The sequence below is a fragment of the Plectonema cf. radiosum LEGE 06105 genome, assembly GCF_015207665.1.
Taxonomy (GTDB): domain Bacteria; phylum Cyanobacteriota; class Cyanobacteriia; order Cyanobacteriales; family Nostocaceae; genus Rivularia; species Rivularia radiosa_A.
The window spans coordinates 1-42,696 of the sequence record NZ_JADEWL010000052.1; the positions used below are offsets into that span (position 1 = coordinate 1).

Here is a 42,696-nt window from a genome sequence, read left to right on the forward strand (position 1 = left end):
CCCATCCCCCCATCCCCCATCTCCTACTCGATCAGATTAAGAAAATAAGCAAATCGATTTTTTGGCAAATCCGTTAAAATTATAAAAGATTGATTATAGATAAAAGGGAAAAACATGATTAGTTTTAGTCCTTCAATAAATTCTGATAATAATATTTCTAAGTTAACTTATAGTGTGCTGATTGAAAGTGAAGAAGATGGTCAATTCTTTGCTGTGGTGCTAGGTTTATCAGACTGTAAAAGCTACGGTAAAACTGAAAATGAAGCTCTAGAAAATTTACAACAGCTTTTGCAAAAACGTTTACAGAATTCTAAAATAGTTACATTAGAAATAAATTCGTCCCAAACTGATAACCCTTGGACAAAAGTAGTTGGTATGTACAAGGATAATCCTCTTTTTGATGAGGTACTGGCTGATATAGAAACAGAACGTACTCAACTTAATGCATAAATTGAGGAGTATTATAAACAAATTGATGCAGAGGATAGGATAAAGTGACAGTTGTTTGGGTGCTAGATACTGACCATTTATCGCTTTTTCAGAGAGAACATCCAACTGTTACCCAGCGTCTCAATCAAATTAACTTTGTAAATACAGCTATAACCGTTGTGACACTGGAAGAACAAATGAAAGGCTGGTTAAATGTGATTAATAAATATAATGATCAACCTTCCCAATCTGAAAAATTAATACTCGCTTACAAAGGATTAAGGGATGGGATCGAATACCTTAACAAGCTCAGATTGCTTGACTTTAACCAACCTGCTTACAATGTTTATCAAGAATTAGTTTGTCAGAGAATTCGTATCGGTACGAGAGATTTACGCATTGCCGCGATCGCACTTTCGATAAACGCGATTTTGGTGACACGTAATACTAAAGATTTTGCCAAAGTACCTAATTTACAAATAGAAGATTGGACAATATCTTAGTGGAAGAATTGAATGTTTAAAGATTAACACTAATTGACAGTGAACAGTTGACACTTAACAGTTATCAGTTATCAATAAACCACCCCATAATGCTTTAACTAACTTATCTGTTAATTGGGTTCCTAACATCTGCGCTGCCATTTTATTACCGGGGTCGCATTCAGCGCTACTCCGACGTATAAATAAATCACGTTCGGTTAAGGTAGACCGCATATTTTCGGTTACGGTTGGGGCTTCATCTACCCATTTTAACCAGCGTTCAAACATTTCCAAGGCAACAGTACGAATCAAATTAAGTGTATCATTGTTCGGCAAACAGGTATAGCACAAACTTACAGGTGATTGAAAAGAGCGGATATAAGCGCTTTTACTAGTAAATGATGTTAAATCAGGATTTGCTTGTAATTTTAGAAATGTCTCGTTTACAGGTTCGTAATAACGATTAATATATTCAAGGTCAGTATAAAGGTCGGTACGAGGAATATAATCCATATAAAATAAGATATTGGGAAGCGTACCGAATTCAAAAACTAAATGCGGAACTTGAATATGGGAACTCAACCAGACGGTTAAACGCATTGTATTAAAGTTAGATTTTCCCGGATTTCCCAACCAAGAATGCACCAACCAATCAATTTCTTTGCCTTGAAAAGCATTTAGCGAACCTTTTAAATTACCATCTTGACTGCTATATTCTTTTAAATCTTCGGTAGATGGTTCTGGTTGTAAATCAAAACGTCTTTCTATTTTCTGTTTGAGTTCGCAGGTGATAGCCCATAACTGTTCAAATACATCTTTACTATCTGCCATCGGTTTGTTTAATTTCTAATGTTACGCTTGTATCATAAAGTAAAACGTCAAATTTTGCTGTTAGTTTATTTTTTCAGCATAAAACTTTTGATTGGCATTTTTCACCTTGGATATCCAACCTTGGTGGGATTTTAAAATTTCTGAAAAAGAAAGTGTGGTCGTAGATAATACTTCTCTCAAAGGAGGTTTAAATAATTGAGGAGATAGTTTATGCATGACTTTAGCAAAAGTTTCTCTTAAAAGAAACTCCGTAAACAGAACTTTGGAACTCGGATATACATTTGTGTCGAGTTCCCACAATGCATAAACATCTGATTGACGACAAATCGTAAACTGCTCCAAAGCCAAATTCCAATCGTCACCATACTCATCTAATAAGTTATCGAAGATAAAGGTATCCTCAAAAGCAACATTGCAACCTTGACCCAAAGACGAAGTAATAGCATGAATTGCATCTCCGATTATTAGTACATTGTCATTATGATGGAAGCGGTTACAGCGAGTTTTTAATTGAGTCGAAAATGGTTTTTCGACAAAATTTTCAGCTTCTTGTTCGCTGACTAATTCACCCACTATTGGGATATTTTGCTGCAAGTAAGCAAATACATCTTCTTTACTATTAAGACCAATTATTTTTTCCGCATTGCGTGGAAAGAATAAAAGACCGATAAAGTTTCCGTCTAATTGGGGAACTGCTCCAAAAGTAATCCCTTCTTCTATGCGCCAAATATGAATGCAATCAGATTTCAATTGGAAATCAGTTCTTTGATTATTACCAGAAATAAACAGTGTTTTGTAGCAAGAATTGGCGTATTTTTGCTCAAATTCAAAAAAATCGGAGTTTAAAAAATGCTTTCTAACCGTAGAACGCGCACCATCTGCGCCAATTAATATATCATAATCGACATGAACAAATTCTTTTTCTGCTCCAATTGCAAAAGTAACTTGTTTAGCATCAAAATCTACACTATGACATTGATAGTTAAAATTAATCTTTACTTGACGATCGCTTTCCTCTAAATGTGACAAGAGAGTCATCACCACACTAATACGGTCAGTATTATATATCGGTTGTTTTCTCGAAAGAAATTGCATCTTGCCACTTTTTCTGTGTATAATAGTACCTTTATTTTCTACACATTTAGCTTTAAGCGCCGCTTCTAATCCTGGAATTTTTCTCAAAGCTCTTAGTCCCCTTTCGCTTATACCATAGGGGATGGTTCTAGAATTTGATAAAGGAACTTTTCTTGGGTCACTACGGCGTTCATATATCTCTATTTTATATTGACCACCACGACGTGATAAATGATGAGCAAGGAGAACTCCACAAGGCCCAGCACCGACTATGACAACTTTTTTCATAAATGTATGTACCTTTAAATAGGTATTGTCCGGTTTCTCAATGATTTCATTTTTATACAGGCTTGAATTATTTAACATAAAAAAACGATAACAAGCAAGATACATATTCTACAGAAGGATAAATATGACTAAAATTCTACTCATCGGAGTTACAGGTGGTACTGGTGGAAATGTTGTTAAAGGTTTTCTCAAACAGGGAGTAACCAATTTGCGGGCTATAACTCGCAAAATCGATTTAAATCGTCCAACTTTAAAACAAATCAATGATGCAGGAATCGAGTTAGTTGAAGCAAATCTTGATGATCAAAACTCGTTAGAAACAGCTTTTACAGATGTTGAAGCGGTTTATTGTCATGCTACCGCACCCGATACAGCTAAACCCCAACCCGAAGAAATTGAAAGAGCGAAACGTGTTGTAAGTGTTGCGAAAAAAGCTGGAATTAAACACTTTGTTTATAACTCTGCTGGTGGAGTTGATCGAAATACCAAAGTTAGTCATATACAGCAAAAAGCTCAGGTAGAACAAATTATCAAAGCGGCAAATTTACCCGCAACTATGTTACGTGCTTGCTTGTTTATGGAAGAATTTTGGAAGAAATATACTCGTCCCGGTATCCTTAAAGGTACTTTCCGATTTTCCATTCAACCTGATAAACCTTTACACCTAATTACAACCAAAGACATGGGAAGGATTGCAGCTTATGTAATCAACCATCCCGACAAATACATCGGTAAAGAAATCGAACTCGCAGGTGATGTATTAACCCCCCAACAAATGGCGATCGCCTTTTCAAAAGCTCAGAAAAGCAAAGTTGTTCACCAAGAAGTTCCTGCTTGGATATTTCTATTATTTTTGCAAAAAGAACTTTACAACATCATCCAGTTTTATCGAAATCAAGGTTATCAAGCCGATGTCAACTATCTAAGAGCAGAATTTCCCGGTTTACTGACAACTTTTGATCAGTTTTTGCAAGAAACCGATTGGGGAAACCCGGAATCGAATTATGAAACAATGAACAATAATGGGTATTAATGGATGATATTTGTCCCCATAAGTTGGCGCAGTTATCTTTAGGAAGTATTAATGAAAATGGCAACTTAATGTGTCGTCATCATGGTTGGTGTTTTGATGGGACAGGAAAATGTACAAATATTCCAATGTTGAGCGATGAAAAAGCTTTAGAAACTGCTTGTAACAGCGAGCGATCGCAAGTCACAATATATCCTACTCAAGAGTTACAAGGATTACTTTGGATCTGGATGGATAATAGTCCCACTGCTTTTGAAGATTGTACTTTAAAGCAACCCGCAATTATGCCAGAATATAAGCTTGATAGCTCTTTGACAGATTGGTTTATGTCAGAAGTTCCTGTTGGTTATACTGTTTCAGTTGAAAGTACTTTTGACCCTTCTCACGCCCAATTTTTGCATGAAGGGATTGCTGGATTTTCTCCAGAAAGAGCTATTCCAATGCATCATTTTGAAATTTTTGGGGAAGTCTCTCCTGAAGATGGTTTTACTTTAAAGCATTCCGGTTACAATGTTTTTAACAAAGATATGGATGCTACGCGGAAGTTTACTCCACCCTGTTCTAATACAACAATTTACGAATATTCTAACGGTAAATCTATTTTATTTCAATTATATTTTGTTCCCATAAAACCAGGTTATTGTAGATATATTGGAAAGTCGATTTCTGATGCATTTCCCCAAAAACGTAACTTCTGGTTTGAACTATTACCAAAATATTTACAAACTGGCTTAAAACATTCATCTAATTATAAGTTAGGTAATCAAGATTTAACAATGATGCACTCCCAAGCTGTTAACGAATCTATAGGGGATAAAACTTGGCAAAAGTCATATTTTATGCCTTCCTTAGCTGACGTTGGGATTGTTAGTTTTCGGAAATGGTTAGATGAATTTGCCGGAGGTAAACCTTCATGGCAAGGAGTAACAGAAAGACCTTTTCAAGAATTAAGCGATGAACAATTATATGACATATGGCACAGACATACAGAGCATTGTCCTAATTGTCGGCAATCTTTAGTTTTTATAGATAAAGTAAAAGATTTTTGTCAAAACTTTACAGCGGTATTGACAATCTTGGCATTATTGTTAATAGTAATTAATCTACCTTTAAAAATAGTTTTTATACCAGTTCTGCTTGGTATCTTGAGTTTAATTTGCTCTTATAGGTTAAGCTCAATTCGGGAACGCTTTATTAGCAGTATTCCTAAAACAGGTTTACCTGTGGTAAAATTATATTAGGGCTTGCTGTAAAAGCTTTTTGGTTAAGATAGGGAATAGTAAATATTATCCGACTTACGCAATTGTCACAAAATACGGGTGGTGCGTGAATATAATTCGTAATTAGGGTTCCCCATAAATAAAATTTAGGGGAACCGAACATTGCCGCCCCTGAAAGACATCCACGGATAAATCTGGGGGCTATGTCCTGACGGACACGCGCAGCGTACAGACCATAAAATTTACTCGGTGACGCAGATTTTACGTAGTGATAATTCTTTGTAGCGTTAGGCACCATTTCATTGCCTTGAATCATTCATGCTGCTAAAATCAAGCTTTTTTCTTTGTTACAATAAGTAGAAAGAATCATCCCCAACTAAAACTATTACTATAGGACGATAACCTCTTAAAACCGGGAATCAGGCATATGGTAGTCACATCAGAAACCTCAACCAATATCATCTACCCCGACAGCGATGGACAGCCAATGGCAGATAATACCAAACAATTTCAATGGATAGTAACCATTAAAGAGAATTTGGAAATTCTGTTTGCGTCACAGCCTGATGTGTTTGTGGCTGGAGATTTGCTGTGGTATCCTGTATTAGGAGAAACAACCCGTCAAGCACCCGATGTTTTAGTTGTGTTTGGTAGACCTAAAGGCGATCGCGGTTCTTACAAACAATGGCTTGAGGAAAATATCCCCGTACAAGTAGTATTTGAAATCCTCTCGCCCGGTAATACTCTTAAGGAAATGGCAAAAAAACTCAGCTTTTACGAGCGCTATGGAGTTGAGGAATACTATATTTACGACTCCGATAAAAATGACTTAAATGGTTGGTTAAGAACTCAGGAATCGGGACAAAATCGCCTAGAAGTAATTGAAGAAATAAATACTTGGGTTAGTCCCCGTTTAGGTATACGTTTTCATCTCACACCCCAAACCTTGGAAATATATCGTCCCGATGGTGAGAAATTTCTAACTTCTGTGGAACTAGCACAACAGCGAGAACAAGAACGTCAACGTGCAGAAATTGAGCGTCAACGTGCCGATAATGCGGAAACCCAATTGTTCGAGGAGAGACAGCGTTATCAGGATTTATTGAAAAAGTTGCAGGAAAAAGGTATTGACCCGGAACAATTATAACTGTTTTAAGCAAACCTTAAATACCTTCCCCTCGCACTACCCAAAACTTTCCCCTGATCATAAATCAAATCACCCCGCAAAAGCTTTACTTTCGCTAACAGCATCTTGAGATAAAGGTTGATAGATACCGACGTGCATATGAGAATCAACCACACCGGGGAATCCTAACAAGTTTTTAGCGTCGAATATTTCTTTAGTTTCCTCTGGTTTAATATTGGGTGCGATACGGCTGAATTTACCATTTCTGATATCAATATCCAGCTTTTCAATAGATTGTTGATGCGGACGCACTACACGGACATTTTTGATAACTCGATCAAATTATGACATTGCAATATTAGGTATAAATATAGGATGTGTTAGTGTGATTGGTAACGCGCCATTTATTTTTTACTAGAAGTCGCACGCAATGCAATACCGCACATTTTAACAATAACTTATGCTGCTACAGTCTCTACTGCTTTATCCCGAACTTTAAAGTAATAATAGAGGTTTGCAACAGTTAAATCGGAAGCTTGCTGGAGATTGCGAGGAACTAATGTTTTGTACCCAGCAACGTTAGCTTGTTGATTCACATAATTTTCATATTGTTTACGTAAATCTGGATTGAACATAAATATTAATTGGTCATGTAAAGAGTAATAATGTGATTTTTCCCTTAAGTTTTCGTAGATAACTTGTTCTGGTGGAATTGATACTATTACAGTAGATTTATCCGCTATATCTTCAGTATCTGAAATATTAAAATCGCTGCTATTTAAAAGTTCAAGCTCATCGCTGGGAAGATTTTGTATCCAATTAATTTGATTTTGCCATGTTTCTACAATTGCTAAGTCGTGGTTGCGAATGCGGCTCATTTCTGGAAATAGAAAATTGAGTTCGTCTTCTGAAGCGCAGGAATCAACTATCTGACAAGCGTTTTCACAAATGTGGTTTTTGAGATGATCAAGGCGATCGCTAACTGCGGACATTTCATTTTGCACTTGATAGGTAGTCACAATTGCTTGCTCAATAGCCCAAGCGCATTCTAATCGACGCAGTTGTCCTGCTGCACAAGTTTCTTCTAATAATTGCGGGTTTGTATAGCTCGCTAATGCTTGATATAACATTCCTCTGACTGCATCGATTTCACCATTCCTGCGACTGTCATCTTGGATTTGCATCGCAGAGCGGAAGCGTTGTAAAGCTTGAGTAAATAAGCCATATGCTTGTGCTAAAACTACGCGATGTTGTTCAAATTTAATATCTTGAGCTACCTGTTCAATAACCTGCCTAATCTCCGTTCCTTGGTCTCTGAGGGCTTGTTTTAAGTCAATAAAGCCGTTTTTGACCTCCAAGCGCATTTGCTTAATGTCTTCACGAAGTTGTAATGTTTGCTGTAAATTAATCGCCGATAGCGCGATCGCGGCTACTGTCCCTACACCAATCAATGCAGTGGTTGCTTGCAAAACACCAACGCTGGTTTGTAAAGCTTGTAATCCAGATTGAACACTGATGCAGCAATCTTTCTTACAAATGCTTCCCGTGCTTTAACACAAGGAGAACGCGCTTTACTGCATGAGTTGAAAACTCAACTTAATCGTGGAGATAATTCAAAACCAGCGGATAATCTTTTTATTATCGGTAACTTTATGGATTTAGTGCGTACCGAAAAAGGACGCACACAGGTGAAACAACGAATTGAAAAGTTTGTACAAGGTGATAATCCCATAATTACAGGTGAAAATCGCGTTCATTTTATTTCTGTACAAGCAACTTTAGACGCAATTAAAAATGGAGTCGAAGATGAGTATTTAAAAACTTTTAGTCATTTTATAAAGTCACTATCGTACTTTTTGACTTTGGAACGTTGCTTCCCCACGGGTGGTAGCGATTTCAGCAGTTAGGGGGAAGATAACGGATAAATTATTGTAGCGGAATTCGTAATTCGTAATATTTCCCTCCGGGAGACGCTACGTGAACGTAATTCACAATTAATTCGGGTATCAACGGTTCAACCCTTCGACACTCCCTACTCCCTTTATTACAAGTGTTTAACCGGACATGATATTACTCTATAAACATCTTTGTTAACTTTATCTATTTTGTATGAGTAATGGGAATTTCAATGAAAAATGTTGTCCCTTCCATAAGAATAGAATCAAAATATAATTTACCACCGTGCTTATCTGTAACTATTTCATAGCTAATAGATAAACCCAAACCAGTACCTTTACCCACTTGTTTCGTCGTGAAAAATGGGTCAAATATTTTAGAATGTATTTCTGGAGGAATTCCGCAAGCGTTATCAGCAATCATAATTTTTATATAATTATGGTCAACTTTTTGAGTAGAAATTGTAATCTGATTATAAATATTTTTGTGATTATCTGGTTTTTCTTCAAAAGCATCGATAGCATTGGCAATAATATTCATCAATACTTGATTTAACTGACTGGGATAACATTCCACAAGAGGAATATCACCATAATCTTTAACTATTTGAATTTCATTATCTTGGGATGTTGTTTTTAACTTATTTCCTAAAATCATCAAAGTACTATCAATCCCTTGATGAATATCAACTTTCTTAAATTCAGCTTCATCCAAACGAGAAAAATTACGCAGCGATAAAACTATTTTATAAATACGTTCGGTTCCTACCTCCATAGAATCAAGTAATTTCATAAAATCTTCTTTAATAAAATCAAAATCAATTTCTGCAATTTTATTTTGAATTTCTTGAGAAGGTTGGGGATAATTGTGTTGATAAAGTTCTAATAATTCGACAAAATCATCAGCGTATTCTCTAGCAGGAACAAGATTACTGTAAACAAAGCTCACAGGATTATTGATTTCATGAGCAACTCCAGCTACCATTTGTCCTAAACCTGACATCTTTTCGCTATGAATCATTTTAGCTTGAGTACGCTGAAGTTCTAATAATGTTGTTTCTAGCTGTTGAGTTTGTAAATTTAACTTTTGTTCTATTTCTTTGCGTTCAATAATTTCTGTTTCTAAAGCTATATTTAAAGCTTCAAGTTTTGGAACATTAGGAATAGCTAATAATTTTGGACTTAACCAAAAAAGTAATATTGCCGTAGATAAAGATATTACCGCAGTAGAAGCTTTTAACCAACCAGAAACCCAATAATTAGGATGCCATAAAGTCCAAACTTCCGCCAAATGGGTAAAACCACATAAAATAATAAAAGCACTAAAACATAGAAATATCCAATCAAAAGGAATATCTTCTCGTCTGTGAACTATACAAACAAGCATAATCGGAATTATAAAATAAGCCAATGCAATCAGAGAATCTGAAATTAGATGTAGCGAAACCAATCCAGTTTTCCATAGATAACAATGTCCGTGAGGAATAAAAATCGTAGACAGCATATTATAAAGAATACATTTTTTCCAGTTTAACTTGAAAAATCTGGAAAAGTAAGGAGATTGTATACGTATTCTTTGATTACCTCGACAATCGTCTTTTAATTAATATGGTATGTGTACAGGACTCAATGTGAAAAATTGAAAAAAAATCAGTATATCTAACTATTGCCTCTTCCCTATTCCCTATTTCCTATCCTCTGAATATTTGATATATATCAAAATTCAATTCCTTCTAGAACAACTTCAATCCTTAGCTACTTTGATCACAAAAGTTACCAACCATGGACCAAAAGCAATAATAATTAACATTCGTGTTAACTGCATCGCTAATACTAAACCAGTATCACCACCCAACTGCATCACAGTCGCAACCATTGCTTCTAATCCTCCTGGAGTAAACCCTAATAAAGAGGTAATAGTATCAACTTGGGTAAATACATGAAACGAGTAACCAACACCAAGACATAAAATAATCAAGGAAACTACTAAAGCAATTTGAATTAATACCGCTTTCAATAATTTATTTGCAGTTTTAATATCAAATTTAAACCCAATCGAAATACCTACAAATAATAATCCCATAGCGAACAACCATTGAGGAACCTGTAATTGATCGGGTAAACTCCAAAATACTCCCAACGCCACTAATAATGTGCCTAAAAAACCTGATGCAGGCAAATTTAACCGATTTCCTCCCCACATCCCCACAACACAACACAAACCTAATATCGCTAAATTCAACCACATCGGAAACGAATGATTATTTGCTGTTGTCATCGCGATCGCTGTTGTCACAGAATTATTCAAATCAGCAGGGAAAAACAAACCAGCCGCACTTGGTATCAGTAAAACTACTATGAGCAAACGTAAATATTGGAACAAAGCCACTGCTACCGCATCCGCTCCCATTTCCTCGGCAATGGGAACAATACTAGAAGCAACACCGGGAATAAAAGCGACAAAACCTGTAACTTTATCTATTCCAGACCATCGAGATAATAAATATCCATGAAACAAACTCAAACTACCAGAAATTAACACGCACAAGAGCAATGGTACTGCATAAGTTGCAGCAAAATTTATTGTTTCCCAAGAAAAACGTACCGCAGTTCCCAGGGCAATAAATGCTTTACCAAAAGAAATAAAAATCTTTGGTAATGGTTGGGGATTACCTCGGATACTTGAATAAACCATTCCTCCAATCATCGAACCTAACAACCAACCGACAGGAATTTGCAACCAATTAAATACAAAACCAGCAGCAATTCCTATAGTTAATTGAAAGATAATAGTAATTATTTGGGGTACATAGGAAGTGAATTTATCTTGCCATTCATTAAAATCATCTTTTTCTAAAAATAAAATTTTATCAATCACAAAGCAATGTATATAAATATATATTATTTTTAATAGAGAGATGTTAAAAATTATCGTTATGAATAGGGAATAGGGTTGGGGGAAAATTTTTATAACTGAGTGGTAATTATATAAATAATCAAGGCTTAACTACTTAAGAGTTTCCTAGCCTTTACAAATTGTTTAAAAATTAATTAAAAATTAAACAGTATTCCTATATTGAATTAACAAATTATCCCACAGCAAATTCTGTAAATTGTCGCTTAAAAGGAGAATGAAAAGCTAGGACAATATCTTGTTTAGGGACTCTTCGCTGTACTAATTCATTCGCAACACCATCTTCAGTTCCATCATGCTGTATCCAAATTTTATTATCTTTAATATCGAGATGAATTACACATCCATATATTCTGCGTTGATTAGACCAACCTACATGAATTAGTTGATAATGATTTCTTTCTGTATCAAAAACAATTTGTGGTTCTACATCTTCATTGCTTGATTTTATCGCACCATGTTCTCGTAGAATATCTTGAATTATTTGCCGATATTTATCTAGCTTTTCCATTTCACAATTACCTTTTTTATAGGGTCATATATAATTAATTTTACTTGATAGCGCTCTATCAAAAGTCTTGGCAATTCTAAACTAAAAAACGAGCGATAAGTATCGAATGGAATTGCTAAATAGAGTATTCTTTCTGGCTGCTCTTCTTCTAAAGCCATCTGATACTTCAAAAATTGCCCTAAAGCCGTACTAAATTCTGTTGTTGCAGAAGTTCCAACAAAACTTTTGATTTCGACAGCTATCTTTTCTTCATTTTTTTGCGCGGCTATAATTCTATCCACACCTAAATCAATGTATAATTCTAACCCACCGAAACGTAAGTAAAAAAAGTGGGTCATGTGTAATCCTCCATCCCTCTTTTTCTAAAGCAGATTTTACAACTTCATGAAAAATATCCTTTGCAGGCATAATTATACTATTAATTAGCAGACAATATGATTATAAATAAATTTCAATCATAAACTAGACAATCTTAAATTCCCTTGACCTTCCAAGCTTCCATCAAAAACCTATCCTTCCACAGGAGAATCGATAATATGCTATTGATAATCAAGTTAAAAATAATCTGTTGACACTTGTATTTATTCAGATTCACAGACTTGAAATTTTCCCTTGAATTTTTATCCTTCACACGCAAACTGTTAACTGTTCCCTACTACCTACTCCCTTTTCATTCGTATAAGCGATATTTATTACCTAAAATGGCTAATCAACAAAAAGCTGAAATTCAAGGTATTTATGAGGTTTGTATTGGCGTTATAGATGCAATATCGGCAATTCAATACTGGCAAAAATTCGGTTATCACATCGGTGATACTGGTGAATTAACTGCCACTGATTCTGATAAATTATACGGCATAAATTCCGCATTACGTTCAATTCGGCTTTTTCACCAAAATTCCGATCATGGTTTAATTCGTTTAATGACTTGGGAAAAACCAATTAATCAAGGTTTGGGTATCACTTCGATGAAAGTCAAAGGCAATCGTTGGGCTACTACTTTAACGAATGATTGCTTAAATATTTTAAATCATATTGAATCAGCAAAAGCTGCTGGTGAAACTATTAAATACACTAATCCCTCTTGGGAAGTAATCTACAACAAAGAAAGAAAAATCCGTCCTTTTATAGATGAAATTGTAGGTGTAAGAGAAATGTTGTTGCTCCAACCTTTAACTCGACAAGTTTTATTTCAAAGATTCGGCTATAATTTACCTAATTACGGAAATGTTAACCAAAATTCAGCTTTCAAAACCAGTCAATTTACTCATATGGGAATAATAGTTCAAGATGATAGTAAAGAGATTTTAAACTTTTATGAGGAAGCCTTGGGTTTATTACGGGTTCGTGATGATGTAGAAACTAGTTACGAATCTTCTGTAGCAGGTAGAGAAATCTTTGATTTAGAACCTGGTGAAAAATTTATTGTCACAGCTTTTGACGAACCACGTTCTTCTACAACTGATTTATTCGCAGCACGTTCTGGTAGACTTTATATTATCCGCTTTCCTGAATTTATTCAACTAAAAAATGAATTTGAGAAAGCACAACCGGGATGTTTGGGAATGTGTTTGTATACTTACCGTGTATCTTTCATAGAAGATTATTTGAAAGCGATTCAATCAAGTTCTGCAAAAAATATTACAGCTATTGAGAATAATGAGTTTGGGGAAAAGAGTTTTTCTTTTACAGCACCAGATGGTTATTTTTGGACAATTATTAGTTAATAATTCTCAATGATTGGCGATTGAATTTTGAAAGTTAATAATTTACATTTAACTTTTTTGAAATTTTACTTTAGTTAAGCTTTGAGGAAAGCAAATTTTACTATACAGGTGCTGCTGCTGGTAAATTGGGCTTGGATGAGTTTGTATAGAGCTTCGCCTACCGCTGTATAAAGCTGGAATCACAGCACCTCCTTTGTCTGTTTTCTGGGTTATGAAGCTGCAAAGGATATCCGAGGAGCAACAGTTCCTGTTTGCGGTAATATTTAAAGGAATATTTAAGAAGATACTTGATAAAAGCTCCTTTTTAGTGCATCATGTGCCAATTAGATATTTACCTAATTTACGAACAAACCTGAATGACACTTTATGACATCGTTTATATAATTAAGCCGGAAACATCTAACCAACTTGAATCTCACAATGATGCTCGAATAAATCAGATAGATATACAATTGTCAGTGGTGCCTAAGTCTAATTTACACAGTTAAGGGTAGGGAAGCGAGATTAAGCAAAAATTAAATGCAAATTATTTGTTTATTTTGATTTTTATAGAACTTGTTTCTGCTTGTTATTTTCTTCAAAGCGCCACGATGAAATACCATGTACTAGAGAAAATTTTTAATAAACACAATGCACCACGCAAATTTGAAAGCTTGGAGCTAGATAGTAATTTTTTTATTTTACATCTATCTAAGCAGGTGCAAAGTTTTGCTTATTATCCTCAAGAGGTAATTTTACAACAAGATGTCCGTCTTGGATTTCCGGAGTTTGTTGGACTTGAAGATGTGATGACATCTATTATCAAAGGAGAGCAGGAATTATTTGAATTAGAAGGTATTCACCGAGTTAGTCAAGAAAAAGGTGATTTTTATATAGATATATATATTGTCGGTGAACCTATTGAGAATAGATTAATTATTTTAATTGAAGATGTAAGCCATCGGATGCAGCTGGAGCAAAAGTTAAATCAAAGAGTCAATGAAACGAACTTGCTCTCCAGTACTTTGGTTGCTTATAAAAATTACATGGATAAGGTTATCGCGTCAATGGCAGATGCGTTGATTGTAACTAGTAAATCCGGAAAAATAAATAAGGTAAACCAAGCAACTATAGAGTTATTAGGCTATAGAGAAGAAGAATTAATCGGTAAACAGATTTCTTTAATCATAGATGATAATCAATTATTACAAAAAGCGATTCAACAACGTTCTTTATACAAAAAATATTTTCAAAATGTAGAAGTAGTTTGTCGGACTAAATCAAAAGAAAGAAAATTAATTGCTTTTTCTTGTTCAGTAATTAGCAAGCAAATTAATGGTGTAGAAGATATCGTTTATATTGGTCGAGATATTACTGCTAAAAAACGCCGTCAGCAGCGTAAAAGCGCTCAGTATGAAATCACAAAAATTTTATCAGAATCAATTGGTGTAAAAGAAGCAATACCGCAAATTTTGCAGACTATTTGTGAAAGTTTGGGATGGGATTTGGGAGAATTATGGACTCCGAGTCAATATTTAAATGCCAACCATAAATCTTCGAGCAATTCTGTTTTAAGATGCGTAGAAATGTGGTCATCTCGAAGAGTTGATGTGCGCGAATTTGAAGCAGTTACTTGGCTAACAACTGTGACAAGTGGAATTGGTTTAGCGGGTAAAATCTGGGAAACTCTTTCTCCTTTATGGTGTGAAGATATAGCCAATGATGATATTTGTCCGCGATTGAATCAGGTAGAAAAAACACAACTACACGCAGCTTTCGGTTTCCCGATTTTGCGTGAAAATAAAATTTTGGGAGTGATGATTTTTTTAAGTCGAGAAGTATCCTTTAAAGATGAAGATTTGTTGCAAATGATGGTTTCTATTGGTAGTCAAATCGCGCAGTTTCTACAACGGAAAGAAGCAGAATCAGCACTGTTAGAAAGTGAGGAAAGATATCGCGATTTATTTGAAAATGCTAATGACTTAATTCAATCGGTTAATCCTTATGGGCGTTTTTTATATGTTAATCGTGCTTGGAGGGAAACTTTAGGATATAGTAAAGCTGATGTGACAAAAATTAACGTATTTGATATTATCCATCCCGATTTTAAACAGCGCTGTCGAGATGTTTTTTATCGCATTATCTCAATCGGTAATTTTGAACATCTTCAAGCTGCATTTTTGACCAAAAATGGTCAAACCATCTTTTTAGAAGGAAATGTTAACTGTAAAATTGTTGAAGGTAAACCAACCGCTATCCGTGCTATATTTCGCGACGTTACTGCTAGAATTTCAGCGGAAAAAGCATTGCAAAATCAACAAGAACAAACTGAACGTTTATTACTTAATATTTTACCAGTTAGCATCGCCAATCGTTTGAAACAAGGAGCCGGTATAATCGCCGATAATTTTGACGATGTGACAGTTTTATTTGCAGATATTGTCGGTTTTACTGAAATTGCGGCTTCGCTGAGCGCTACAGCTTTAGTAAGTTTATTAAATCAAATTTTTTCCGTATTTGACCGTCTTTCGCTAAAATATGGTTTAGAGAAAATAAAAACCATCGGTGATGCCTATATGGTTGTTGGCGGTTTACCAACAAGAATGGATAACCATCCCCAAGCTGTTGCTTCAATGGCATTAGAAATGCAAGATGCTATGATTGTTTTTAATCAAAGAAATAATTTAAATTTTAATATTCGCATTGGGATTCATACTGGTTCCGTCGTCGCCGGGGTAATTGGACTGCAAAAATTTACTTATGATTTATGGGGAAATACGGTAAATATTGCCAACAGAATGGAATCTCATGGTTTAGCTGGAAAAATTCAGGTGACAGAAGATACTCATAAACGATTGTGTAAAGATTTTATTTTAGAAAAACGTGGTGAAATTTCTGTTAAAGGAAAAGGTAAAATGACTACTTATTTCTTGATTGGGAGAAGGGAATAGTTAGGAGTTAGTACCACCGGAGTTAGGAGTTAATAATATAAATTTTTCCTTGTCCTCTTGTCTCCTCATCCTCTAATTCCCAATTCCCAATTCCCTATTCCCTATTCCCTATTCCCTATTCCCTATGACTACACAAACACGGATACCAGAAATTTATCAAGGTCAATTTGGCGAATTTACCATTACCAAAGATGATAGATTTGGCGTAATTATCTATCGTGGGGGATTGGCGATCGCCGCACTTTGTTTTGCAATAGGTACGGCTTTGGTATTGCTCAACGATAATCCCAATTTTCAGTTACTCACGTTTTTATACGCTGGTTTTAGTATTGCTCTCGGCGTGAGCTTAGTAACTATTCATATCTACATGGTAGAGTTGCACAGGATATTACAACTTTTTTGGGCTATTGGCAGTATTTCCGCAATTATTTTCGCTTTTTCTAACAGCCAAACCTTAGCGCAAACAATTTACAACTATCCCCTAACTATATTAGGAATTGGTTTTACTTTTGCAGCATTGACGGGTATTTTTTTCAAAGAAGCTTTTTGTTTTAACCGCTTAGAAACCAAAGTGCTTACTCCCGTAGTTCCGTTACTGCTTTTAGGACACATGACCAACATTCTTCCTATCGAGGTAGAAAAAGGATTATTAGCCGTTTGGGCGGTATTTTTTCTAGTTTTCGCAATTCGTAAAGTTGTACAGGCAATTCCCCCAGATATTGGAGATAAATCTGTATTTGAATACCTAAAAGGTCAAAGGTTAAAGGTTAAAGGTTAAAGGTTAAAAGTCAAAGGTGAATAATAGTTAGCAGTTGCAATCCCTCATCTTCTCCATCTTCTCATCCAATGCCCTATCCCTATGCCCAATTTTTAATCCAATTTTTGGGAATACTAAACTAGTAGGGATGAGGATAAAAAGTTGACGGAACGTGCATACTGGCTTGCTTGGTCTCAGATTTCGGGGGTGGGACCAGTTTTAATGCAAAAATTATACCAACATTTTGATTCGGCAAAAACTGCTTGGACCGCTGATTCTTCTCAATTGAAAGAGGTTGAAGGTTTTGGTTTGCAAACTTTACAAAAGGTAGTCCAACAACGTTCCCAAATAAACCCAGAACAGTTTCTCAAACAACACGAACAAGACAATCCCAATTTTTGGACACCAGCAGATGTAGAATATCCCCGGTTGTTGCGAGAAACTCCTAGCCCTCCACCCGTACTGTATTATAGCGGTAAGATAGAATTACAAGAAAATTCAGCCCAAAAACCCCTCGTGGCGATAGTGGGAACTCGTCAACCTACAGAATATGGTATCCGCTGGACGCGCCGTATTAGTACCGCTTTGGTAGAAAATGGTTTTACGGTGGTTTCTGGTTTAGCGGAAGGAATTGATACTGCTGCTCACTCCGCAGCAATTAAAGCTTCTGGACGCACCATTGCAGCTTTAGGAACTGGTGTAGACGTGGTGTATCCCGCGAAAAATCGGGAATTATACAAACAAGTTTTGGCTCAAGGCCTTGTTATCAGCGAATATCCCGCAAAAACTGCACCCCATCGGACTCATTTTCCCCGACGTAACCGGATTATTGCGGGTTTATCTCGTGCTGTATTAGTTATGGAAGCACCTCAAAAATCGGGTGCTTTGATTACTGCTGACTACGCAAATGAATTTGGTAGAGATGTTTACGCATTACCCGGAAGACTCGATGATTTTTCCTCCCAAGGATGCTTGAAGTTAGTCTCTCAAGGTGCTACTCCAATTCTCAAGGAATTAGATGAATTACTCAAAATGCTCGGTGCGATTCCTCAAGTTGCCAATATAAGGAATTTAACATCGGATGTAGAGAAACCATTACCAGATTTACCACCCGAATTACATCGAGTAATGCAAACAATTTCTGCGGAATCTTTACCTTTTGATTTAATTATTCAACAAACCCAAATGCCAGCTTCAGCAGTTTCTAGCGCTTTATTACAATTGGAATTAATGGGATTGGTAAGCCAGCTTCCAGGAATGCGATATCAAAGAAATTGACTCCGGAGGCTTCTAACATTAAGGAATGGTATCATGTCCGGGAACACTCAACAATTACCAATTACCAATTACCAATTACCAATTACCAATTACCAATTACCAATTACCAATTACCAATTACCAATTACCAATAAAAGTATTTTTGCTTGATTGATAGTCGTTGTTGATTTTCAATATCTATCTTTCATCCCTCGTAATCGCGCAAAAGTCTGCACCGAATCTCTACTATTTGTAGCCAATTGTAATGCTGGTTCTTCCCATCTGAGAAACGGATTAGTCTGTTTTTCTAATCCTAATAATGAGGGAACGGTAGCTTCTTCACGACTACGATGTGCTTTTACTTGCTTCAATCGCTGCTGAAGTTCCGGGTTTTCACCATCAACAGTTAAGGCGAATTTTAAATTATTCAAAGTATACTCGTGAGCGCACCAAACCCGCGTATCGTCGGGTAAAGCGCGGATTTTACTCAGGGAATTTACCATCTGCTCTGGTGTTCCTTCAAACAAGCGACCACAACCGCCAGCAAATAAAGTATCACCACAGAATAACTCTCCCGTCTCTCCTGATTTCTCTGGGGGGAAATAGTAAGCTATATGAGCGCGGGTATGTCCGGGAACGAACAAAACCTCAGCAGTGCGATGAGAGAAAGAAACGCGATCGCCATCTTCTAAAAAGACTTTTTGACCGGGAATTCTGCCTTTATCGGAGCTTCCACCATAAACTATTAATTGCGGAAACTTCTCAATTAATTGTTGATTGCCACCTACATGGTCGTAATGATGGTGAGTATTAAATATTGCAACTAATTCTGCTTTGAGTTCGTGAAGTTTTGTTAAAACAGGTTTTGCTTCGGCTGGATCAACTACAGCAGCAATATTTTGTTTATTATCGTATAGCAAAAATATATAATTATCTGAAAGTGCGCTGATGCGAAATACTTGCATAAGTATAGCCTCTGATTTATTCACCCCAGCATCAGTTTAGCGAATTATATCATTTCTAGTATTCCACCACATTAATTTTGAATGGTTAGTTTTTCCCAAAATTGTCTAGAGACTTTATGTATAACGTCTCTACAGCACGTCGGTAGACGAACAAACCCCTCATAACTTATGTGGCAGACTACTAGTTATAATTTGCTGTTGGCTGGTAATTGGTGATTACTCCCTTCCTTTATCTCTTTTCTTCGCGTTCTCAGCGTCTCTGCGGTTTTTTTTTCGGTAATCATAAAGAAAACCCGACTTCTGTGATTACTCGTTGGGGTATATGTCGGGTTTTGATGATAAGTCGGTTGGGGTTAAGGATATTTTTCGTAAAAACCCGACTTCTATGATTACCCTACTCCCTACTCCCTACTCCCTGTATTAAACAAAATTCCCAGAACCAAATAATGGTAAAAACGCATTACTGATCAAAGAACTTTGACCTTCGGTTGTAACTAAAACGTCTAACAAATCACCAGAGATATCATCAAATGAGGGTAGAATACCAATAATTTGCTTATCAGAAACTGAAGTTAAAGTCACTAGTTCATCCCCAATTTTAACGCTAGTATTACTCAAATCTCCAAATTGTTCGCCACCGATAATAAATAAATTACCACCTGTAGCAGGCGCTCTCCAAGGGAAAATATCATAAGCAGTAGCACCACTTACAGTAATATCATTGGGAGTTGAAACATCTATTTTACTGCCACTTAAGTTAATCCCTACTATAGCTCCTCCGGGACCTGTTACTATATCCAAGGCTTTGGATTGGGAATCTAAAACTTCTTGATTGACAACTTGGGTACCATCGCTCGATAAAGTGACGTTGAATGATTCTCCATTCCACTTTTGAGTAATTAAATTACCTCGCATTTGTCCACCGAATGTATTTGCTCGATACTCGTCAATACCGTTAGTAGATGCGGGAAAAGTTGTTAGTGGTGCAGTATAAACCCCTGGAATAGTCGGTTCTTTGTCACTGTAATAAACATTCTGACGGGGGTCTTCTTGTCCGCGATTTCGATTAGGATGACCGTAATAGCCGTTTTCTACAATCAGATTTAATTCATCTGGTGCATTTTTAACTGGAATTTGGGTTGTAGCAGAAGTCGATACATCACCAAATCCACCATTCGGACCATTATCTGTAGCATACATTAATCCTTGAGTAGTCCAAACTAAATCAAAAGAATTACGTAGACCACTAGCATATACAGATACATCAACTCCAGGAACTACCTTCGCAACATCTCCAAATACCTGACTGATTGCGGGGTCGAATGTTAATCCTTGTGGAGGCTGAAAATCAGGTGGTAATTGATATTTAATTTCACCATTGAAATTAGGTTTGGTAATTTCTGCTTTTAAAATTGCAGCAGCAAATGGAGACTCAGGAATTCCACCAATTTTATCTGCTGGTATACCTGCATTTGTATTACCACCAACCGCAATATATAGATTACCTTCGTTATCAAAGGTCATACTATTAACACCATGGTCGTGATTGGAAACTGGTAATCCAGTGATTAATGGCTGAATTGTAGAAAATAGTGGTCCTTCTAATATTGATACCTGTCCGCTGTAGGGAGATAATTCAGTGACTGGAAAATCTGAACCTCCATTTGCATAGAGCTTGTTATGGGATACATAGATAGTAGGAGAGTCAGAAGTATCGTATGGGTTAAATGCGATACCTAATATATTATTATTCGATACTCCCTTCAAGGTGTTTATGGTTTGAGTATTTATGACATTGTAATTTTCATCAAAAGTATATGCTTTAATTTCACCCGAATATGAACCAACATACAATCTATGGTCTGGACCCCAAGCTGCTGCTGTTGGTTTGGACATAGTTGCAACCGTCTTTTTCGTAAAGTCAATAGTAACGATATCGTCATCACCAACAAAAACTGGGATGTTAGTCAAATTAAGACTATTGTAGTCATTATCAAGACTACTGATAGTATGTAGAATATTTACAGTTTGATTTCCCTGTGGAAGATTATCATCTACAGCCTTAACAGTTATGGTTTGAGGTACATTCCAATTATTTGGAGTAAAAGTAATGGTATTAGTACTTGTGGTGATTCGGTCATTCAAACTTAAGTTTATAGTGACATCAGCAGTTGGTTGACTATTTAAAATTATGGAATAAGTATCTCCTGAAGTTTCACCCTCAACTACAGAAGTATTCCCATCTGTTTGCTTGAAAATAACTTGAGGTCCGCTCAGAGAAATAATTTCAATTGCTGAAATTTTAGCGTTATCCACACTAGCATTAAAGTCTAGATTCAAAAAACCATCAGTAATATTTACATTATTAATCGAGTAGATATAAGCTGAATCTTTCCCAGGAAAAAAAGCATTTTTAGATTTAGCAAAAATATCTAAGTCATCAAGGACTTTTTCTCCTTCTACAGATACATCAAATAAACGTTTATCAAAATCATTGAAATAAATTTCTGCAAAATGTAGATTAACTTTGTAGTTACCATCGATTACAGGTATGTCATATCCCAGATTTTTAGCCCAACGTTCTGTCTGATAAAGTCTATCTTCCTCTGTTTTGAAAATATCTGCTTTGGTAGAATATGTGCGACCTCCATCAAAATACTGGTCAGCCTTCCACAAGTTACCGTTTGCATCTGTATAAGCACTTCCACCAGCGTTAATGCGAATAATATTTGATGTGGGATTTGGTTCTGGATTTGGGTCGGGGTCTGGAGTAGGGTCGGGGTCTGGAGTAGGGTCGGGGTCTGGATTTGGGTCGGGGTCTGGAGTAGGGTCGGGGTCTGGATTTGGTACTGAACCGCCAATAATTTCAATGGCTGCTAACTTTGCATTATCAGAATTAGTCAGAAAATCTAAATTTAAGGTTCCATCGCTGACGCTTAGATTAAAAGATTTATCTAAGGCAATATTTTTACCACCTGCTTCTGTAAAGATGTCAAGGTCATCAATAACCAATTGACCTTCGGCAGATAAATCAAAACTTCTCTTAGCTGCACTATCCCAATACAGTTCTGCAAACTTCAGAGTTACTTTGTACTCACCATTTGTGACTGGGACAGCATAGGATAAATTTTTTGTCCAGCGTTCGGTTTGATATAACTTATCGTCTTCGGTGTTGGATATACTCGCTTTACTAGAATATTTGCTACCTCCAGTAAAATACTGGTCAGCCTTCCACAAGTTACCGTTTACATCTGTATAAGCACTTCCCCCAGCGTTAATACGAATAATGTTTGGTGTGGGGTCTGGTTCTGGTGTTGGGTCTGGTTCTGGTGTTGGATCTGGTTCTGGTGTGGGGTCTGGTTCTGGAGTTGGGTCTGGTTCTGGTGTTGAAGCAGATTGAATTTGTATTATTTGCACATCAGAAAGTAAACCTGTATTCCCTTCTGAATCTTTAGCAACTGCGACAATATGATTTATTCCTCCCTCACTTTTAGATTTTTTGAGGGTAATTGGAATATCCACAAAACCGTTTAAACCAATAGTTGCAAAGTTTTCCTCTATTCCTATAGCTGAATTAGCTTCAAAAGGGTCGATATCGAAACCATCATAATCATCAAGAAATAAACCTGCTTCAACAACTAGTAATGCGACTTGAACACCAGATGTACCAGAAATTCTGACTGTTTGATTGAGTTCTGAAACTACGGTAGGTAAAGAAGATAGGCCTAAAACTTCAACTGTAAGTTTAGGAGATAAATTAGATTTAATTACAGCTTGGGAGCCATCTAAAGTACCGGGAATCCTGTAAGTTTGTCCGGTATAGGTGGCATTATTATCAAAATCGACCGTTATTGTTGATCCTGTTAATTCCAATCCCGACACACTTCCAGAATCTTGCGGACCTGGTTGAGGTAAACCCCTAACACTTGTTGGATCTACATCAGCAGAGAAAGTAAATGTTTCACCTGGGTTGAAATCATTAAAGTATATTTCTAATGCATCATAACCATCGTCGCGAGATTTAATAAAATTACCCGATATCAGCCCGGTACCTCCCTGACTATCAGGAGTAAAACCTTTACCAACCGGGTCTCCAGCAATACCATCGGGGTCGAATACTAAATCTGGAAAAATACTAGTACTCAAATCGATAGTAACTTTATTTATCTTTTCACCGTTGGTTGAATTATTTTTAATAACAAAACTACCACTACGATAAGTACTATTGTTAATGGTAGTGCCGCTAGGATTGATGATAAATAATGCTTTCTCAGTGTTTTGGTTATTATTTTGTTCTGCCATTTTTTCCTCTCATTAATTTAGTAAATTAGTAAAATTGTTTAAATCGAAAATTAGCCGTAATCTAATCTCCGGCAATGTGAAAACTATCGTTAACTACGGAATTACAAGTAGAAACTAAGCATTACAGGCATTGAAGTTTTTTTAATTTATGATTCGCCCAACTTAGCTATCTCGTACTGATTTAGGTAAATCAAAATCCGAGATGATAGTACGTGATAAATATTTAAAACTTCTTGCTTAAATTTCAATGCAATCTGAGTTTTTAGATATCTAATATGCTGCTATTAATAGCGGACATATAAAATGCGATCGCAATATTACTTTGGTTATTTTACTTGGGGTAACAATTATGTATAACTAGTATTTATACTGCTTTATTACTAAAGTCAGAATATATCTAATGCATAATCTGACTATTATTTTGCTCTAAAAAGTTCCTGAAATTTGAAGCAAGTAAGTTGAAATTTTCTCTGCTTTCTAAAAAGCGTTAATTATGCTGAATGAGTCAACAAATTTATGGTAGAAAATGAATGATTCCCATTTGAGGTTATCGTATCGTATATTGTTAGACTCATTGCAAAAATAGATTTTAAGCTATTTAGTTCTAAACTGGAAAAGAAGTAGTAAATTTTCCTTTCATATTTGCGATTTTACTAATTTTCTTAGTTACTTTCTCAAACCATCGATTTACTTTAGTTTGAAAACTAGGTGCTTTCAGAAGTAAAGGTTTTTGTTCTGGTTGTTTCATAAAACGATAATTTAAAAAGATATCTTTAAAAGGAATATCAATATCTTCTCCTTTAGACAATCTGGTGAAATCAATTGATGGATAACCCATATAGTGAATCCGATGAATCGGTTTAACGCCCTCTTTATTAAATAAAACGTTATCAATAACAACAAATGGATCTGCATTAGCACAGTTACCACATCTATCCTGAGCATTAGGGCTAAGGGTAAAATTGAATTGGGTGCGATTGGATCTGATTGTCATATAGTTAAACAAGAAAGCATCATCCCACCAAGCTTGACCGTTTACCCAAACTGCTTCACCATCTTTAGTGATTCGCTTGAGCAACATATCTAACTCTTGAGCATTGAAAATTCCCCGTTTCGAGCCAAAAAAGCTAGAACAATGGAGTTTAGATTTGATTTCAGTCTGGGTAAATATACCAGTGGCTTCAATTAAGGGAATATTTAACGCTGCATTAGCTTGAGATTTAGTATGTTCCCAATCATCAAAAATGAAATCATAAGTCTGCAACTTTTCTTGAACATCTGTAAGCGGTTTCATTGCTAAACTATCTGCGTCAAAAAAGACAAACTGCTCGAAAATTCCGTCAAACGCTACGAACTTACGATGTAGTTTTCCTGCATACCAACGGGGATGTAATTGCTGAGTTTGTAAAGCTTCTGGATGAACGTTGGCAAACTGACGAGCAAACTCTTCCCAACGGTCTATTGAGGACTGGTCTTCAAATAAAGTAACGTTAGGACGCGAATCAATTTCTTGCTTAACTCTAGTTAAACGATTGTCAAAAGGAATTACACAAACCGGAATATCACAACCGACATTAGCTTCAATACTGTTTAAGAGCGCAACTAGCTGATCAAATACTACATCGTTGGCAAGGGTGTAAATACCAAAAGCTTTCATAAGTAATTCTCTTTAAAAAAATATCTTATGAATCATTTCTAACAAAACCTATGTGAAAAATGGATATAAATAATGTAAATATTACGTAATTCATGTGAATACTATGCAAACTCTCCGTAATTATTTGTACGTAAAAATACTTGATGAGCTTCCGTGGGGATAAGCAGTATATGGCAATACTATTTATGTACGCAAAATATTTAAGTTCTGGGTAATCGGTAATGCATCATGCTCAACGGTTTTGGACTGCTATATTACTAATCGTATATTTAATCTAGTACAGCACGGCGTAAATAAAGCAACCATTTAAAATGCTTGAAACCCTTATCCTCTAATATTTTTGCTCGCCGTAGGCGCGGTCTGTTTTGACTTTTGACGAACGCGCAGCGGTACTAGTAGTCCACCAAGGGAACTTTGCCTGGGGTTTATGCAATTTACTATTCACCGGGGAACGCCGGTAGGCTTACTGCCCGCCGAGAATTGGCGGAGTAGCGGTGACTACTAACTACTCCCTGGCCCACCCGGCATTTTTGGCTTGGTCGAGTACTAGCCGTGATAATACTTAACTAAATATATAATCCTTTAGGCTTTTGTAGAACTATCAGTAAATTCGCTCTAGGATAAGTAGTAGATGTGAAGTTAGACTGTGACTCGTATTTTTATATAATAAAAATGGGTTAAAATGCCGTTTTTATCTAAATGAAGTTGCAAAACTTCGCTGAAATTGGCAAGGGTTTCTACTAATATTATTGATTACATCTCTTTCTAAACTGAATTGTTGTGGGGAACCGTGCAAAGTAAGAAACAAGCAAAAGTTTCTATAATTGTTAGCGATTTATCCAGTGCTGGTGCGGGTAGATGGGGTGGTGGTGGAGTACGTTCATTTTTACTTGCCCAAGCACTACGAAAGCTTGAATATCAAGTGGAAATTTTAGGATTTGTGTTTGGCGATCAACCAGCGGTAAGTTCTCAATCTGAAATTCAGGTTTGTAGTTTTAATGGTTACAATTATCCACGATTTCTATCATCAGCGACGGAACTTTTGCAGAAACTTGATGGTGATATTATTTATGCAATGAGACCGAAACCTACTACTTTTGGTTTATCGTTATTAAAAAGATTAAAGACTCGTAAACCTGTAATTTTAGATATCGATGATTGGGAATTGAGTTGGGTTGGTGGAGAAAAATGGCAATATAACCCTTCTTTAAAACAACTTGGTAGAGATGTGTTGAAATCGGAAGGTGCTTTGAGATATCCAGACCATCCATTGTACTTAAAATGGATGGAAAATATGACTCATAAAGCTGATGTAATTACCATTCATACTCAATTTTTGCAGAAAAAATTTGGTGGGGTTTATATCCCAAATGGTAAAGATACTTCACTTTTTAATCCCGAACTTTATAACTCTGAGGAAAGTAAAAAGCGTTATGGACTTTCTGAATATAAAATACTCATGTTCCCTGGTGCGCCAAGACCTTATAAAGGGGTAGAAGATGTTTTAATAGCTTTAGATAAGTTAAATGATTCTACTTTAAAATTGGTAATTGTCGGTGGTAGTCCCTATGATGATTATGATGCTCAATTAAAAGAAAAATGGGGACGTTGGATAATTCAATTACCAAAATATCCATCGGATAAAATGCCGGATATTGTTGCATCTGCGGATGTAATTGTTGTTCCTCAACGAGATACTCCCGCAGCTTTAGCTCAGTTTCCTTTGAAATTAACAGATGGAATGTCAATGGCAAAACCAATTTTAGCAACAAGAGTAGGCGATATTCCAGATATTTTAGGAGATGCTGGTTATTTAGTTGATTCTAGTAGTCCAGAACAAATAGCTGACAAGATTGAGTTTATTTTCCAGAATTTTGCATCAGCTATTGAAAAAGGTAAAATAGCTAGAGAAAGATGCATTAAATACTATAGTGTAAACACTATGGCATCTACACTATCTGAAATTATTTCTGGTTTATGAGGTATATTTTTGCCATAAAAAATATTCATTTAAATGAAAATTGTCTCAATTCCAATTATAAAAAATAATTAAAATCTCAATGTCTACAAGAAACCTAATTTACAGATTTGCAAAACCTTATCCAGGCTGGATTATCATCACCATTATATTAGGATTCTCAGGAGCTTTATTTAATGGGGTTAGTACTGCATTAATTGTGCCAGTAATTTTAAGAATTGTCGGGCAAGATGTAGATTTAACAAGTGCGCCTCCGATTATTAAATCTATTATGTCTCCATTCGATGATTATCCAGAGAATTATCGTTTGGGACTGATGGCTGGAGCGATTATATTAACTATTGTTTTCAAGAATGCAGCCACTTATGCAAGTAGTTTGACATCAAGTACTTTGACACGCCGTTTAACTGCGGATATGCGGCAAACAGGGGTAAACTTATTATTAGAAATTGACATTGATTATTACTCAAAGATGAAAGTTGGTGATTTAATCAACCGTCTGGGGGTAGAAAGTTCCCGCGCTGCCAGTGCTTTACGTAATGTGATAAAACTGGTAATTTTGGGGATTACAATTTTAGTTTTTACTGGCATATTAGTATCAATCTCTTGGCAGTTAACCATTGCGGCGACATTATTATTATCTTTGGTAATGATAGCAAATCAGTATTCGATTAGCCGTTCTAAAAAGTTTGGTAAAGAGTTAAGCGAGATATCGAAAGGATATTCGATCGCGATGTTAGAAACTTTAAATGGAATACGTTTAGTTAAATCAACTGGGAATGAAAATAAAGAATTTGAAAAGATTAAAAAATTGATTCAAGACCGGGAAGCGGCAGACTTTGAATCTCAGATTAATTCGGAAATAATTGCACCTGTTAGTGAAGTAATGGGTATTTCGGCTTTGCTTGGCATTGTATTTTTAAGTCGCGCTCTTTTTAATAACCAAATTGCTTCTCTTTCAGCAGTACTGTTGACATATTTATTAATTCTATTAAAAGTACTACCGTTAATATCTCAATTAAATACAGTTCGTAGTAATTTTGCTAATACTGTTGGGAGCATTGAGATTATTGCCGATTTTTTAGACGTAGAAAATAAACCGTTTATGAGTAACGGTAATTTAAGTTTTACCAAGCTAGAAAAAGGAATACATTTCAATTCAATTTCCTTTAGTTACCCGAACCATGACAAATTAATTCTTAAAGATATTGATTTATATTTACCTCGTGGTACTACATTGGCTTTAGTTGGTGGTTCCGGTGCAGGTAAATCCACATTAGCCGATTTGTTACCAAGATTTTACGACCCAAATGCCGGTAAAATTACCATTGACGATATTGATTTACGAGAATTTAATTTACAATCATTGCGAAAAGCAATGGGAATCGTTTCTCAAGACACCTTCCTTTTCAACGATTCCGTAAGAAACAACATTGCTTATGGAAAATCCCAAGCTAGCGATGAGGAAGTGATTTCCGCAGCTAAACGCGCTAACGCTTACGAATTTATCACCAAATTATCCCAAGGATTCGACACAATAATTGGCGATCGCGGTGTGATGTTGTCTGGAGGGCAAAGACAAAGACTTGCCATCGCCCGTGCTTTACTACAAAACCCCGATATTCTCATCCTTGATGAAGCGACAAGTGCTTTAGACACCGTTTCGGAAAGATTGGTACAAGAAGCAATCGACGATTTGAGTCGCGATCGCACTACTTTAGTCATCGCTCACCGTCTTTCTACAGTGCAAAAAGCCGATCAAATAGCGGTTTTAGATCAGGGACGTTTAGTAGAAATCGGAACTCATCACGAGCTTTTGCAAAAAGGTGGTTACTATAAACGTCTTTATTCGATGCAATTTGGAGAACAAAAGAAAACTGAAAGTAACCGTCAGCAAAGTTTGGTACGGATATCTTACGAAATGCGAACCAGGTTAAATTCTACGATTGGTTTTTTACTTTTACTGCTTGATAATTCAGTAGAAAATTCTCAAGAACGAGAAGAATTAGTGGAAGAATCTTATAAATCAGCTTGGAAGATTCTAAATATTGTTGATATTTATGACGATGTTTTTACTTTACAAAAAAATTGGCAACTAGTATCAACAATAGAAGAAAGTCAGGGGCAAATGAATCCAGAGCAAACCTTAAAAGATATCTCTAATGGTTTTCGTAACCATATTGAATCAATACTTGGTTCGTTAAATTTATTAGTCAACCAAAAGGAAAATAATCATCAATTCCAAGATGAAATAGTTTATCAGGCTTACCAATCAGCATTAAATTTATTAAATGAGTTAAAACACTTTGAGGATACAATTAAATCTTAATTATATGAAAAACACTAATTCCAAAAAACACTATATTTATTTTATTAAAGAAGAGTTGCCCAAACCGGAAGCTCATTTAGTCCAGTCTACCAATGCAGCTAATGCTGTTGCAAATTTAGGATATTCTACAGTTTTGATATATCCTTGTAGAGGAAATGCAGCTTTAAACCCGATAAATTTAATCAATCCTTTTCGACCGAGAAAAACACCTGAAAAACTGATTAAATATTATAATCTTCAAGAAAAGCTCAAAGTTTCTCCTTTACCGATGCCTTTTCCCATCGACTATATTAAAACGAAATTTACGAATTCTAATACTATTGCTTCAAAATATTATTTTCCTTTTCATATTCTTCCCACTACTAAAATAGTTCACAGTCGCGACTGGAATTTTATTGAAGCTGCGGTAAAAAATGGCGTTCCGGTAATTTACGAACACCACCACCACGAAAATAAACCATTTGTTCAAGAAATAGTCAGAAGTCCGCTATTTCAGATTGCTGTTACGGTAGCAGATACAATAAAAGAAAGCATGATTGCTAATGGAATGCCACCGGAAAAAGTTGTTAAATTACACAATGGTTATAATCGCTTGTTCATGGAGAGACATCCAGTAGCAGCCACAGAATGGCGTAAAAAACTACTAAAAAATGGTAGAGAAAAATTAGTAGTTTATTCCGGTGCTTTAGAAAAATTTAAAGGAATTGATATCTTAATTGAAGTAGCAAAAAATTTACCTGAAATTCAGTTTGTATGTGCGGGAGGTAAAGAGAAACAGGTAATTCATTATCAACAATTAGCTCAAGAAAAGCAGATTGATAATATTACTTTTATCGGCTTTATCTTACAACAAGAATTAGCATCATTATTACAAGCAGCGGATATATTAGCTCATCCCCACTGTTCCGGAGCTGCTGCAACTTTTACTTCTCCCTTGAAGCTATTTGACTATTTTGCTTCCGGAACACCCATTGTATCCACAAGAATTCCTTCCCTCACAGAATTTGAAAATACTAAAGCAATTTCTGCTTGGTGCGAACCCGATAACCCAAATGAATTTACCGCATCGGTAGCGCGAGTTTTAGAAACTCATCCTCGAAAAATTGAAGGTTATTCTAATAGCATCGAATTCGTTAAACAATTTTCTTGGGAAAATCGAGCTGCAAAAATTATCAGTTACGTTGATGAATCTTTAAAACCACAAATAATTGATGTAGAGACGTAGCATTGCTACGTCTTTCCTATTCCCTATTCCCCCCAATCCTATTCCCTGATTAATATGAATAAAATTAAAATTGGTATGATAAGCAGCTATAGCGCTTTAGATAACAGAAGCGATTGGCTATGGCAACAAACTCCGGAAAACTTTGGTGTTTGGGATAATATTCAACTGATTGCAACACATCCAAAACCAGACTTTTTGGTAATGTACAATTATACAAATTTTCCTACATTACCGCAAAAACATTTATTTTTTTGGAAAACCAAACAAAAGCAAGCAGAATATGAAAAAGCACAGCGATTATTTCAAGAAAAATTGCGGGGAGTACCTAAAGAAAGAGTAATTTATCTGTTAAGGGAACCACCTTTAGAAGAAGTCATAGAAAAAAATAAAAGGTCTTATAAAATAGCTCAAAATTACTGTAGCTACGTTTCTGGACCAGATGATTATGCACCAAATCCGGATTATATGCCAGCAATTTGGTATTACTCTAATTCATTCCGAGAATTAAATGAAATGCCACCACCAGGGAAAGAGAAATCTTTGAGTTGGGTGACATCCGGTATCAATCGCACCGAGAATCATCGCAAGCGTTTGGCATTTTTAAAAATGTTACGAGATAGTGAATTAGAACTCGATTTATACGGACGTGATTTACCAGATTGGGCAAAAGGAAGCGGAGAACTTACTAATAAATGGTACGGGATGGCACCTTACTACTACAACTTATCAGTGGAAAATTACGCTGAAAATGATTGGTATGTCAGCGAAAAACTTTGGGATGCTTTATTAGCCTGGTGTTTACCAATTTATTATGGTGGTTCTGCTGCTGATAAATTATTACCTCCGGGTAGTTTTTTAAGATTACCAAGTTTGGATGAGAAAGGATTTGATTATATCAAAGAAATCACCTCTACACCTGATGCTTGGTATGAAGCGAAAGAAGCAATTGCAGAAGCCAGACAAATTATTTTACATAAATTGAATTTAATTTCATGGCTCTCAAATTATGTCAAAAAGTTTGATTAATTGTTAACAAAATGTTTATAATCCCCAAGACAGAAAAGGTTACTACAAGATTATGGAGAGTTAAATGACTGAAGGCATCTATATACTTGCTAATGATGTGGTTTATGACCAATTAATAGCTTTACTCAATTCTATTGAAGTGAATGTAGGTCAAAAATATCCTATTTCTATTATTCCTTATGATGACCGTTTAGAAAGAATCCAGGAGGAAATAAAAAATAGAAATAATGTAGAAATATTTACAGATACTTTAGCAATTAAACTTTGGAAAGACTTTTGTACGGAAATTTGGCAAACACATCCAGATGCTTTCAAAACTTGGCAGGAAAAGGGAATTTCCGGATTGTATCGGGAGGGAACTCATCACAGATTTGGCGGATTTGAAGGTATTTTTGATAAGTTCATATACTTAGATGCTGACATTCTAATACTCAATTCATTAGATTATATATTTGAAAAACTAGAACAAAAGGATTTTGTTGTTTATGATTTCCAACATAAAGATTTGAGTCATGTATATAATGTTAATTCAGATAAACTAATAAATATTTTTCCACAATCTCGTCTTGATAGGGAAATATTTTGTTCTGGCTTTTATGGTACAAAAAAAGGTTTGTTTGATGCAGAAAGACGAAAATATTTATTATCACAATTACAGACTGGAGAAGCAGAAATATTATACAAGAGCGCTCCAGACCAAACAATTCTCAACTACATGGTAATGCGGTGTTCCATTGACAGCTATAATTTTTCTCATCATTTACCAGAAACAGAAATAACTGGCTGTTGCGTAACTTCACCCCATTTTGAAGAACGTAATAATGTCGTATATGACGGAGAAAATCGCTTAACTTATCTGCATTATATCGGTTTATCTGCTAACCTATTTACCCGCCTTTGTAATGGAGAAAATATCGATTTTCCTTACCGCGAAACTTTCTTACATTATCGCTATTTACACGAACCAGAAAAGCGACCTAAATTTACTACAAAACCGAAAGCTTACAACGCACCACCAAGTTTTACCACAAAAGTTTTAAGAAAATTAGGATTAAAAATTGGAGTATAACCAAATGAAAACTAGAGGAATTTATATCATTGCGAATGACAAGGTATGCGACCACGCTATTGCCTTACTTAATAGCATTCGTCTCCACGATAAAGAAACCCCAATTGTGATGATTCCTTATGATGATAATTATCACAAAATTGCTCACATTCTTGATAAATATTATGGAGTAGGTGTTTACGAAGATTTAGAATTTATTGACCGCTTGTCAAATAAATTATACGAAACATTTGGTGGTAAATTCTTTGCTCGTCCCAATCAATTTCGCAAGCAAGCTTGTTGGTTTGGTCCCTTTGACGAGTTTTTATATATCGATACAGATATTGTTGTCTTTGAAAAAATTATTGATAACCTCAACTATTTAGAAAATACTGACTTTATTTGCTGCGATTATCAGCATCTGGGTGGACTCAGAAATGTATTTAGTCCTCAAGTATTGGAAGCAAAAGTATTTACAGAAAACGAAATTAAAGATATCTTTAACGGCGGTTTTTGGGGTTCTAAAAAAAACCTGATATCCGAAATTGATTTGTACGACACCTTCGCAGAATGTGCAGCGCATCCAGAATACTTTGATTTCTCAGAAAAAACTTCCGATCAGCCAATCATTAATTATATGTTGCTCAAGCGGATTCCTAACCGCTTCAATATAGTTCGTAGAGAAGGGAAAGCACCGGGGAATTGGGGAGGAACATCCCACTTTTTATCTGAAGGACATAAACTTATTGATCCAACAGTCAATCAACCCTTACAATACCTGCATTGGGCGGGTATTCGTATTGAACCCGGTTGTCCTTACTGGGAAATTTGGGAACATTATCGCAACTTGAACCCCCAATTACCCCCACCAGTATTTCCAGAGAAACCCAAACAAACTTCCTGGCAAAAAACTGTGAATGAAGCTAAATCTTTTTTGCGTTCGTTGAAGTAGGGAATGGGGGATAATAAACAGGTGATTTGTAGTGCGAGCGGGACGCTTGCGCTTCGCGCACGCTACGAAGACCGCACTACCTTAACCTATCAAAACTAATGTGGTCGAATAAAAGCATCTGTTTTTTATCCTACCCGCTCCCTTTTAAATAATATTTTTATGCCTGGACTAGTTGGATTTGCCGGTGGTCGTGAGTGGAGTAATTGCTCTGGTATTTTAGAGACAATGCGGCAAGCGATTACCCACCGTGCATTTTATCTCACCGATGAATTGTTTGGACATAATACAGTTTGGGCAACGCGATCGCAATCTAATCAACAGCAACGAGAACCCCAACCCTTACGAGCTAACTCCTGCTATCTATGGCTAAATGGAGAGTTATACAATCGTCAAAAATGCCCGATTGCACCAGATGGTCGGCTAGCTAGTTCCGAAGTTGCAACCGATACACAGTGGATGCTCACAGCTTACGAATACCATCGTCAAACTGAGCAACCTTGGCAGTTTCTCCATCCCCTTGACGGTCAATTTCATGGGGTACTCTACGATACGCGGATTCGTCAAGTGCATTTAATTAATGACCGTTACGGGGTTCTCCCTCTACATTGGACTATTTGGCAAAATACCCTGGTTTGGGTATCGGAAATCAAAGCTCTATTGGCTCTACCGGGTTATCAACCCCAACTCGATGGCGATACAATTGAAGATTTTCTGGGTATTCGCTATCCACTAGGCGATCGCAGTTGGTTTAAAGGAGTCGAACGGCTTGCTGCTGCGACCGTTTTAACTTGGGATGAACAGCGAACAACGCTTTCTAGTCACCGTTACTGGACTTGGGATGATATCCCCGGCTTAGAAACTCTCCCTGACCGTCGTGACATTGTGAAAGAGCTAGGAGAAGTGTTTACGATGGCTGTGGAGCGTCGCACTCATTTGGGGGAGCGGCTGGGTATCCCCCTCAGCGGTGGACTCGATTCCCGCGCCCTGCTCGCTGCTGTTACCACTCAGATGACACCCGTAACCGTTACCTACGGTCAAGCAAACTGCGATGACGTATTAATTGCTCAGCGGGTTGCTCAAAAAGCGGAGGTTCCTCACCATTGGCTGGAGATGAATGCTGATAATTGGCTGGATTCACGCATTCCCTTACTATGGCAAATGGATGCACCAGCTAGCATTATCCATCTGCAATTTAGCTCGATTACATCTTGGATTGGCGAGCATCGGCTTTTTGATGTTGCGTTACATGGTGAATGGGCAGACCGCTTTGATGGCTCTCAATTTTTTGCAGCGGATGATTTCGACCGATTTGTGCGTCGTCAACTGGGTTTGGATCGGTTAGCGCGTTCGGATAGACACCATCAAGCAGTTCGCGATCGCGCTCATGCCTATTTTCAAAGTTTGGGGTATTCTTCCTATCAATTGGCTATGGATAGTCGCTGTCGGTCTTTTATTTCTAAAGATTGGCGAATTGCAACTGTAGCAGGGCTGAATCTTCGCATTCCCTGCATGGACAATCAAATCCAAGAATTTTGGTACGCGCTCAACGGTACGAAAGAAGATTTAACAGGACTATACCATTTAATGTTGCTCGACCGTTTCCCCAAACTTTTTAACCGCTTACCCTGGCAAAAAACTGGACTACCTTTAAATGAATCAGTCGTTCCCTTCGGATTCTATGGTAAGTTAACAACTTTACGTCGAAAAACCTGGAAAAAACTTTTCCGTAAATTAAACCAGCCCCATAAATCTCCAAAATCTCTGCATAATTTCGCCGAAAATAATACTTGGCTGCGGCAAGAACCAGCTAAATCATACATTACACAGTTGTTAAATGCACCGGATGCCCTTTATCCAGAATTTTGCGATCGCGAAGTAACCCGGACTGATTGGGAAAATCACCTGAACGGGCAAGATTTATCTGACCGCATTGGTACGGTGTTTACTTTAGAACTGTGGATGCAGCAACTGTTTAATGGTCGGTACCGTCACGGAATTAATAGGTGCTAATTCTGTATGAATAAGGACTAAAAGCTGCTCATTTCCACAATAACTGTAATTAATATCAATTCCCTTTAGTGCATAACTATCCGGTATTTTTGCTTATTACTCTTTAAGAGATATAGTCAATTTGTACAAATACAAAAAATACCGCAAATGTCAAATATCAACGGTACGATGATGCAGTATTTCCATTGGTATATTCCTGATGATGGAACACTGTGGGATAAGGTAAATACGACAGCGAAAGAGTTAAGTCAGGCAGGTTTTACCGCTATGTGGCTTCCACCTGCTTATAAAGGAATGGGTGGGACTTACGATGTCGGATATGCTGTTTATGATATGTACGATTTGGGTGAATTTGAACAAAAGGGTTCTGTTCGTACTAAATATGGCGATCGCCAGCAATATTTAAATGCAGTCAAATCTCTACAAAGTTCGGGAATTCAAGTTTATGCGGATACGGTATTAAATCACCGTATTGGTGGTGATGATACGGAAATTGCCAAAGCAACACCTTTTTATCAACACGATCGGTTAAATCCTAAAGGTGGGATGAAAGATATTAAGTGTTATACCCATTACAAGTTTCCCGGTAGAAAGGGTAAGTATTCTCAGTTTGAATGGCATTGGTGGCATTTTGATGCTGTTGATTACGATGAATACACTCAAGATTCTTCAACTATCTATCTACTCGAAGGTAAGGTATTTGATGATTACGTTGCTTTAGAAAACGGTAATTTCTCTTACTTGATGGGATGCGATTGCGATTTCCAGAATAAAGAGGTGCAAGATGAAATTATCAATTGGGGTAAATGGTATCTCGATACAACTGGTGTTAATGGCTTCCGTTTAGACGCTATCAAACATATTTCATCATGGTTTTTCCCGATATGGCTCTCGGAAATGGAACGTCATGCAGGTAAAGAAATATTTGTTGTGGGTGAATATTGGCATAATGATATCAATACTTTGCACTGGTACATTGATGCAGTACAAGGTAAAATGTCGGTTTTTGACGTACCCCTGCACTATAATTTCCACTATGCGAGTAAATCCGGTGAAAGTTACGATATGCGCCGGATTTTAGATAATACCTTGATGCAACAGCGTCCCACCCATGCGGTGACTTTTGTTGAAAATCATGATTCACAACCGTTGCAGGCTTTAGAAGCACCCGTAGAACCATGGTTTAAACCTTTAGCATATGCATTGATTTTATTGCGTCAAGAAGGCTATCCCTGTGTATTTTACGCGGATTACTACGGTGCGGAATATGAAGACTATGGAAGGGATGGCAATCGCTATCCGATTTATTTAGTTTCCCATCGTTGGTTAATTGATAAATTCCTGTATGCGCGTCAGAATTTTGCCTATGGTTATCAGTACAATTACTTTGACCATTGGGACATTATTGGTTGGACTAGATTGGGTAATCCAGAACATCCCAAAGCAATGGCAGTAATTATGAGCAACGGTGCGGGAGGAAGTAAATGGATGGAAGTGGGTAAACCCAACGCCAAATTTTACGACTTAACCGAACACGTTAAAGAAACCGTTTACACCAATGAATGGGGTTGGGCTGAATTCCGCTGCAATGGGGGTTCTGTATCTGTGTGGGTAGAAGAATAAATGGATTTTGGATTTTAGATTTTGCGGAAAGTTTGGGGTGTAGATTCTCGAACCCCAAAACTTTCCAAGACAGATTTTAGATTGAAAGTAGAGACATAGTTAAGAGTTAGGTCTTTTTCTTCTTTTGTGTAAAACCTGAATTTTTCCTGGGATAAAAAGTCGGGTTTTGATGAATGTTATAAGCGTATTACGAATATTTATCGTAAAAACCCGACTTCTTTAACTTGAAGCATGGAAAATTTAAAATTTGTTGTCGTAGATGCTTTTTTTAGGCTTGCCCTGATGATATCTTGTTAATAACAAATTAATCTAAAGCTACAATACATTGGTCTTTTAAGTAGATTGTTTGCAGGTTTCTATTTAATCATTGCGAATTATTTAAAATTTTTGTCCGGCAAAAATTGAACGTACTTCTCCATTACGGCGAATTATGGCTTCTCCGTTGGCTACCTCTACTAAAGTCCAACCACTAGCTCCAATGTTTTCGCCGATTTGGATGCGACGAGTGATACCGTTAACTTTAAATAATGCGGCAGATTGTTCTCCTAGTTCTAATAATCCTTCCAAGATGTGGGAAGAAGGTGAAACTGCTGCTACCTTTTGTTCTTGCTGAACTAGTGCTGGGGAAGTTGCTGCGGTTTGTTTTGGTGCTGCAACTGTTGCAGGCTCTTTCATTTTAGGCAGATCGGGAACTTGTCTTACATTAACAGGTTTGGTTTTCACTGCTAATGGTGTGATTTCTCTGATAGACGCGAAAGCTGCAATTTTTTCTGGTGGTTTGGTTTTGGCTGCTTTCACGGGTGCGGCTTCTTTAGCTTTGTTGTCAGATGGCTTTGGTGCAACTCCCTTGGATGCTGTAGTAACTGGTGGTAAGGGTGTTGGGGCTTGCGCTAGGGGTGCCTCGACAGATGGGGGTGCATAGCGCATCGGTTGCGGAGCTTGATACACGGGTATGTAAATTCTTTCTACAACTCTGGTAGAACGAGTGGGTAATGGCTTAGTATTGTTGGCAATTGTTGGTGCTGGTAGATTTGAAACTGGTTGATTTGCGTAGGCTAAACTTACTTGATTGGCGGATACAGGAGCAGCAGCAATATTATTATTCGCAGAGACTTTATCTTGTAGATTTTGTTGTTTTTCGATGATTGCTAGCGCTCCGAGCATATAGTCAACTAAATCTGCCTTGATTTCAGCTTGAGTGGGTGTAGTTATTTGTGGTTCTAATACTTTTTGTTGTAAAGCTGGTTCTTGCAAGGCAAATTGCAATGATTTGGAACTGAGACGATTCAAAAGCCCGCTGTTTATTGCCCAATTCATCGCGGCGATCGCCAATCCCAAACCTGCTCCCACTGTAAGTAACTGTCTGAAGTTACGCCAAATTTTCCGACGCGGTTTTTTGGTTGTTCGAGCGGTTTTAGGGATTTTGCTGCCCGCAGTGTTGATTTTTGCCGCGATTCGGCGTTGTTCGGCTGAGCCGATGGGACTGATGATGGTAGGGGGTGGAACTATTTGCAGTAAGTTCGTTTTCTGCAAGCTCAACTGTGGCTGTGCTTGAACGATTCGCGAACTCAAATTACCGCTACCATCGAGAACACAGTCAATATCGGCAAAAAGTTCGTCCATCAAGTCATCAGCATAATTGTCCATCGTCCAAGGTTCGCTGACGATTAACTCTTGAGATGGTTCTGGAAGTACGAAATTGGTGCTAGCTGTTTGAGACATAACGATTTAGCTTTATTAATTCGTTCGGTAAGGGCGATTTATGAAATCTTTACCTTTGTAAATTTGCCCTTGTAAATGTGAGTAAATCTGAATCTAAAAAGAACTGTTTCCTTACTGAGGTAGTTACGGAAGAGTTCATCAAGTTTAAGTATCTATTTCAACCTATACCAGGGAGATGTTGACGATTTTTTGCTTTTTTGTATGTTATCAATCATACCAGCCTCCCTGGATACACCATACTACTATACTCGCGCTTCATAAAGATTGTTTTGATGTTAGAGCTACAAGTTCAGTCTGGTAATGGTTTTTACGCAATTCTAAAAATATTAGTAAAGCATTTACATCGGCGGGGTTGACTCCACCGATACGTGCTGCTTGACCAATGGTGAGCGGTTTTACCTTGTTTAGTTTTTCCCGCGCTTCTTTGGAAAGGGTATCAATAGAGTCATAATCCAAGTCCCCAGGTAGGGAACGATTTGCTTGACGGGCAATTTGATCGATTTGATTTTGCTGTCTGGCTAAATAGCCGGAATATTTAATATCGATTTCTGCACCTTCTTTTTCAGCACGTTGTAAATCGGGATTTGCTAGTCCATATTTGATTAACTCAGCGTAATGGAATCCTGGACGACGCAACAAGTCAGCAAGGGTAATTGAACCTTTGATTACTTGTTTGGTGTCCGCTACTATTGCTTTACCTACATCGTCATTTTCCTTAACCCGTGTAGCATACAGCCGTTCTTTCTCGGCGGTAATATTCTCTTGCTTGCGGGTAAATAATTCCCAACGGCGATCGTCAATCAAACCAACTTCTCTTCCGAGGGGTGTTAATCTTTGATCGGCATTATCGGAACGCAATAACAAGCGATATTCCGATCTACTAGTTAATACCCGATAAGGTTCGCGCAAATCTTTAGTACACAAATCATCAATTAAGGTACCGATATAACTTTGCTCGCGGGAGAAAACTATCATTTCCTGATTACGAACAAACCTCGCTGCATTAATTCCGGCAACAATTCCTTGAGCTGCGGCTTCTTCGTAGCCAGTTGTACCGTTAATTTGTCCCGCACAAAATAAACCGGCGATTTTTTTGGTCATTAGTGTGGGAAAACACTGAGTCGCTGGCAAATAATCATACTCGACGGCATAAGCTGGACGTAACATTACGCAGGTTTCCATACCCGGAAGACTACGTAACATACGTAGTTGCAAATTTTCCGGCAGACCTGTGGAAAACCCTTGTATATACAGTTCGGGAATATCTCTGCCTTCGGGTTCAATAAAGATTTGATGACTTTCTTTATCGGCAAACCGGACAATCTTATCTTCAATGCTGGGACAATAACGGGGACCTTTCGCATCCACCCAGCCGCCATAAACCGGAGAAAGATTAAGATTATCTCGAATCAATTGATGAGTTTCCGTTGTCGTGCGGGTGATATAGCAAGGTAACTGTTGCTTTTCTACCCATACTTCCGGGTCAAAACTAAACCAGCGAACGTCTTCATCTCCCGGTTGTAGAATCATTTTGCTGTAATCAACCGTGCGCTTATCTACTCGTGCGGGAGTGCCAGTTTTGAGGCGACCTGTTTCAAATCCCAGACGTTGTAAAGTTTGGGTCAAACCCTCAGCGGCGAATTCCCCAGCGCGTCCAGCTGCCATTGACTTATTGCCGACCCAAATTCGTCCTCCCAAAAAAGTACCTGTGGTGAGGACAACAGCTTTACATTCAAAGGCGACACCGAAATAAGTTTCAACGCCGATAACTTCATCGTTAGCGCCCAAAACTAAATCCGTCACCATTGATTCACGGACGCTTAAATTTTCTTGATTCTCAACAATTCTTTTCATCACCAGGGCATATTCACGCTTGTCAGTTTGAGCGCGTAATGCCCATACAGCGGGACCCCGTGAAGAATTGAGAATCCGTTTTTGTACGTAAGTACGGTCTGCCATTTTGCCAATTTCGCCGCCGAGTGCATCGACTTCGTGGGTTAACTGAGACTTTGCCGGACCTCCGACAGCAGGATTGCAGGGTTGCCAAGCAATTTTATCCAAGTTGAGTGTCAATAGGAGGGTACGACAGCCCAGGCGTGCAGTAGCTAAAGCCGCTTCACAACCAGAGTGACCTGCACCGACAACTATGACATCAAAAGAGTCTTGGAACTCAACACAATTGTGCATGGTCATACGTAGAGTTCAGCATGATTTGGGGTTAATCTAATTTTAACCGATACTGTGTTTTTCTGATTGTACCTTGCCGATAAAATACTACGCAGAACCACTGTTATTTTTTTTGAAAAATAAAATTATTATTGCTATTAAGAGCTTACGTGTAAAATATTTTATTGAATTTTTCTAGCAAAATTTAATCTGAGATTTTAATGTATTTTTTCCAACTTTAATTTACATTTTCGAGATTGTTTAGTATGAAATTTTACTTTTAACTCTAAATGAAAATAACTTTTAGAAGCATCGCGTTTTTCCTTATTGCAATATATATAGTTGTGACTTTTGTAGCTAGCGATAGAATCGCTCATAGCAAACCAGCTAACGATATCGAACAGATAGAAAACTGCTTAGTTGATAAACTTTTGAATCAGGAATGTACCGTTACCCCAACACCGAAAATCTCGCCGATTCCAGAGTATATACCTAGCCCTACTCAGACTTTAACTGATAAAGAACGGTTTATTGCAGCACTAATGAATCAGTTACGTAATATTCCTCAATCCAATAGTTATGAATATATTTTGCTACGTGCTTACGGTGCGCCATTTGTGAATTTAGAGTCAACAATTAAATTACCAGCAAAAGTAGTATTTAGTAATCATCAAGAAACTCAAGAATTTCAAGCTACTCTGACAAAGGGAAAAGTCACAGGTACAAACAATTGTTATTTGCAATCTGCGGCTGCTGACGCTTTAAATAAAGCCCGCAGTCAAACAAATTTTCGGCTCAAATCTGGTAATGCAAAAAGTGACTGTACTCGTGATTTTGCAACCACTGCCAAGTTTTGGAAAAAATATACTAACTCTAGAACATTAGATTTAGTTAGACAAGGAAAAGAAACGAGAATTTTGGGTATAGTCGCACCACCTGGTGCTTCACAACATTTATGGGGATTAGCAATTGATTTAGGAGTAATTAATCAAAAGCAAACACAAGCTTTAAATCAAAACGGTTGGTATCGTACCGTAGAATATGATGCACCTCATTGGACTTATGTCGGTTATCCACCAGAAAAATTACCATCATTAGGTTTTAAAAAGAAACTTATCGGGGGAATTACTTATTGGTTAACACCGTTATGAGTTATGAGTTAGGAGTTAGTACCACCGGAGTTAGGAGTTATTAGTTTAAATTTCTCCCCATCCCCTTGTCC

Annotated in this window: 33 protein-coding genes; 19 read left to right on the forward strand and 14 right to left on the reverse strand. The window is 37.0% G+C overall.

Annotated features, from left to right (window positions below; genetic code table 11):
- Window positions 1–114 precede the first annotated feature (114 nt).
- Window positions 115–450 (forward strand): type II toxin-antitoxin system HicB family antitoxin, encoded by a 336-nt coding sequence (locus tag IQ247_RS16120; protein ID WP_193921664.1) that lies wholly within the window; start codon window positions 115–117, stop codon window positions 448–450.
- Window positions 451–494: 44 nt separating this feature from the next.
- Window positions 495–932: a type II toxin-antitoxin system VapC family toxin gene (locus tag IQ247_RS16125; RefSeq protein WP_193921666.1), complete on the forward strand. Its 438-nt coding sequence runs from the start codon at window positions 495–497 to the stop codon at window positions 930–932.
- A gap of 54 nt (window positions 933–986) precedes the next feature.
- Here the strand turns inward: IQ247_RS16125 and IQ247_RS16130 are convergent, their stop codons facing one another.
- Together IQ247_RS16130 and IQ247_RS16135 are read right to left on the reverse strand one after the other, a co-directional pair.
- Window positions 987–1,742 (reverse strand): red chlorophyll catabolite reductase, encoded by a 756-nt coding sequence (locus tag IQ247_RS16130; protein ID WP_193921668.1) that lies wholly within the window; start codon window positions 1,740–1,742, stop codon window positions 987–989.
- Window positions 1,743–1,802: 60 nt separating this feature from the next.
- On the reverse strand, window positions 1,803–3,182 hold the full coding sequence (locus tag IQ247_RS16135; RefSeq protein WP_228059790.1) for an FAD-dependent oxidoreductase: 1,380 nt from the start codon (window positions 3,180–3,182) through the stop codon (window positions 1,803–1,805).
- A 46-nt stretch (window positions 3,183–3,228) separates the two neighbouring features.
- Here IQ247_RS16135 and IQ247_RS16140 point away from each other — a divergent pair, with 46 nt between their 5' ends.
- The 3 genes from IQ247_RS16140 (at window position 3,229) to IQ247_RS16150 (ending at window position 6,501) form a co-directional block, all read left to right on the forward strand.
- A complete protein-coding gene (locus tag IQ247_RS16140) occupies window positions 3,229–4,137 on the forward strand; it encodes an NmrA/HSCARG family protein (protein ID WP_193921672.1) in 909 nt (302 codons plus the stop codon).
- Complete coding sequence (locus IQ247_RS16145) at window positions 4,137–5,375, forward strand: Rieske 2Fe-2S domain-containing protein (RefSeq protein WP_193921674.1); 1,239 nt, start codon at window positions 4,137–4,139, stop codon at window positions 5,373–5,375. The genes IQ247_RS16140 and IQ247_RS16145 overlap by 1 nt, the downstream gene beginning before the upstream one ends.
- A gap of 406 nt (window positions 5,376–5,781) precedes the next feature.
- Entirely contained in the window at window positions 5,782–6,501 is a 720-nt protein-coding gene (locus IQ247_RS16150; protein ID WP_193921676.1) for a Uma2 family endonuclease, read from the forward strand.
- A 69-nt stretch (window positions 6,502–6,570) separates the two neighbouring features.
- Here IQ247_RS16150 and IQ247_RS16155 read toward each other — a convergent pair whose 3' ends face one another.
- Together IQ247_RS16155 and IQ247_RS16160 are read right to left on the reverse strand one after the other, a co-directional pair.
- The gene (locus IQ247_RS16155; RefSeq protein ID WP_228059791.1) at window positions 6,571–6,792 is read right to left on the reverse strand and encodes a hypothetical protein; all 222 of its coding nucleotides are present in this window, start codon (window positions 6,790–6,792) and stop codon (window positions 6,571–6,573) included.
- Window positions 6,793–6,938: 146 nt separating this feature from the next.
- Window positions 6,939–7,949 carry a hypothetical protein gene (locus tag IQ247_RS16160; protein ID WP_228059792.1) on the reverse strand — a complete coding sequence of 337 codons (1,011 nt, stop codon included), beginning with the start codon at window positions 7,947–7,949 and terminating at the stop codon, window positions 6,939–6,941.
- A 36-nt stretch (window positions 7,950–7,985) separates the two neighbouring features.
- Here IQ247_RS16160 and IQ247_RS16165 point away from each other — a divergent pair, with 36 nt between their 5' ends.
- Entirely contained in the window at window positions 7,986–8,387 is a 402-nt protein-coding gene (locus IQ247_RS16165; protein ID WP_193921678.1) for a P-loop NTPase family protein, read from the forward strand.
- A gap of 193 nt (window positions 8,388–8,580) precedes the next feature.
- On the opposite strand, the gene IQ247_RS16170 is transcribed toward IQ247_RS16165, so the two are convergent.
- From IQ247_RS16170 to IQ247_RS33620, 5 genes are all read right to left on the reverse strand, one after another.
- Window positions 8,581–9,879, reverse strand: coding sequence for a sensor histidine kinase (locus IQ247_RS16170; protein WP_193921680.1), 1,299 nt, complete (start codon window positions 9,877–9,879; stop codon window positions 8,581–8,583).
- A 240-nt stretch (window positions 9,880–10,119) separates the two neighbouring features.
- Entirely contained in the window at window positions 10,120–11,253 is a 1,134-nt protein-coding gene (locus IQ247_RS16175; protein WP_193921682.1) for an AbrB family protein, read from the reverse strand.
- A 211-nt stretch (window positions 11,254–11,464) separates the two neighbouring features.
- Complete coding sequence (locus tag IQ247_RS16180) at window positions 11,465–11,800, reverse strand: XisI protein (protein WP_193921684.1); 336 nt, start codon at window positions 11,798–11,800, stop codon at window positions 11,465–11,467.
- Window positions 11,788–12,138: an element excision factor XisH family protein gene (locus IQ247_RS16185; RefSeq protein ID WP_322745513.1), complete on the reverse strand. Its 351-nt coding sequence runs from the start codon at window positions 12,136–12,138 to the stop codon at window positions 11,788–11,790. Before IQ247_RS16185 ends, IQ247_RS16180 begins: the two co-directional genes overlap by 13 nt.
- Entirely contained in the window at window positions 12,089–12,208 is a 120-nt protein-coding gene (locus tag IQ247_RS33620; protein ID WP_375341232.1) for an element excision factor XisH family protein, read from the reverse strand. The genes IQ247_RS16185 and IQ247_RS33620 overlap by 50 nt, the downstream gene beginning before the upstream one ends.
- A 293-nt stretch (window positions 12,209–12,501) precedes the next feature.
- Here IQ247_RS33620 and IQ247_RS16190 point away from each other — a divergent pair, with 293 nt between their 5' ends.
- From IQ247_RS16190 to dprA, 4 genes are all read left to right on the forward strand, one after another.
- The gene (locus IQ247_RS16190) at window positions 12,502–13,527 is read left to right on the forward strand and encodes a VOC family protein (protein ID WP_193921686.1); all 1,026 of its coding nucleotides are present in this window, start codon (window positions 12,502–12,504) and stop codon (window positions 13,525–13,527) included.
- A gap of 590 nt (window positions 13,528–14,117) precedes the next feature.
- Window positions 14,118–16,457 carry an adenylate/guanylate cyclase domain-containing protein gene (locus IQ247_RS16195; RefSeq protein WP_193921688.1) on the forward strand — a complete coding sequence of 780 codons (2,340 nt, stop codon included), beginning with the start codon at window positions 14,118–14,120 and terminating at the stop codon, window positions 16,455–16,457.
- A gap of 124 nt (window positions 16,458–16,581) precedes the next feature.
- Window positions 16,582–17,235 carry a DUF2301 domain-containing membrane protein gene (locus IQ247_RS16200; RefSeq protein ID WP_193921690.1) on the forward strand — a complete coding sequence of 218 codons (654 nt, stop codon included), beginning with the start codon at window positions 16,582–16,584 and terminating at the stop codon, window positions 17,233–17,235.
- A 141-nt stretch (window positions 17,236–17,376) separates the two neighbouring features.
- Complete coding sequence (dprA, locus tag IQ247_RS16205) at window positions 17,377–18,492, forward strand: DNA-processing protein DprA (protein ID WP_375341233.1); 1,116 nt, start codon at window positions 17,377–17,379, stop codon at window positions 18,490–18,492.
- A 170-nt stretch (window positions 18,493–18,662) separates the two neighbouring features.
- Here dprA and gloB read toward each other — a convergent pair whose 3' ends face one another.
- The 3 genes from gloB to IQ247_RS16220 all read right to left on the reverse strand — a co-directional run bounded on the left by gloB (window position 18,663) and on the right by IQ247_RS16220 (window position 25,395).
- Window positions 18,663–19,436, reverse strand: a complete 774-nt coding sequence (gene gloB / locus IQ247_RS16210; RefSeq protein ID WP_193921692.1) for a hydroxyacylglutathione hydrolase — start codon at window positions 19,434–19,436, stop codon at window positions 18,663–18,665.
- A 420-nt stretch (window positions 19,437–19,856) separates the two neighbouring features.
- Complete coding sequence (locus IQ247_RS16215) at window positions 19,857–23,738, reverse strand: malectin domain-containing carbohydrate-binding protein (RefSeq protein WP_193921694.1); 3,882 nt, start codon at window positions 23,736–23,738, stop codon at window positions 19,857–19,859.
- A 604-nt stretch (window positions 23,739–24,342) separates the two neighbouring features.
- Window positions 24,343–25,395, reverse strand: coding sequence for an Npun_R2821/Npun_R2822 family protein (locus tag IQ247_RS16220; RefSeq protein WP_193921696.1), 1,053 nt, complete (start codon window positions 25,393–25,395; stop codon window positions 24,343–24,345).
- 790 nt (window positions 25,396–26,185) lie between these two features.
- Between IQ247_RS16220 and IQ247_RS16225 the strand changes: the two genes are divergently transcribed.
- From IQ247_RS16225 to IQ247_RS16260, 8 genes are all read left to right on the forward strand, one after another.
- Window positions 26,186–27,376, forward strand: coding sequence for a glycosyltransferase family 4 protein (locus IQ247_RS16225; protein WP_193921698.1), 1,191 nt, complete (start codon window positions 26,186–26,188; stop codon window positions 27,374–27,376).
- A gap of 79 nt (window positions 27,377–27,455) precedes the next feature.
- Entirely contained in the window at window positions 27,456–29,702 is a 2,247-nt protein-coding gene (locus IQ247_RS16230) for an ABC transporter ATP-binding protein (protein WP_193921700.1), read from the forward strand.
- A 4-nt stretch (window positions 29,703–29,706) separates the two neighbouring features.
- Entirely contained in the window at window positions 29,707–30,927 is a 1,221-nt protein-coding gene (locus tag IQ247_RS16235) for a glycosyltransferase family 4 protein (protein ID WP_193921702.1), read from the forward strand.
- A 54-nt stretch (window positions 30,928–30,981) separates the two neighbouring features.
- A complete protein-coding gene (locus IQ247_RS16240) occupies window positions 30,982–31,953 on the forward strand; it encodes a glycosyltransferase family 10 domain-containing protein (RefSeq protein ID WP_193921703.1) in 972 nt (323 codons plus the stop codon).
- Between the two features lie 64 nt (window positions 31,954–32,017).
- Window positions 32,018–33,022 carry an Npun_R2821/Npun_R2822 family protein gene (locus IQ247_RS16245; protein ID WP_193921705.1) on the forward strand — a complete coding sequence of 335 codons (1,005 nt, stop codon included), beginning with the start codon at window positions 32,018–32,020 and terminating at the stop codon, window positions 33,020–33,022.
- Between the two features lie 4 nt (window positions 33,023–33,026).
- Window positions 33,027–33,953, forward strand: coding sequence for an Npun_R2821/Npun_R2822 family protein (locus IQ247_RS16250; protein ID WP_193921706.1), 927 nt, complete (start codon window positions 33,027–33,029; stop codon window positions 33,951–33,953).
- A 159-nt stretch (window positions 33,954–34,112) separates the two neighbouring features.
- Window positions 34,113–35,963 carry an asparagine synthase-related protein gene (locus IQ247_RS16255; RefSeq protein ID WP_193921707.1) on the forward strand — a complete coding sequence of 617 codons (1,851 nt, stop codon included), beginning with the start codon at window positions 34,113–34,115 and terminating at the stop codon, window positions 35,961–35,963.
- A 147-nt stretch (window positions 35,964–36,110) separates the two neighbouring features.
- Window positions 36,111–37,586, forward strand: coding sequence for an alpha-amylase (locus tag IQ247_RS16260; RefSeq protein ID WP_193921708.1), 1,476 nt, complete (start codon window positions 36,111–36,113; stop codon window positions 37,584–37,586).
- 378 nt (window positions 37,587–37,964) lie between these two features.
- On the opposite strand, the gene IQ247_RS16265 is transcribed toward IQ247_RS16260, so the two are convergent.
- Together IQ247_RS16265 and mnmG are read right to left on the reverse strand one after the other, a co-directional pair.
- Window positions 37,965–39,308 (reverse strand): hypothetical protein, encoded by a 1,344-nt coding sequence (locus IQ247_RS16265; RefSeq protein ID WP_193921709.1) that lies wholly within the window; start codon window positions 39,306–39,308, stop codon window positions 37,965–37,967.
- 255 nt (window positions 39,309–39,563) lie between these two features.
- On the reverse strand, window positions 39,564–41,501 hold the full coding sequence (mnmG, locus tag IQ247_RS16270) for a tRNA uridine-5-carboxymethylaminomethyl(34) synthesis enzyme MnmG (protein WP_193921710.1): 1,938 nt from the start codon (window positions 41,499–41,501) through the stop codon (window positions 39,564–39,566).
- Between the two features lie 263 nt (window positions 41,502–41,764).
- Here mnmG and IQ247_RS16275 point away from each other — a divergent pair, with 263 nt between their 5' ends.
- On the forward strand, window positions 41,765–42,625 hold the full coding sequence (locus IQ247_RS16275) for a D-alanyl-D-alanine carboxypeptidase family protein (RefSeq protein WP_193921711.1): 861 nt from the start codon (window positions 41,765–41,767) through the stop codon (window positions 42,623–42,625).
- Window positions 42,626–42,696: the final 71 nt, after the last annotated feature.

Bases quoted from the DNA above. Each gene is read 5' to 3' on its own strand.
- IQ247_RS16195 (WP_193921688.1), top strand. From the start codon at position 14,118: ATGAAATACCATGTACTAGAGAAAATTTTTAATAAACACAATGCACCA.
- IQ247_RS16135 (WP_228059790.1), bottom strand. From the start codon at position 3,182: ATGTTAAATAATTCAAGCCTGTATAAAAATGAAATCATTGAGAAACCG.
- IQ247_RS16200 (WP_193921690.1), top strand. From the start codon at position 16,582: ATGACTACACAAACACGGATACCAGAAATTTATCAAGGTCAATTTGGC.
- IQ247_RS16255 (WP_193921707.1), top strand. From the start codon at position 34,113: ATGCCTGGACTAGTTGGATTTGCCGGTGGTCGTGAGTGGAGTAATTGC.
- IQ247_RS16240 (WP_193921703.1), top strand. From the start codon at position 30,982: ATGAATAAAATTAAAATTGGTATGATAAGCAGCTATAGCGCTTTAGAT.
- IQ247_RS16190 (WP_193921686.1), top strand. From the start codon at position 12,502: ATGGCTAATCAACAAAAAGCTGAAATTCAAGGTATTTATGAGGTTTGT.
- IQ247_RS16245 (WP_193921705.1), top strand. From the start codon at position 32,018: ATGACTGAAGGCATCTATATACTTGCTAATGATGTGGTTTATGACCAA.
- IQ247_RS16235 (WP_193921702.1), top strand. From the start codon at position 29,707: ATGAAAAACACTAATTCCAAAAAACACTATATTTATTTTATTAAAGAA.
- IQ247_RS16215 (WP_193921694.1), bottom strand. From the start codon at position 23,738: ATGGCAGAACAAAATAATAACCAAAACACTGAGAAAGCATTATTTATC.
- IQ247_RS16130 (WP_193921668.1), bottom strand. From the start codon at position 1,742: ATGGCAGATAGTAAAGATGTATTTGAACAGTTATGGGCTATCACCTGC.
- gloB (WP_193921692.1), bottom strand. From the start codon at position 19,436: ATGCAAGTATTTCGCATCAGCGCACTTTCAGATAATTATATATTTTTG.
- IQ247_RS16275 (WP_193921711.1), top strand. From the start codon at position 41,765: ATGAAAATAACTTTTAGAAGCATCGCGTTTTTCCTTATTGCAATATAT.
- IQ247_RS16265 (WP_193921709.1), bottom strand. From the start codon at position 39,308: ATGTCTCAAACAGCTAGCACCAATTTCGTACTTCCAGAACCATCTCAA.
- IQ247_RS16120 (WP_193921664.1), top strand. From the start codon at position 115: ATGATTAGTTTTAGTCCTTCAATAAATTCTGATAATAATATTTCTAAG.
- mnmG (WP_193921710.1), bottom strand. From the start codon at position 41,501: ATGACCATGCACAATTGTGTTGAGTTCCAAGACTCTTTTGATGTCATA.
- IQ247_RS16150 (WP_193921676.1), top strand. From the start codon at position 5,782: ATGGTAGTCACATCAGAAACCTCAACCAATATCATCTACCCCGACAGC.
- IQ247_RS16180 (WP_193921684.1), bottom strand. From the start codon at position 11,800: ATGGAAAAGCTAGATAAATATCGGCAAATAATTCAAGATATTCTACGA.
- IQ247_RS16170 (WP_193921680.1), bottom strand. From the start codon at position 9,879: ATGCTGTCTACGATTTTTATTCCTCACGGACATTGTTATCTATGGAAA.
- IQ247_RS16140 (WP_193921672.1), top strand. From the start codon at position 3,229: ATGACTAAAATTCTACTCATCGGAGTTACAGGTGGTACTGGTGGAAAT.
- IQ247_RS16260 (WP_193921708.1), top strand. From the start codon at position 36,111: ATGTCAAATATCAACGGTACGATGATGCAGTATTTCCATTGGTATATT.
- IQ247_RS16220 (WP_193921696.1), bottom strand. From the start codon at position 25,395: ATGAAAGCTTTTGGTATTTACACCCTTGCCAACGATGTAGTATTTGAT.
- IQ247_RS16145 (WP_193921674.1), top strand. From the start codon at position 4,137: ATGGATGATATTTGTCCCCATAAGTTGGCGCAGTTATCTTTAGGAAGT.
- IQ247_RS33620 (WP_375341232.1), bottom strand. From the start codon at position 12,208: ATGCCTGCAAAGGATATTTTTCATGAAGTTGTAAAATCTGCTTTAGAA.
- IQ247_RS16250 (WP_193921706.1), top strand. From the start codon at position 33,027: ATGAAAACTAGAGGAATTTATATCATTGCGAATGACAAGGTATGCGAC.
- IQ247_RS16185 (WP_322745513.1), bottom strand. From the start codon at position 12,138: ATGACCCACTTTTTTTACTTACGTTTCGGTGGGTTAGAATTATACATT.
- IQ247_RS16230 (WP_193921700.1), top strand. From the start codon at position 27,456: ATGTCTACAAGAAACCTAATTTACAGATTTGCAAAACCTTATCCAGGC.